51 protein-coding genes, 1 tRNA gene and 1 pseudogene (2 of these 53 only partly in view) are annotated in these 57,076 nt (G+C 62.0%); 30 read left to right on the forward strand and 23 right to left on the reverse strand.

The annotated features are described in order from the left end of the window. Both A7X77_RS16445 and A7X77_RS16450 read left to right on the forward strand, forming a co-directional pair. Positions 1-664, forward strand: the 3' portion of a protein-coding gene (locus tag A7X77_RS16445; RefSeq protein ID WP_064683995.1) for a glycosyltransferase family 4 protein. 515 nt of this gene lie to the left of the window's left edge; 664 of the gene's 1,179 nt are visible here — the last part of the coding sequence; its start codon lies beyond the left edge, outside the window; it ends in the stop codon at positions 662-664. A 90-nt stretch (positions 665-754) separates the two neighbouring features. Beyond that, complete coding sequence (locus tag A7X77_RS16450) at positions 755-4,066, forward strand: oligosaccharide flippase family protein (RefSeq protein WP_064683918.1); 3,312 nt, start codon at positions 755-757, stop codon at positions 4,064-4,066. A gap of 20 nt (positions 4,067-4,086) precedes the next feature. Here A7X77_RS16450 and A7X77_RS16455 read toward each other — a convergent pair whose 3' ends face one another. The 3 genes from A7X77_RS16455 to A7X77_RS16465 all read right to left on the reverse strand — a co-directional run bounded on the left by A7X77_RS16455 (position 4,087) and on the right by A7X77_RS16465 (position 6,747). Continuing rightward, positions 4,087-5,265, reverse strand: coding sequence for a glycosyltransferase family 4 protein (locus A7X77_RS16455; protein ID WP_064683919.1), 1,179 nt, complete (start codon positions 5,263-5,265; stop codon positions 4,087-4,089). A 268-nt stretch (positions 5,266-5,533) separates the two neighbouring features. Beyond that, entirely contained in the window at positions 5,534-5,770 is a 237-nt protein-coding gene (locus tag A7X77_RS16460; protein ID WP_064683920.1) for an Lrp/AsnC ligand binding domain-containing protein, read from the reverse strand. A gap of 68 nt (positions 5,771-5,838) precedes the next feature. Continuing rightward, positions 5,839-6,747 (reverse strand): LysR family transcriptional regulator, encoded by a 909-nt coding sequence (locus tag A7X77_RS16465; RefSeq protein ID WP_064683921.1) that lies wholly within the window; start codon positions 6,745-6,747, stop codon positions 5,839-5,841. 103 nt (positions 6,748-6,850) lie between these two features. Here A7X77_RS16465 and hglS point away from each other — a divergent pair, with 103 nt between their 5' ends. The 6 genes from hglS to A7X77_RS16495 all read left to right on the forward strand — a co-directional run bounded on the left by hglS (position 6,851) and on the right by A7X77_RS16495 (position 15,196). Further along, positions 6,851-8,263 (forward strand): 2-oxoadipate dioxygenase/decarboxylase HglS, encoded by a 1,413-nt coding sequence (gene hglS, locus A7X77_RS16470; protein WP_064683922.1) that lies wholly within the window; start codon positions 6,851-6,853, stop codon positions 8,261-8,263. Positions 8,264-8,330: 67 nt separating this feature from the next. Further along, a complete protein-coding gene (locus A7X77_RS16475) occupies positions 8,331-9,614 on the forward strand; it encodes an NAD(P)/FAD-dependent oxidoreductase (protein WP_064683923.1) in 1,284 nt (427 codons plus the stop codon). A gap of 63 nt (positions 9,615-9,677) precedes the next feature. Then, positions 9,678-11,216, forward strand: a complete 1,539-nt coding sequence (gene amaB / locus A7X77_RS16480) for an L-piperidine-6-carboxylate dehydrogenase (protein ID WP_064683924.1) — start codon at positions 9,678-9,680, stop codon at positions 11,214-11,216. A gap of 192 nt (positions 11,217-11,408) precedes the next feature. After that, positions 11,409-12,431: an iron ABC transporter substrate-binding protein gene (locus A7X77_RS16485; RefSeq protein ID WP_064683996.1), complete on the forward strand. Its 1,023-nt coding sequence runs from the start codon at positions 11,409-11,411 to the stop codon at positions 12,429-12,431. Between the two features lie 63 nt (positions 12,432-12,494). Continuing rightward, complete coding sequence (locus tag A7X77_RS16490; protein WP_064683925.1) at positions 12,495-14,162, forward strand: ABC transporter permease; 1,668 nt, start codon at positions 12,495-12,497, stop codon at positions 14,160-14,162. Then, the gene (locus tag A7X77_RS16495; protein ID WP_064683926.1) at positions 14,159-15,196 is read left to right on the forward strand and encodes an ABC transporter ATP-binding protein; all 1,038 of its coding nucleotides are present in this window, start codon (positions 14,159-14,161) and stop codon (positions 15,194-15,196) included. Before A7X77_RS16490 ends, A7X77_RS16495 begins: the two co-directional genes overlap by 4 nt. 2 nt (positions 15,197-15,198) lie before the next feature. Here the strand turns inward: A7X77_RS16495 and A7X77_RS16500 are convergent, their stop codons facing one another. The 10 genes from A7X77_RS16500 to A7X77_RS16545 all read right to left on the reverse strand — a co-directional run bounded on the left by A7X77_RS16500 (position 15,199) and on the right by A7X77_RS16545 (position 27,729). Next, positions 15,199-16,530: a glucoamylase family protein gene (locus A7X77_RS16500; RefSeq protein WP_064683927.1), complete on the reverse strand. Its 1,332-nt coding sequence runs from the start codon at positions 16,528-16,530 to the stop codon at positions 15,199-15,201. Positions 16,531-16,785: 255 nt separating this feature from the next. After that, on the reverse strand, positions 16,786-18,624 hold the full coding sequence (locus A7X77_RS16505) for an ABC transporter ATP-binding protein (protein ID WP_064683928.1): 1,839 nt from the start codon (positions 18,622-18,624) through the stop codon (positions 16,786-16,788). Positions 18,625-18,648: 24 nt separating this feature from the next. Continuing rightward, a complete protein-coding gene (locus tag A7X77_RS16510; RefSeq protein WP_064683929.1) occupies positions 18,649-19,404 on the reverse strand; it encodes a DUF1028 domain-containing protein in 756 nt (251 codons plus the stop codon). 2 nt (positions 19,405-19,406) lie between these two features. Beyond that, positions 19,407-21,191 (reverse strand): gamma-glutamyltransferase family protein, encoded by a 1,785-nt coding sequence (locus A7X77_RS16515; protein WP_064683930.1) that lies wholly within the window; start codon positions 21,189-21,191, stop codon positions 19,407-19,409. A 21-nt stretch (positions 21,192-21,212) separates the two neighbouring features. Next, the gene (locus A7X77_RS16520; RefSeq protein WP_064683931.1) at positions 21,213-22,088 is read right to left on the reverse strand and encodes an ABC transporter permease; all 876 of its coding nucleotides are present in this window, start codon (positions 22,086-22,088) and stop codon (positions 21,213-21,215) included. Then, on the reverse strand, positions 22,085-23,032 hold the full coding sequence (locus tag A7X77_RS16525; RefSeq protein WP_064683932.1) for an ABC transporter permease: 948 nt from the start codon (positions 23,030-23,032) through the stop codon (positions 22,085-22,087). Before A7X77_RS16525 ends, A7X77_RS16520 begins: the two co-directional genes overlap by 4 nt. 165 nt (positions 23,033-23,197) lie before the next feature. Further along, positions 23,198-24,706 carry an ABC transporter substrate-binding protein gene (locus tag A7X77_RS16530; RefSeq protein ID WP_064683933.1) on the reverse strand — a complete coding sequence of 503 codons (1,509 nt, stop codon included), beginning with the start codon at positions 24,704-24,706 and terminating at the stop codon, positions 23,198-23,200. Positions 24,707-24,795: 89 nt separating this feature from the next. Further along, complete coding sequence (locus A7X77_RS16535) at positions 24,796-25,527, reverse strand: FadR/GntR family transcriptional regulator (protein ID WP_064683934.1); 732 nt, start codon at positions 25,525-25,527, stop codon at positions 24,796-24,798. A gap of 207 nt (positions 25,528-25,734) precedes the next feature. Beyond that, entirely contained in the window at positions 25,735-27,177 is a 1,443-nt protein-coding gene (locus A7X77_RS16540; protein ID WP_064683997.1) for a M81 family metallopeptidase, read from the reverse strand. 462 nt (positions 27,178-27,639) lie between these two features. Then, positions 27,640-27,729: transfer RNA gene (locus A7X77_RS16545), tRNA-Ser, on the reverse strand. Positions 27,730-28,033: 304 nt separating this feature from the next. Here A7X77_RS16545 and rplU point away from each other — a divergent pair. The 4 genes from rplU to A7X77_RS16565 all read left to right on the forward strand — a co-directional run bounded on the left by rplU (position 28,034) and on the right by A7X77_RS16565 (position 30,020). After that, entirely contained in the window at positions 28,034-28,351 is a 318-nt protein-coding gene (gene rplU, locus A7X77_RS16550) for a 50S ribosomal protein L21 (protein ID WP_064683935.1), read from the forward strand. 33 nt (positions 28,352-28,384) lie between these two features. Continuing rightward, positions 28,385-28,654, forward strand: a complete 270-nt coding sequence (gene rpmA / locus A7X77_RS16555) for a 50S ribosomal protein L27 (RefSeq protein WP_064683936.1) — start codon at positions 28,385-28,387, stop codon at positions 28,652-28,654. 125 nt (positions 28,655-28,779) lie between these two features. Beyond that, positions 28,780-29,436 (forward strand): GNAT family N-acetyltransferase, encoded by a 657-nt coding sequence (locus tag A7X77_RS16560; RefSeq protein WP_064683937.1) that lies wholly within the window; start codon positions 28,780-28,782, stop codon positions 29,434-29,436. Continuing rightward, complete coding sequence (locus A7X77_RS16565) at positions 29,433-30,020, forward strand: GNAT family N-acetyltransferase (RefSeq protein WP_064683938.1); 588 nt, start codon at positions 29,433-29,435, stop codon at positions 30,018-30,020. The genes A7X77_RS16560 and A7X77_RS16565 overlap by 4 nt, the downstream gene beginning before the upstream one ends. Positions 30,021-30,115: 95 nt before the next feature. Here the strand turns inward: A7X77_RS16565 and A7X77_RS16570 are convergent, their stop codons facing one another. Beyond that, positions 30,116-30,982 carry an endonuclease/exonuclease/phosphatase family protein gene (locus A7X77_RS16570; protein ID WP_064683939.1) on the reverse strand — a complete coding sequence of 289 codons (867 nt, stop codon included), beginning with the start codon at positions 30,980-30,982 and terminating at the stop codon, positions 30,116-30,118. 84 nt (positions 30,983-31,066) lie between these two features. Here A7X77_RS16570 and obgE point away from each other — a divergent pair, with 84 nt between their 5' ends. The 7 genes from obgE to modC all read left to right on the forward strand — a co-directional run bounded on the left by obgE (position 31,067) and on the right by modC (position 38,486). Next, positions 31,067-32,155 carry a GTPase ObgE gene (obgE, locus tag A7X77_RS16575; protein WP_064683940.1) on the forward strand — a complete coding sequence of 363 codons (1,089 nt, stop codon included), beginning with the start codon at positions 31,067-31,069 and terminating at the stop codon, positions 32,153-32,155. Next, positions 32,142-33,311, forward strand: a complete 1,170-nt coding sequence (gene proB, locus A7X77_RS16580) for a glutamate 5-kinase (RefSeq protein ID WP_064683998.1) — start codon at positions 32,142-32,144, stop codon at positions 33,309-33,311. Before obgE ends, proB begins: the two co-directional genes overlap by 14 nt. Further along, a complete protein-coding gene (locus A7X77_RS16585) occupies positions 33,304-34,587 on the forward strand; it encodes a glutamate-5-semialdehyde dehydrogenase (protein WP_064683941.1) in 1,284 nt (427 codons plus the stop codon). The genes proB and A7X77_RS16585 overlap by 8 nt, the downstream gene beginning before the upstream one ends. Before the next feature lie 37 nt (positions 34,588-34,624). After that, positions 34,625-35,224, forward strand: coding sequence for a nicotinate-nucleotide adenylyltransferase (locus tag A7X77_RS16590; protein ID WP_245293755.1), 600 nt, complete (start codon positions 34,625-34,627; stop codon positions 35,222-35,224). Positions 35,225-35,686: 462 nt separating this feature from the next. Beyond that, entirely contained in the window at positions 35,687-36,478 is a 792-nt protein-coding gene (gene modA / locus A7X77_RS16595) for a molybdate ABC transporter substrate-binding protein (protein ID WP_064683943.1), read from the forward strand. A gap of 212 nt (positions 36,479-36,690) precedes the next feature. Further along, complete coding sequence (gene modB / locus A7X77_RS16600) at positions 36,691-37,392, forward strand: molybdate ABC transporter permease subunit (RefSeq protein WP_064683944.1); 702 nt, start codon at positions 36,691-36,693, stop codon at positions 37,390-37,392. After that, positions 37,389-38,486, forward strand: coding sequence for a molybdenum ABC transporter ATP-binding protein (gene modC / locus A7X77_RS16605; protein WP_064683945.1), 1,098 nt, complete (start codon positions 37,389-37,391; stop codon positions 38,484-38,486). The genes modB and modC overlap by 4 nt, the downstream gene beginning before the upstream one ends. A gap of 84 nt (positions 38,487-38,570) precedes the next feature. On the opposite strand, the gene A7X77_RS16610 is transcribed toward modC, so the two are convergent. After that, positions 38,571-38,948 (reverse strand): winged helix-turn-helix domain-containing protein, encoded by a 378-nt coding sequence (locus A7X77_RS16610; RefSeq protein ID WP_064683946.1) that lies wholly within the window; start codon positions 38,946-38,948, stop codon positions 38,571-38,573. A gap of 210 nt (positions 38,949-39,158) precedes the next feature. Here A7X77_RS16610 and rsfS point away from each other — a divergent pair, with 210 nt between their 5' ends. From rsfS to A7X77_RS16640, 6 genes are all read left to right on the forward strand, one after another. Then, the gene (gene rsfS / locus A7X77_RS16615) at positions 39,159-39,602 is read left to right on the forward strand and encodes a ribosome silencing factor (RefSeq protein ID WP_064683947.1); all 444 of its coding nucleotides are present in this window, start codon (positions 39,159-39,161) and stop codon (positions 39,600-39,602) included. A gap of 121 nt (positions 39,603-39,723) precedes the next feature. Further along, complete coding sequence (gene rlmH, locus A7X77_RS16620) at positions 39,724-40,206, forward strand: 23S rRNA (pseudouridine(1915)-N(3))-methyltransferase RlmH (RefSeq protein WP_064683948.1); 483 nt, start codon at positions 39,724-39,726, stop codon at positions 40,204-40,206. A gap of 181 nt (positions 40,207-40,387) precedes the next feature. Beyond that, complete coding sequence (locus A7X77_RS16625; protein WP_064683949.1) at positions 40,388-41,791, forward strand: murein hydrolase activator EnvC family protein; 1,404 nt, start codon at positions 40,388-40,390, stop codon at positions 41,789-41,791. Continuing rightward, a complete protein-coding gene (locus A7X77_RS16630; protein WP_003543943.1) occupies positions 41,781-43,103 on the forward strand; it encodes a S41 family peptidase in 1,323 nt (440 codons plus the stop codon). The genes A7X77_RS16625 and A7X77_RS16630 overlap by 11 nt, the downstream gene beginning before the upstream one ends. A 77-nt stretch (positions 43,104-43,180) precedes the next feature. Next, the gene (locus A7X77_RS16635; protein WP_064683950.1) at positions 43,181-44,371 is read left to right on the forward strand and encodes a divergent polysaccharide deacetylase family protein; all 1,191 of its coding nucleotides are present in this window, start codon (positions 43,181-43,183) and stop codon (positions 44,369-44,371) included. A 24-nt stretch (positions 44,372-44,395) separates the two neighbouring features. Next, on the forward strand, positions 44,396-44,929 hold the full coding sequence (locus A7X77_RS16640; protein WP_064683951.1) for an RNA pyrophosphohydrolase: 534 nt from the start codon (positions 44,396-44,398) through the stop codon (positions 44,927-44,929). A gap of 72 nt (positions 44,930-45,001) precedes the next feature. Here A7X77_RS16640 and bfr read toward each other — a convergent pair whose 3' ends face one another. From bfr to A7X77_RS33960, 5 genes and pseudogenes are all read right to left on the reverse strand, one after another. Beyond that, positions 45,002-45,487 (reverse strand): bacterioferritin, encoded by a 486-nt coding sequence (gene bfr, locus A7X77_RS16645; protein ID WP_064683952.1) that lies wholly within the window; start codon positions 45,485-45,487, stop codon positions 45,002-45,004. Next, positions 45,453-45,852: pseudogene (locus A7X77_RS32395) on the reverse strand ((2Fe-2S)-binding protein). Before A7X77_RS32395 ends, bfr begins: the two are co-directional and overlap by 35 nt. A gap of 119 nt (positions 45,853-45,971) precedes the next feature. Next, positions 45,972-49,421, reverse strand: a complete 3,450-nt coding sequence (locus A7X77_RS16655) for an error-prone DNA polymerase (RefSeq protein ID WP_064683954.1) — start codon at positions 49,419-49,421, stop codon at positions 45,972-45,974. Then, positions 49,418-50,965: a Y-family DNA polymerase gene (locus A7X77_RS16660; RefSeq protein ID WP_280950337.1), complete on the reverse strand. Its 1,548-nt coding sequence runs from the start codon at positions 50,963-50,965 to the stop codon at positions 49,418-49,420. Before A7X77_RS16660 ends, A7X77_RS16655 begins: the two co-directional genes overlap by 4 nt. Continuing rightward, complete coding sequence (locus tag A7X77_RS33960; RefSeq protein WP_064683956.1) at positions 50,877-51,821, reverse strand: ImuA family protein; 945 nt, start codon at positions 51,819-51,821, stop codon at positions 50,877-50,879. Before A7X77_RS33960 ends, A7X77_RS16660 begins: the two co-directional genes overlap by 89 nt. A gap of 163 nt (positions 51,822-51,984) precedes the next feature. On the opposite strand from A7X77_RS33960, the gene A7X77_RS16670 reads away from it, so the two are divergent. Continuing rightward, positions 51,985-52,422 carry a metallopeptidase family protein gene (locus A7X77_RS16670; RefSeq protein ID WP_008528622.1) on the forward strand — a complete coding sequence of 146 codons (438 nt, stop codon included), beginning with the start codon at positions 51,985-51,987 and terminating at the stop codon, positions 52,420-52,422. Between the two features lie 23 nt (positions 52,423-52,445). Here the strand turns inward: A7X77_RS16670 and A7X77_RS16675 are convergent, their stop codons facing one another. Both A7X77_RS16675 and A7X77_RS16680 read right to left on the reverse strand, forming a co-directional pair. Next, complete coding sequence (locus A7X77_RS16675) at positions 52,446-52,652, reverse strand: DUF1737 domain-containing protein (RefSeq protein ID WP_064683957.1); 207 nt, start codon at positions 52,650-52,652, stop codon at positions 52,446-52,448. Further along, positions 52,652-53,557: an HpcH/HpaI aldolase/citrate lyase family protein gene (locus A7X77_RS16680; protein ID WP_064683958.1), complete on the reverse strand. Its 906-nt coding sequence runs from the start codon at positions 53,555-53,557 to the stop codon at positions 52,652-52,654. The genes A7X77_RS16675 and A7X77_RS16680 overlap by 1 nt, the downstream gene beginning before the upstream one ends. Before the next feature lie 113 nt (positions 53,558-53,670). Between A7X77_RS16680 and A7X77_RS16685 the strand changes: the two genes are divergently transcribed. The 3 genes from A7X77_RS16685 (at position 53,671) to leuD (ending at position 55,177) form a co-directional block, all read left to right on the forward strand. Next, positions 53,671-53,904: a hypothetical protein gene (locus tag A7X77_RS16685; RefSeq protein ID WP_010028885.1), complete on the forward strand. Its 234-nt coding sequence runs from the start codon at positions 53,671-53,673 to the stop codon at positions 53,902-53,904. Positions 53,905-54,012: 108 nt separating this feature from the next. Then, positions 54,013-54,435 (forward strand): VOC family protein, encoded by a 423-nt coding sequence (locus A7X77_RS16690; protein ID WP_064683959.1) that lies wholly within the window; start codon positions 54,013-54,015, stop codon positions 54,433-54,435. Between the two features lie 133 nt (positions 54,436-54,568). Next, a complete protein-coding gene (gene leuD, locus A7X77_RS16695; protein WP_064683960.1) occupies positions 54,569-55,177 on the forward strand; it encodes a 3-isopropylmalate dehydratase small subunit in 609 nt (202 codons plus the stop codon). A 159-nt stretch (positions 55,178-55,336) separates the two neighbouring features. Here the strand turns inward: leuD and A7X77_RS16700 are convergent, their stop codons facing one another. After that, positions 55,337-56,269 (reverse strand): pyridoxal-phosphate dependent enzyme, encoded by a 933-nt coding sequence (locus tag A7X77_RS16700; RefSeq protein ID WP_064683961.1) that lies wholly within the window; start codon positions 56,267-56,269, stop codon positions 55,337-55,339. Between the two features lie 168 nt (positions 56,270-56,437). On the opposite strand from A7X77_RS16700, the gene leuB reads away from it, so the two are divergent. Then, on the forward strand, positions 56,438-57,076 hold the 5' portion of the coding sequence (leuB, locus tag A7X77_RS16705; protein ID WP_064683962.1) for a 3-isopropylmalate dehydrogenase. Its footprint extends 474 nt past the window's final position; only the first 639 of its 1,113 coding nucleotides appear in the window; the start codon lies at positions 56,438-56,440; the stop codon falls past the right edge of the window.

Raw genomic sequence — 57,076 nt, forward strand, 5'->3', positions numbered from 1 at the left:
GACCGACGGCATGCGGGAGAGGTTCGGCATCGGGAAGGACGCCTTTCTCGTCAGCTTCATCTTCAGCGCCGGCTCCTCGATCAACCGGAAGAATCCGCAGGCCGTCGTCGAGGCATTCAGGATCTTTGCCGCGGAAGCCCCAGACGCTGTCCTGCTGATGAAGGCCAGCGGCGATGTGAACAAGGATGAAGGCCTGCGCGAGCTGATTGCTTCGGTGAAGGGCGAAAGCCGCATCAGGATCGTCACCGACAGGCTGTCGAACGCCGATATCAACGGTCTCATCCGCTGTTCGGACGCCTATCTTTCGCTGCATCGGTCCGAGGGTTTCGGGCTGACGGTCGCCGAGGCGATCATGCAGCTTACCCCCGTTATCTCCACCGCCTGGTCGGGCACGGCGGATTTCTGCGATCCGGACAATACATGGCTGGTCGACTCTCCCCTCATTCCCGTGGTCGATACTCATCCGGAATTTGCCGGGCTCGCGGGCGCGGTCTGGGCCGACCCCTCTCCGCAAGTTGCGGCCGAGCACCTCAGGAAGATTTTCCGCGCGCCCGAGCGTGCGCTGAACAAGGCGGAGAAGGCTCGGGCGTTCCTGCTGCGCTATCTCGTTGAGAATAGCTACGAGAACGCGCTTCAGAGGCTGGCGGCGATGCAGGTGAGCTAAGCTGAGGTCGTCACTCCGCTTTATTTTAACATTTTCGCATTAGAGATGGCGAGTGTCCGGCCTAGCGGGCCGGTCCTGACGGATGGACAGATGTCGAAGGGTATTATCGCAAATTCGGTGATGAATGCGGCGGCGGGCATGCTGCTGCTGCTGACGGGATTCGTTTCCTCGATCATCACCGCGCGGCTGCTGGGACCGGAAGCCAACGGTATTGTCGCCTTCTCGCTCTGGCTGGTGGTCACCGGCGCCTCGATCGCCGAGCTCGGCTCCAGCATCACGCTCCTGAAGACGCTGCCGCAGCTATCGGCGGAAGGTTACGACGCACGCCGCCGGCGGGGGTTTGCTGCCATTCTCGTCAGCTTCATGATGTTTTCGACCGTCGTGCTGCTCGCCCTCTACGCGCTGTTTTTCCTGACCTCCGAGGAGATGCACTGGGCCGATACCGCGCCGTCCGTCGCTCTGGTCACGGGCGCGCTGTTCTTCGTCCAGGCGATCGGATCCTTCGTCAAATTCTACCTGATCGGGGAAAAGAAGCTTGGCGCCTTCTTTAAGTTGACGGTCGGCGTCTCGATCGTGCAGCTTGCCGGCGTTGCCGGCGGCGCCGTTTTCTATGGCGTCGAGGGGGTTCTCGTCGGTTACGCGCTTGGCCAGCTTGTCTTGTTCTTCGCCACGCTGCCGATCCTTCTTGCGCGGCGGGACTGGTGCGGCGTGTCGCTGAAATACCTCGCCTCCTCCTCCGTCATCCTCTCGCTCCAGTTCATCATCGATTCCATCTTCCTCAACCGGCTCGAACTGTTCTTTCTGCAGCAGTTCTGGTCGGTGGAGATGGTCGGCTATTATGCGGTCGGCCTGTCGATCGCCAATATCGCATTGCAACTGCCGATCCAGATGACCGGCAGCCTGCTGCCCTATTACTCCGAGCGGCGGCACAACAGCGACGATTCGACATTGCCGGTCGAGGTCTTCGCCGCCGTCACCCGCAGCATGGCCTATATCGTGCTGCCGATGAGCCTCGGGCTTGCGGCAATCTCCAGCGAGCTGGTGCTGGTCGTGTTCGGCGAGGCGTTCGGCCGCAGCGGCACGGTGGTGGCGCTGCTGGCGCTGGTGGCGCCCGCCTATACCTTCATGCAGATCCTCAGCCTCTACCTCTTATCGATGGACAGGGCCCGCGCCCGCCTGAATACCAGTGTGATAGGCGGCCTGGTGATGGTAGCGGGTTGTTTACTGATCGTACCTAGGCTTGCAGCCGAGGGCGCCGCGCTGGTGCGCATCCTCGTCTTCGTTGCAATGTCGGTGATGATGATCAGACAGACCGGATTCGGATCCCAGCTTTCGGGTCTCTATAGAAGCCTAACGAAGGTGACGCTCGCCTCCGTGCTGTGCGCTTGCGGCGCCATTTCGGTGCTGGAATTTGTCGATGGTCCGGCCGGACTGGTCGGCGCGCTCATCGCCGGCACGTTCTGCTATTTCGCAGCGCTACGGGTGCTGCGCGCCGTACCGACCGAAGATGTTGACGTCATGCGCTCCATTCTCGACAAGATGCCGTCCGTGCTGCGCAAGCCGGTCGGGCACGCAATCAATTTCATTGCGCCGGCGCTTCCCGGCGATCCCGATCGCGCCAAGGTCGCCCCCGGCGAGTTCTCGCTCGAACCGGCCGAGGGGGCTGGACGCAGCGCTGCCCTGCCTGTCGTCTTCGACGGCACGATCGGCCTGTTCATGCCTGAGAATGCAGGGGTCAAGAAGCGATCGGCTGCCGTGCTCTTCGTCAGCCCCTGGGGTTTCGAGGAGATGTGCAGCCGCAAGTTTTTCCGCGTTGCGGCCGAACATTTTTCGGATATTGGTGTGCCGAGCCTGCGCTTCGACTATCGCGGCACCGGCGATGCGCTGGATTTCGACGCGCTGCCGGCAAGGCTGGAAACCTGGGAAAATTCGATCCGCGCGGCGGCCGCCAAGCTGAAGTCGCTCACCGGCTGCGACCGTATCATCCTCATCGGTCAGGGCCTCGGCGCAACGCTTGCCCAACGCATCGGCTCTTCGATCGACGGCGTCGACAGCCTTGTCATGCTGGCGCCGGTGCTGAGCGGCCGGGCCTATCTGCGCGAACTCACCATGTGGTCGAAGATCATCGATGCCGATCTCGGCCTCGGCAAGGAGCATGTCCAGACCGCCAAGGTGCAGATCGCCGGGCTCGTCATGCCCGAAGAGATCGCCGGCGAGCTCGCAAAGCTCAACATCGCCTCGCCGCAAGGGTTGGCGGCGTCCCGCTATTTAATCCTCGAACGTCCCGCCAGGGCCGACGATACCGGCTTTGCCGACACACTGAAGGCGCTTGGCGCCGATGTCGAGCAGACGGTCTTCGAAGGCTATGACGAGCTCGTCACCAATCCGCTCTTCGCCAAGACGCCGATGGCTGTCGTCGCGCTGCTGACGACCTGGCTGGAGGGCGCCACGGTGGAGACATCCGCCGCCCCTTCGCCGGCAGAAATCGAGAACCCGCCGCTGGCCAGCGATGGTTTTGTCGAAATGCCGGTCCGCTTCGGAAGCCATGGTCACCTGGTCGGCGTCGTCAGCCGGCCGCCCGGCGAGATCAAGGGCAGTGCCGTGCTCTTCCTGTCGACCGCCTATGACCGGCACGCCGGCTGGGGGCGGACGACGGTCGATATGGCGCGCGAGCTTGCACGCCAGGGCGTGGTTTCGCTGCGCTTCGATTCCGCCAATGTCGGCGACAGTCCGCCGCGGCCCGATGCACCGGAGCAGGTGCTCTATTCCGATACGCAGACCGCCGATGCGGTCGCCGCGCTCGATCTGCTCGAAGGCATCGCCGCCGGCCCGGTGATGGTGGCCGGCCGATGCAGTGGCGGCTATGTCGCCTTCCGCGCCGGCGTCGCCGACGAGCGGCTGAAGGCCGTCGTGTCGATCAATCCCTTCGTTTATTACTGGGATCCTGAGATACCGGTGCGTAAGGAACATGTTGTCTCCGTTCCCCGCAGCCTTGATGATTATGGCCAGCGCCTGGCGCGGCTCGATACCCTAAAGCGGCTGCTGCGCGGCCAGGTGGATGTCGTCTCTGCGCTGCAGAACATGGTCATCGCCGCCGGGCGTCGTCTGTCCCCATGGATCGCGCCGCTGCTCGAGCTCCTCCCCGACCGGCGCCACATCGCCCGCGAAGTCCGGCATTCCTTCGCGGAGTTCGGCAAGCGCAAAGTGCCGTTGACGCTGATCTACAGCGAAGGTGATGTCGGCCTCGATCACGTCTATTTCCACTTTGGACCGCGCGGCGCCAGGCTTTCCCGCTATCCGAACGTGCGGCTGCTGATGCTGCCTGACGCCGATCACAATCTGACGCCGCCGCAATCACGCAGGTTCGTGCTCGATGAGATTATCCGTCTCGCCAAAGCGTGACGGAATTTCAAGCCCCAGGATCAGATCCAGTCGGCAGCGGCGACGTTCAGCGACCGATAAAGATCGACATAACGTCCGGCGACAATATCCCAGGAATAGCCGCGCACGGCGTCGACCAGCTCGGCGCGAACGACATCCGGTTGGCGCGCGAGTGTTTCATAGGCCGCTTCGATCACTGTCGCGGCGGTCTTCGGATGGGTGAAATCGGCAAGCCTGATGACGGGATGCCGGCCGGCAAGCGTTGTAAAGGCGTCATTGGCATTCAGCACCGGCAGCAGGCCGGCGCTCATCGCCTCCAGCGCCACCAGCCCGAAGCCTTCATACTCCGAGGCGGAGGCAAATAGCGAGGCCTCAGCGATGATGCGCCGGATGGCGCCGTTGTCGGGCGAGACGTGCAGGCTGACGCGGCCGGCAAGGTTGCGGCCTTCGATGGCGGCTTCGACCTCGGCCCGGTTCAGATCGGATTCGGCGCCGACGATGTCGAGGTGCCAATCCGTATCGCGGCTCTTCAGCACGCTCATCGCTTCGAGCAGATGGTCCAGCCGCTTGTTCACCGAGAAGCGGCCGATGGTGACAATGCGGCGCCTCGGCCGTTTCGACGCGCTGCCTGCGAACTTGCCGATATCGGCGCCGTTTTCGATCAGCAGGCTGTCGGGGGCGATCTCGGAAAACTGCTTGAGATCGGAAGCGCTGCAGCAGACGACGCGCCGATAGGCCAGTGCGGAAGCGCGGGTCAGCGTGCGGAACCAGATCTTCTTGATCGCGGCGTATTTCCGGGTGTGGAAGAAGCCGCCATGGGTGGTGGCGATCATCGGCTTGCGATGCAGCAACCGGCCCCAGGCGAGTGCGTCGAAGAAGAAGTCGATGGCATGGACATGCACGAGATCTGCATCGGCCAGATGGCGGAAAACCTTGGGCGCCAGCGGATAACGGCTGCTGCCGGACCAGGGAATGCGCACCACCTCGATGCCGTCGATGTCTTCGCGCGCCGGCAGTTTATCCTTCGGTGCGGTGAACAGCGAATCGAGTGTCACGACGCGAACGCGATAACCGCGCCGGACGGTCTGGCGGGCGAGATTGGCGACCACGTCTTCCAGGCCGCCGCGATTGGGCAAAAACTGGCGCACGACATGGACGATCAGCGGCGCCGTTTCCGGCTGCGGCCTCTCGCGCACCCTGTCTGCCTCGACGATCGCCATTTTCCACCTATCGCTGCGCACGCCGCCTCCTGTCGAGGCGGCTTCTTATAGCAACGATGAGATATCTCAGGTGTTAAGCCGCAGTTTCAGCGACGGTCGGAAAGGCGATTCTTCGCGAAAAGGGTTAACCGCGTCTGACGGAGCTCAGAGCATTTCCGTTTTTCTTCGAATCACGGAAATGCTCTGTCTTTTGTTTTTACGCAATTCCCGGCAAAAGCGCTTCGCGCTTTGCCTGGCAAAACCGCTGCACACTTTTGCTGGAATTGCTTTAGAAGGCCTTGAAGGTCAACGTCGTCAGCGAGCGGACGATGCCGGGAATATTGGCGAGGTTGTCGTTGATGAACTTGCCGATGTCCTGGCCTTCGTCGATGTAGACCTTCAGCAGCAGATCGTAGTCGCCGCTGGTGGAATAGAGCTCCGAAACCAGTTCGGTCTGGTAGATGGCGTCGGCGACCTCATAGGTTTTGCCGGGGGCGCATTGGAGCTGGACGAAGATCGGCTTCATGGGATTTCCTGCAGAGGTTGTTTGGCTGGTATAATGGTCGAAAGCGCGATGCCGATGCAAGTCGTTCCTCACGCAGTCGGATTGGCGGCGGCTTCCGCGACAATCCAGTCGCGAAAGGCGGCAAGCGGCGCATAGTCGGCGCGTTCGCGCGGAAAGGCGAGATAATAGCGCTCGGGGCTTTCCATCTCCCGGTCGACGGCGGCGACAAGATCGCTGCGTCTGAGCTCCTCCTGCATCAGGAATGTCGGCAGCAGGGCGACGCCGAGACCGGCGATCGCCGCCTGTGCGGCGGTGGCGAACTGGTCGAAGAGCATGCCATTCACGCTTTCAAAGGACACGCCGTTGCCGGCGAACCACTGCTCCCAGGCATCGGGACGCGTCGTCAGATGCAGTAGCGGAACGGCGAGCAGATCCTGCGGCCCTGTGATCGTGTATCGCTTGAGAAAGTCTGGGCTGCAGGCCGGCACCGTGCGCTCTGACATCAAAAAGGCGAGCTCGGCGCCAGGCCAGTGCGGATGACCGAAATGGATCGCGGCATCGATCGAATCGAGGCGGAAATCGAAGGGTGAAAGCCGGGTCGCCAAATTGATGGTTACGCCGGGATTGGCGGCAAGGAAACGCCCGAGCCGCGGCGCCAGCCAGCGCGTGCCGAAGGTCGGCAGGATGGCGAGATTGAGCGTGCCGCCGTGCGGATTGGCGCGCAGGTTCAAGGAGGCACTGGAGATGCGCCGCAGCGCCTCGCGGATTTCGCGGGCGTAGCTATCTCCGGCCAGCGTCAGCCGCATGGTCTGGCGTTCGCGCAGGAACAGCTCGACGCCAAGCTGCTCTTCCAGCGCGCTCACTTGGCGGCTGACGGCGCTCTGCGTCAGATCGAGCTCGCGCGCGGCCGCCGTGACGCTGCCGGTGCGGGCGACCGCCTCGAAGGCGGCGAGATGTGATATCGACGGCAGAAAACGTCTTGAGCCAAGCATGATCATTCCGTTTCAGAATGAGCTATTTCCGAATTAGCGATATTTCCGGCTTCGCAGCGGTTGTAAAGAGTTTCATCCTGCAAAAACGGAATGAGCCGGAGTTTTCAAGATGCCGCAAGCCTTCGTTTCCACTGACCGCATCCGTTCGCTTTTCACCGAGGCGATGTCGCAGATGTACCGGACGGAGGTGCCGCAATACGGCACGCTGATCGAACTGGTCGCCGATGTGAATGCCGGCTGCCTCGAACGCGATCCGGCTCTGCGCGAGCGCCTGGCCCACGCCGGCGAGCTTGAACGCATCGATGTCGAGCGCCACGGCGCCATCCGCCTCGGCACGGCGGACGAGCTTTTCACCATCCGCCGGCTGTTCGCCGTCATGGGCATGCAGGCGGTCGGCTATTACGATCTCTCGGTTGCCGGCGTGCCGGTCCATTCCACCTGCTTTCGGCCGATCGACGAGGCGGCACTCAACGTCAATCCGTTCCGCGTCTTCACCTCGCTGCTGCGCCTGGAACTGATCGAAGACGAAGGGCTGCGCAGCGAAGCCGAGGCCATTTTGGCAAAGCGGCGCATCTATACGCCGCGCGCTATCGCACTGATCGAGCGTCACGAGCAGAATGGCGGCCTCACCGAAGCGGAAGCGGCGGAATTCGTCGCCGAGGCGGTTGAAACCTTCCGTTGGCACGGCGAAGCCACCGTCAGCGCCGAAACCTACAAGCGCCTGCATGATGCGCATCGGCTGATCGCCGACGTCGTCAGCTTCAAGGGACCGCATATCAACCATCTGACGCCGCGCACGCTCGATATCGATGCGGTCCAGGCGCGCATGCCGGAACGCGGCATCACGCCGAAGGCTGTCATCGAAGGACCGCCGCGCCGCGATTGCGACATCCTGCTGCGGCAGACGAGCTTCAAGGCGCTGGAGGAAACGATCGTCTTTGCCGGTGACGCGGAAGCCGTTCAAGGGACGCATACCGCCCGTTTCGGCGAAATCGAACAGCGCGGCGTGGCGCTGACGGCCAAGGGCCGGGCGCTCTACGACCGGCTGCTCGCCTCGGTTCGCGGCGAGGTACAGGTCGGCGCCGGCGGCGCCAAGGCCGGCGCTTACGATCAGGAACTCGCCGATCGTTTCAAGGCGCTGCCGGACAGCTGGGACGAGTTGCGCAGGCAGGGCCTGGCCTTTTTCCGTTATTCCGCCACGTCGGAAGGCATTGCCGCCGCGGTCAACGGCACGCTGGGCGGCGATCCGGAAGCGCTGATCGCCAAGGGTCAACTTGCCTTCTCGCCGATCGTCTACGAAGACTTCCTGCCCGTCAGCGCGGCCGGCATCTTCCAGTCGAATCTCGGCACCGATCAGCAGCAGAATTATGCCACGCGCTCGAACCGCGACGCCTTCGAGGCCGCACTCGGAGCGACCGTTCAGGACGAGCTGGCGCTTTATGCCGAGCGCCAGGCCGCATCGCTGGATGCAGCGATGGAAGCGCTCGGCCTTGCCGTCCTGCAGCTGAAGACCGTTGCGTGAAATGCGCGCTTCAACGCTTCATCATATGCGCTAAACTAGCGCGATTTCATTCCGATCGGACTGAACCATGCTGAATGATCCGCGCTCCCACGGCCTCTGGGAAAAGACCGCAGCCGAACCGCCTGTTACCTCGCCTCTCGCAGGCGCGGTATCGGCCGACGTCGTCATCGTCGGTGGCGGCTACACCGGCCTTTCCTCCGCCCTGCATCTTGCCGAAGCCGGCTCGAAGGTGGTGTTGCTGGAGGCAAAGGAGATCGGTTTCGGCGGCGCGGGGCGCAATGTCGGCCTGATCAATGCCGGCATGTGGATGATGCCCGACGATCTGCCCGGCGTGCTCGGCCCGCTTCATGGCGAACGCCTGCTCGAGCAGCTCGGCAATGCGCCGAAGCTCGTCATGGAACTGATCGACAGGCACGGCATTGCCTGCGAACTCGAACGCAACGGCACGCTGCACTGCGCGGTCGGCGCGCAGGGGCTGAAGGAGATCAAAGAGCGCGCGGCGCAATGGTCGGCGCGCGGCGCACCCGTGACGCTGCTCGACGCGGCGGAGACCGCCAGACGCATCGGCAGCGACGCCTATTCCGGTTCGCTGCTCGACATGCGCGCCGGAACGCTGCAGCCGCTGGCCTATTCGCGCGGCCTTGCCCATGCCGCCGTCAAGGCGGGTGTCGTCATCCATACGTCGAGCCCCGTCATCGCAACGGAGCGCAGCGGCAGCCGCTGGACCGTGAAGACGAAAGGCGGCGAGGTCAGCGCGGACTGGATCATCGTCGCCACCGATGCCTACAGCACCGGGCCCTTCGAGCAGGTGCGCAACGAACAGGTCTATCTGCCCTATTTCAATTTCGCCACCGTGCCGCTCGGCCACAATCTGCGCCGATCGATCCTGCCGGGACGGGAAGGCGCATGGGACACCAAGGACATTCTGTCCTCCTTCCGCATGGACCAGGCCGGGCGTCTCGTCTTCGGCAGTGTCGGGGCGCTGCGCAATACCGGGCTTGCCGTGCACAAAGGCTGGGCCAAGCGCGCCTTGAAGCGGCTCTTCCCTATGATCGGCGACGTCGAATTCGAATGCGAATGGTACGGCCAGATCGGCATGACCGACAATGCGCTGCCGCGCTTTCATAAATTCGCGCCCGGCGTCATCGGCTTTTCGGGTTACAATGGCCGCGGCATTGCCCCCGGCACGGTCTTCGGCCGGACACTGGCCGAGCATATTCTCGGGCGGCTTTCGGAAGCCGATCTGCCGCTGCCACTGACCTCGCCCACCGAACCGAGCTTCCGGGCGCTCAAGGAACTATGGTACGAAGCCGGCGCTCAGGTCGCCCATTTCGCCGATGCCCGCTTCTGAGAAACGATCAGCGCTCTGAGAAGCGAAACTCGCTTCTGGAATAACAAGATTGGAACCACGACAATGAATATCGCCGTCCTCGATCTCGCCACCGAAACCGCCAAGCTGCTCGCCGAACTCGGCGTCGACGCCAGCCGCTATCATGGCGGCACGCTTTCCGTCACCTCGCCGGTGACGGGCAAGGAAATCGGCAATCTCAAGGAACACACCGTTTCCGAGACGAAGGCGGCGATCGAAGAGGCGCACAAGGCTTTCCTCGAATGGCGTTCCGTTCCGGCGCCGAAGCGCGGCGAGCTGGTCCGCCTGCTCGGTGAGGAGCTGCGTGCCGCCAAGACCGCGCTCGGCCGTCTCGTTTCGATCGAGGTCGGCAAGATCACCTCCGAAGGTCTGGGCGAAGTGCAGGAGATGATCGATATCTGCGATTTCGCCGTCGGCCTGTCCCGTCAGCTCTACGGCCTGACGATCGCCACCGAGCGCTCCGAGCACCGGATGATGGAAAGCTGGCATCCGCTCGGCGTGGTCGGCATCATCTCCGCCTTCAACTTCCCCGTCGCTGTCTGGTCGTGGAATGCGGCACTTGCGATGGTCTGCGGCAATTCCACCGTCTGGAAACCTTCGGAGAAGACGCCGTTGACCGCGCTTGCCGTGCAGGCGCTGTTCGAGAAAGCGCTGAAACGCTTTATCGCCGAAGGCGGCACGGCGCCGGCCAATTTGTCGACCTTGATCATCGGCGGCCGCGAGGTCGGCGAAGTGCTGGTCGATCATCCGAAAATCCCGCTCGTCTCCGCCACCGGCTCGACGGCCATGGGCCGCGCCGTCGGCCCGCGCCTGTCGCAGCGTTTTGCCCGCGCCATTCTTGAACTCGGCGGCAACAATGCGGCGATCGTCTGCCCGAGCGCCGATCTCGACCTGACGCTGCGCGGCGTCGCCTTCTCCGCCATGGGCACGGCCGGTCAGCGCTGCACGACGCTGCGCCGCCTCTTCGTCCATGAAAGCGTCTACGACCAGCTGGTGCCGCGCCTGCAGAAGGCCTACGGCTCCGTCACCATCGGCAATCCGCTCGAAACCGGCACGCTGGTCGGACCGCTGATCGACGGCCAGGCCTTTGAAAGGATGCAGGCAGCACTCGGCGAAGCGGCTTCGGCCGGCGGCAAAGTGACCGGTGGCCAACGCGTCGACAATGGATCGGCCGATGCCTTCTATGTTCGTCCCGCGCTCGTCGAAATGCCCGATCAGACCGGACCGGTCGAACACGAGACCTTCGCGCCGATTCTTTACGTGATGAAATACAGCGATTTCGACGCGGTGCTGGCGCTGCATAACGCCGTGCCGCAGGGGCTGTCCTCATCGATCTTCACCAACGACATGCGCGAGGCGGAAACCTTCGTCTCGGCGCGCGGCTCGGATTGCGGTATCGCCAACGTCAATCTCGGCCCTTCGGGCGCCGAGATCGGCGGCGCCTTCGGTGGCGAGAAGGAAACCGGCGGCGGACGCGAATCCGGCTCCGATGCCTGGAAGGCCTATATGCGCCGCGCCACCAACACGATCAATTACGGCAGCACGCTGCCGCTCGCGCAAGGCGTCAAGTTCGACGTCGAATAAGTGCAATAGTGAAGAGAGGCGGCGCTCACACAGTGTCGCCTTTCTTGACTGAATTGGGATTCATTCCCGCGTAATATGAAATATATGGTCGAGATATTGTGATGTTTTTTCCTGACGACCAAACTTGAAATAGGTAGTCAAGAAAAATATACGCCTCTTACCCCCTCGGGTGACATTGCCATGGAGGCCATCATGACTACTGCTCTTAATCGTTTTTCCCAGGTGCTGGCGTTTGCCGCCTCGCTTCTCTCCGCCACGGCGCTTGCCGGCATCGCCAATGCGCAGGATGAGGGCCTCGTCGTCTACAACGCTCAACACGAAAGCCTGGGCCGCGAATGGATCGATGCCTTCACCAAGGAGACGGGTATCAAGGTCACCATGCGCCAGGGCAGCGACATGCAGTTCGCCAACCAGATCATCCAGGAAGGCGACGCCTCGCCCGCCGATATCTTCCTGACCGAGAATTCGCCGGCGATGACGCTGGTCGACGGCGCAGGCCTCTTCGCGCCGGTCGAAAAGGACACGCTGGATCAGGTTCCCGATCAGTACCGTCCGGCCGACGGCATGTGGACCGGCATTGCCGCCCGCACCACCGTCTTTGCCTATGACAAGACGAAGCTCACCGAGGACCAGCTGCCGAAGTCGATGCTCGACCTCGCCGATTCCGGCTGGAAGGGTCGTTGGGGTGCGGCGCCCGCCGGCGCCGACTTCCAGGCGATTGTCGCGGCGCTGCTGCAGCTCAAGGGCGAAGACGCCACCAAGGCATGGCTGAAGGGCCTCAAGGACAATGCCACCCCTTACAAGGGCAACAGCGTCGCCATGAAGGCGGTCAATGCAGGCGAAGTCGAAGGCGCGGTCATCTACCATTACTACTGGTTCGGCGATCAGGCCAAAACCGGCGAAAACAGCAAGAATGTCGGCATGCATTACTTCAAGAACCAGGATCCGGGCGCTTTCGTCAGCGTTTCGGGCGGCGGTATTCTGAAATCCACCCAGCACATGAAGGAAGCCCAGGCTTTCCTGAAGTTCATCACCGGTAAGGCCGGCCAGGCGGTTCTGAAGGACGGCACGTCCTACGAATATGCCATCGGCAAGGACGCAGCCTCCAACGGCAAGCTGGTCCCGCTCGCCGATCTCAACGCGCCGAAAGTCGAGGCTTCGACGCTGGACAGCAAGAAGGTCGTGGAGCTGATGACTGCCGCCGGCCTGATCTGACGCTTCTGCCGCAGGCTTGCAGCAGCCAAAACTATTGCTTTTGGCTCAAGAAAACCTTACGGCATGACGAAATCCGGCAACCGTCCTTCAAAGGCGGTTGCCTTCCTTTTTCAGCGTGTAAGGGCGTCGGCCTTGCTGCAGGACAACAGATTGCTCGCATCCGGTACCGAGGCGCCGGCCGCGCCGGGGTCCGTGCGGATGGTTTTGCCGCGCGGGCGCATACCGCACGCATCCGTCATGCTCCTCGCCACCGCGGTTGCGCTGTTCAGTCTCGTGCCGCTCGGCTTCATCGGCTGGATCACCTATGATGTCGGCTGGGAAACCGTGAAGGCGCTCGTCTTCCGGTCGCGCGTCGGCGACCTCCTCATCAATACGGTTCTCCTGGAATCGATCACCATTCCGCTGTCGATCACGCTGGCTGTGACGCTTGCCTGGCTGACCGAGCGCACGGATGTTCCTTTCGCCAGGCTGTGGGCCTGGCTGGCGATCGCGCCGCTCGCCGTGCCGGCCTTCGTGCACAGCTATGCCTGGATCAGCCTCATTCCCGGCATGCGCGGCCTGCAGAGCGGCGTCTTCGTTTCGGTCATCGCATATTACCCCTTCCTCTATCTGCCGGTCGCCGCAGCCTTGCACCGCCTCGATCCCGCCATCGAGGATGCCGCGGCCTCGCTCGGCCTCAATCCCTGGCGTGTCTTCTTCCGCGCCGTGCTGCCGCAGCTGAGATTCGCCATCTGCGGCGGCTCGCTGCTGATCGCGCTGCACCTGCTTTCGGAATACGGTCTGTTCGTCATGATCCGGTTCGACACTTTCGCGACGGCGATCGTCGACCAGTTCCAGTCTTCCTACAACAGCCCGGCCTCCAACATGCTCGGCGGCGTGCTCGTCGCCTGCTGTCTTTTCCTGCTTGGCCTCGAAGTGCTGCTGCGCGGCAACGAACGTTATGCCCGCGTCGGCGCCGGCTCACCGCGTCCGGCCGATCGCCGGCGTCTCGGCTGGTTCGTGGTGCCAGCCATCTCGCTACCCGTCGTCCTGGCGGTGCTGACACTCGGCGTGCCGCTGGTGACGCTCGGCCACTGGCTCTATCTCGGCGGCAGCGAGATCTGGCGTATCGAGGTCGTCAGCGCCTTCGCGCAGACGATCGTGCTTGCCCTTGCCGGCGGCGTGCTGGCGACGATAGCCGCGGCCCCGATGGCGTGGCTGTCCGTGCGCGCACCCGGTCGCTTGCAGCGCTTGCTCGAAGCCTGCCACTATTATGTCGGCTCGCTGCCGGGTGTCGTCGTGGCGCTGGCGCTGGTGACGATCACCGTGCGACTGATGCTGCCACTCTATCAGACCTTCGCAACCCTGCTCGTCGCCTATGTGATGCTTTTTCTGCCGCGCGCCATGGTCGGGCTGCGCACCAGCATCGCCCAGGCGCCGGTGGAGCTGGAGCGCGCCGCGATGGGCCTCGGCCGCACCCCCGGCCAGGCGGTGCGGCAGATCACTATGCGGCTTGCAGCGCCCGGAGCCGCCGCCAGCGTGGCGCTCGCCGCACTCGGCATCACCAATGAACTCACGGCGACGCTGATGCTTTCGCCCAATGGCGTCGATACGCTGGCGACGAAATTCTGGTCGTTGACCAGCGAAATCGATTATGTCTCTGCCGCCCCCTACGCCTTCATGATGATCGTGCTGTCGCTGCCGCTCACCCTGACGCTCTACACGCAATCGAAACGGACCGCCGGCCAATGACGCTGCTTACGATCGAGAATATCAGCAAGCGTTACGGGCCGGTCCAGGCGCTGAAGGATATCTCGCTCGAAGTGCAGGCGGGCAGTCGCACCGCCGTCGTCGGGCCGTCCGGTTCGGGCAAAACGACGCTGCTGCGCATTATTGCCGGCTTCGAGCAAGCCGACACCGGCAGGGTGACCCTGGATGGCGACGTGCTGGCGGACGGTCCGGCCGCGGTGCCGGCCCATAAGCGCGGCATCGGCATCGTCTCGCAGGACGGAGCGCTGTTTCCGCATCTGAGCGTTGGCGAGAATATCGGTTTCGGTTTCGAGAAGGGGGCTGTGGATCGCGAGAAGCGCATCATCGATCTGCTCGATATGGTCGAGCTCGATCGCGGCATGCTGGCGCGGCGCCCGCACCAGCTTTCCGGCGGCCAGCAGCAGCGCGTCGCACTTGCCCGCGCGCTCGGCCGCAAGCCGCGGCTGATGCTGCTCGACGAGCCGTTCTCGGCGCTTGATACCGGCTTGCGTGAAAACATGCGCAAGGTGGTGGCGCGCGTGCTGCAGGGAGCCGGCATTACCGCCGTTCTGGTGACGCACGATCAGGAAGAGGCGCTGAGCTTTGCCGATCAGGTGGCGGTCTTGAGGGAAGGGCGGCTGATCCAGGCCGGATCGCCGCAATCATTATATCTGCATCCCAGGGATCGCGAGACGGCGCTGTTCCTCGGCGATGCCGTCTTGCTGCCCGCCATCATCCGGAACGGGCTGGCCGACTGCGCCCTCGGCCGCGTCGCGGTCGACGGCAGCCGGCAGGGCAAGGCGGATATCATGCTGCGGCCCGAACAGATCCGTGTCATTGTCGATGAAAGCGATCGCGATCACGGCGGACGTGTCGTCGAGGTGGAGTTCGGCGGCGCGGTCTGCACCGTTGCCGTTTCGCTCGATGGCGTTGCCCTGCCGCCGATCCGGATCAAGACCTCGAGCGTCGCGCTTCCCTCGCGCGGCGATCTCGTTCGCCTCGATATTTCAGGCAAGGCGCACGTCTTCGAACGGTAAAATCAACCGACCTTGCGCATCAGCTCTTCCGGCTCGATACCTTCGAGCCAGCCGCCGGTGAAGCCGGCGCGCTCGAGGCCGAGGCGGATGGTCGGCGATTGCCGCATCAGCTTCCAGATGAAGTCGGAGCGCTCGTTTTCGACGGTCATGACGACAAGGCCCTGGTCGATGCCGACGGTGCGATCGTCGACCCAGCCTTCCGGCCGCTTGGTCTTGACCGTCGGGTTGAAACCGCCGGGAAAACCGCCCTCCAAGAGCAGGTTCGGATAGCTGGTCAAAAGTGCCTTGGTGCCGTCGAGAGCCGCCTGCCGGTCGTAGGGCAGGCAGGCGAGGGCTGCCCAAGGGGCGATCGTACCGTCATCCGGGCCGAGCGGGGCGCCGCGCGCGGCATAACCCAGAACCTTCGGCTGGCGGCCGCCGCGCATGCGCCGGGTTGGCGGCGGGCCGTCGCAAGCGGAAAAACCCCAGATATTCCTGTTGTAGCCGACGAACTGGCCGGGATTACGCTCGGCATAGTCACGCTGGACGTTGATGACCACCTGGGTGTTGCGGAAATAATCCCAGTTCCGCTCCGCCATCGGCCTGTCCCGAATGCCGCGGAAATCGATCCAGGCATGGGAGAACAAATGGATGAACAGCGGGCCGGCATAGAGATAGGGCTGTTCGCCGTGCATCATCCAGGAATAGCTTGACGTAAAGGCGTCGTAGCAGGATTGCGGGATAGGATGCGTCGGTGATGCCAGCGCCAGGGCATAAAGGATGATCGCCTCGTCGAAGCCGTGATAACGCCAGCGCAGAAAGCCCGACGAGGGCTTCCAGCCCATGGAAATGGTGTCGCCCTTGTTCAGCGCCCAGCGCCAGTCGACGCGTTCGTAGATGAAGGTCGCGAGCTCACGGATTTCAGCCTCGGTCTCGTCCTGGCGATCGAAATATTGCGCTGATGTCAGGATGCCGGCAACGAGCAGAGCGGTGTCGATGGTCGAAAGCTCGCTGTTCCAGGCGCGGTTGCCGGTGTCCATGTGCAGGAAATGGTAGAAGAAGCCGCGGTGGCCGGTCGCATGACGTTCCTCGCCCTGGCGCGCCTCGGCGAAGAAACGCAGCGTATTGACGGTACGTTCGGCCGCTTCCTTGCGGGTGATCCAGCAACGTTCGACGCCAACGGTATAGGAGGAAAGCGCAAAGCCGACGGCCGCGATGCTCGCCGGCACGCCGCCGATCGAGGTATCCGCTACCAGGCCATTCTCGGGATTGGAATATTTCAGGAAGTACTTGAATGCCGAATACTGCAACCTGTCGACCAGGGCGGCGTCAATGTCTTCAATCCGTTGCAGCATAGGCTCCTACCCAACTGTTGCATCGCCCCCATGGTTGAACATGAGGGCCGTCCCTCGGCAAATCAAACCTTTTTGATTCGCAAGGATAAGAGAACACAAACGACGGGTATCGGTCGTTAACAATTATCGGTGAAATAATATCTAGCATAAGTCATATAAGCGGTGCAGCAAACGCGACGGTCCGCGCGCCACCGGCGCGGGTTATTTTCTCGCGATACTTGTATGTCAGATTCTCCCGAGACTATGTTTTCACGCTCAGGCGGCTTCATCGACCCGAACCAGATGGCCTGCCGTCACTTCCCGGTATCGGCGCGGCGGCGCGACGTAGCCAACCGGGCGAACGGGGCTCTTGAGCTCGTCGGTTCCGAGGTTGCGCTTGATGCCGCGACGTGAGGGGTCGGGCACCGGCACGGCTGCCATCAGCTTCTTCGTGTAGGCGTGCTGCGGGTTGCTGAACAGTTCAGCGCGCGGGCCGATCTCGACGATTTCGCCAAGATACATCACCGCGACCCGATGGCTGACGCGCTCGACCACGGCCATGTCGTGGGAAATGAACAGGAAAGCGAGGTTGAGGCTTTGCTGCAGGTCCATCAGCAGATTGCAGACCTGTGCCTTGATCGAGACATCGAGGGCCGAGACGCTTTCGTCGGCGACGATCACCTTCGGATCGAGCGCGAGCGCGCGGGCGATGCAGATGCGCTGGCGCTGACCGCCGGAGAATTCGTGCGGATATCGTTTCATCATGTCGGGTTTCAGTCCGACGCGTTCGAGAAGATCGGCGGCCTTGTCGCGGGCCTGGGCGCCGGTGCCGAGGCCGTGTTCGGTGATGGGTTCGGCGACTGCGGCGCCGACGGTCATGCGCGGGTTGAGGCTGGCGAAGGGATCCTGAAAGATCATCTGGATGCTGCGGCGCATCCGTCTGAGACTGACCGCGTCAAGGCTCAGCACGTCATACCCGTCGAGGCTGACGCTGCCGCCGTTCGGCTGGACGAGGCGGGTGACCGTGCGGCCGGTGGTCGACTTGCCGCAGCCGGATTCGCCGACGAGCGACAGCGTCTCGCCCTGGAAGAGATCGAAGGAGACGTCCTCGACCGCATGGATCGCGCCCGTCTTGCGGCCGAGCAGGCCGCCGCGGATATCGAAACGGGTCACAAGGTTCTTGACTTCGAGGATCGGCGTCCGGCGCCGGTCGACAGTATCGGCCACTTCGACCGGCTCGCGGCGTTCGCCGGTCGTGGTATCGATGACGGGGAAACGCAGCGGCCATTTCCGGTCGGCCATCGAGCCGAGGCGCGGCACGGCCGAGAGCAGTGCGCGGGTATAGGGATGTCTGCCGCGATGGAAGATGTCGTCGGTCGTGCCGGTTTCCACCGCTTCGCCGCGATACATGACGATGGTGCGGTCAGCAATTTCGGCAACGACGCCCATGTCGTGGGTGATGAAGAGAACGGACATGCCCTCTTCTTCCTGCAGCATCTTGATCAGGTCGAGAATCTGGCCCTGGATCGTCACGTCGAGCGCCGTCGTCGGTTCGTCGGCGATCAGCAGTTTCGGCCGGCTGGCGAGCGCCATGGCGATCATTACGCGCTGGCGCATGCCGCCCGAGAACTGGTGCGGATATTCGTCGAAGCGCGAAGCGGCGTTGGGGATGCGGACCTTTTCCAGCAGCCGCACGGTCTCGGCCCGCGCCTCGGCCTTGCCGATCTCGCCGTGGCAGGTGAGCGCTTCGGAGATCTGGCGGCCGATGGTGAAAATCGGGTTGAGGGATGTCATCGGCTCCTGGAAGATCATTGCGGCGTCGTTGCCGCGCACCCGGCGCATCTCCCTTTCCGGAAGGCTGAGAACATCCTTGCCATTCAAGGTGATGGCACCATCGATGCGGCTCGATCCGTTGGCGAGCAACCGCATGATCGAAAGGGAGGTGACGCTCTTGCCCGATCCGCTTTCGCCGACGATTGCCACGGTCTCGCCAGGCATGACATCGAAGGAGACGTCGCGCACCACCGGCTTCCAGTCGCCATCGACGAGGAAGGAGGTCGTCAGGTTCCGGACGGAGAGAACAGGAGAGGCGGGGGCCGAAGAAACATCATTCATGTCGTTCCCTTTGTGTTATCGAATTCACGTCTTCAAAGGCGTGGCGAAAGAGGCGGAAGGCCTGCCTGCCGCTATGCGAGCCGCTTCCAGCGTCGCGATCTTTTCATCGATCTCGCGCCTGTCGGGCATGCCGTTCGGATTTTGCCGCGTCGCCATCGTCTCCGCGACATGCAGGTAACGTTCACCCGCCACGGTTTGGAGGCGGACAAGTTCGGCGAGCGGATCGGGATGATCGTCGGCGCGGATACTCAGCCAAGGATAATCCTGATCGCGATGGACGACGAGGGCGGCGGACTGTCTGCCGCGCTTGTCACCGCCGGCATCCTCGCCTGCCTGCATCGCAAACAGCAGGCGTTCGGCCAACGGCTTGTCCATTGCCTTGTTATAGGTGGCAAGCGTTTCGGTGATGACCTCGGGACCCGCAAGCATGTTGCCGGCGACCGAGACGTTTTCGTCGATCAGATGCCCCGCCCAGTCGATGCATGCGGCGCCGGTGAAGGCGGCGTTGCGCCCCTTTGCATCGATGAGGTGCAGCTGCCGCTGATTGCGGCCGGCGTCACGCGCGGTCAGCTCGGCGATGATTTCCTTCGGCGCTTTGCCCGCGGCCAGTAGCGACAGGCCGTCGACGCCGTAAAGCGGGCTGACGAAGGCCTGCGTGGCGACGGCACCGATGCTGCCGCGAATATGCGGCACAAGGGCGCCGACGGCGAAGAAGCGGCTCGCGACGGCGATGCCGAGATAACCAGTCAAGGGATCACGGGCGACGATCGACCAGGTCATGGCTATCTCCCGATCGCATAAGCCTGCATCAGGCGCGGGGTGGCTGCGGCGCGCAACAGTCCGTCGGCATCGCGTCTCGCAGCGGTCAGCCGGCCGACCGTCCAGGGATCGGCGACCGTCAGCTTGTGGCCCTTGCGGCGCAAGGCATCGAGGACATCGGGGCCGAAATTCGCCTCCGCCATCAGGCTGCCGGGTTCGCGGGTGCGCGGATAGAAGGAGGCCGGAAAATGCGAGGTGTGGAACAGCGGCTGGTCGATCGCCGCCTGCAGGTTCAACCTGTGATGGGCATAACGCAGGAAGAAGGAGAGCTGCCACTGCTCTTGCTGGTCGCCGCCCGGTGTGCCGAAGGCCAGCGTCGGGCGGCCGTCGTAGAGGCCGAGCGAAGGCGTCAGCGTCGTGCGCGGCCGTTTGCCGGGGGCAAGCGACGTCGGCAGGCCTGGTTTCAGCCAGAACATCTGGGCGCGGGAATTGAGGCAGAAGCCAAGGCCGGGCACGGTCGGCGAGGATTGCAGCCAGCCGCCTGATGGCGTGACGGAAACCATGTTGCCGTCGCGGTCGATGACGTCGATATGCACCGTGTCGCCGCGCTTTTCGGAAAGATGCGCCATGGTCGGCTCGTAGACGGCGCCGGTCTTCGAATCCGCACCGAGCATCGTCATCGTCAGATCATGCTGCGCCTCGAAGCCAGGAACGATGCCGGCGCGAAGATCGAAGGAGGCGTCCGCGCCGATAAGCTTGCGGCGCTCGGCGGCATAGGCCTCCGACAGCAGATGCGTGACAGGGATCTCCGAAAAATCAGGATCGCCGTAATAGACTTCGCGGTCGGCGAAGGCGAGCTTCATCGCCTCGACGACGGTATGGACGAAATCGGCGCCAATGGAGTCCATTGCGCCGAGATCAAAGCCTTTGAGGATCGACAGGGTCTGCAGGAAGACCGGACCCTGGCCCCAGGGGCCGATCTTGGCGATGGTCCAGCCATGATAATCATAGGTCAGCGGCTCCTCGATCGTTGCCGACCAGTTTGCCATGTCGCTGGCAGTCAAAACGCCCTTGTGACGGTTGCCGCTCGCATCCATCACCTCGGCGGTCTTCAGATAGTCGTCGATCGTCTCGGCGACGAAGCCGCGATAGAAGGCGTCGCGGGCCGCCTGCACTTGCGCTTCCCTGCCGCTTTTCGCCTCGGCCTCGTCGATGATACGTTTCCAGGTTTCGGCAAGCACCGGATTCCTGAAATTCGCATGCGCTTGGGGCGCGCTGCCGCCCGGCAGCCAGGTCTCGTAGGAGGTCGGCCATTCCTTCTCGAAGAAGGCGGCGAGCCCTTGGATGGTGGCGGAGACGCGCGGCAGCATCGGATGGCCGTGCTCGGCGTAATAAATCGCCGGTTCCAGCACATCGCGCACGCTCATCGAGCCGTAGTCGCGCAGCATCAGCATCCAGCCATCGAAGGAGCCGGGGATGACGGTCGCAAGCAGCCCGTCGCCGGGGATCAGGCTCAGGCCTTCCGCCGTATAATGTTCGATCGTTGCGCCGGCGGGGGCAGGTCCTTGCGCGCAGATGACCTCGACCTTGTCCTTCTTCTTCGAATAGATCACCGCCGGCAGGTCGCCGCCCGGACCGCAAAGATGCGGCTCGACGATCTGCAGCACGAAACCTGTCGCTACCGCCGCATCGAAGGCGTTGCCGCCCTTTTCGAGAATGCTCATGCCGACGGCCGAGGCGATCCAGTGCGTCGAGGTGACGACGCCGAAGGTGCCGAGGATCTCGGGACGGGTCGTGAATGCGGTCATGTCAAATGTCCTTTCGAGAAATCATGCTTCGCGCGGATCGAGCGCATCGCGCAGGCCGTCGCCTAAGAGATTGAAACCGATAACGACGAGGAAGATCGCGGCTCCCGGCCACATCGCCATCCAAGGCGCCTGGGAGAGGAAATTCTTGGCGACGTTCAGCATCGAGCCCCAGCTCGGCGCCGGCGGTTGCTGTCCGAGGCCGAGAAAGGAGAGGCTCGCTTCGGCGATGATCGCGGTGGCGATGGTCAACGTCGCCTGCACGAGGATCGGCGCGAAGACGTTCGGCAGGATATAGCGGGTGATGATGCTCGAGGATCGCAGGCCGATCGAGCGGGCGCCCTCGACATATTCCTCAGTCTTGACCGAAAGCACCTGGCCGCGCGTCAGCCGCACGAAGACCGGCATGGCCGAAAGACCGATCGCAATCATCGCATTGGTCAGGCTCGGACCGAGAAAGGCTGCAAGCGCGATCGCGGTGATGAGGAAAGGCATGGCCAGAAAGGCTTCGGTGATGCGGGAGATCACCATGTCGATCCAGCCGCCGAAATACCCGGAGACGAGGCCGAAGGGCACGCCGATGACAACGGCGATCGCCACCGAGAAGACGCCTGCCATCAGCGAAGCCTGCGCGCCCCAGATCATCCGGGAAAGAATGTCGCGGCCGATGTCGTCGGTGCCAAGCCAATGGGCGGCGGAGGGGGCTTTGCGGATCGCCGACCAGCTTGTGGCGTTCGGATCGGGAATCGGAAGAAGGGGGGCGGCAACCGCGAGGATGGCGAAGAAGACGATGATCGCAAGGCCGACGAGGGCGCCCTTGTTGGCCTTCAGCTTGTGCCAGGCGCGGCTCGGCGTGCGGTCGACCGCAGCGGGAATGCCGGTCTCTCCGATCGCGGTCATAGAGCGGCCCTCATGCGCGGATTGAGCAGGACGTAGAGGATGTCGGCCAGGAGGTTCATCAGGATGAAGCCGATCGCGGTGCAGATCACCACGCCCTGGACGACGGCGTAGTCGCGGTTGAAGACGGCGTCGACGATGAGCTTTCCAAAACCCGGAATGGTGAAGATCTGTTCTGTCAACACGGCGCCGGCGAGCAGTTCGCCGAAGAGCAGGGCGGTCAGCGTCACGATCGGCAACACCGCATTGCGGAAGCTGTGTTCGAGCACGACGGTGCTTTCCGGCAGTCCCTTGGCGCGGGCGGTGCGGATGTAGTCGGCGCTCAGCACACTGAGCATTGCCGAGCGGGTATGCCGCATCAGGGTCGCAGCCAGCGCGTTGCCGAGCACGAAGGAAGGCATCAGCATCGTTTCCAGCGACCGCAGTGGGTTGCTGAAGAAGGGTTCGTAGCCGGATGCCGGCAACCAGCCGAGATTGACCGAAACCAGCAGGATCAGCATGATGCCCAGCCAGAAATTCGGGATCGACAGGCCTGTCAGCGCGATGATGTTGGCGACATAGTCGATCATCGAGTTCTTCTTGACGGCCGCCAGGATGCCCATCGGCACGCCGATGACAAAGGCGAAGATCATCGACATGATGGCAAGCTGGATGGTGACCGGCAGCTTGTCGCCAATGAGCTGCAGAACGGGCTGGTTGGTGCGCAGCGAAATGCCGAGATCACCCTGAAGGGCGGCGCCCAGCCAGCGGACATATTGATAGGGCACGGGATCGTTCAGCCGGTATTTCTCGCGCAGGAATTCGAGAACCTGCGGGTCGCGTTCCTCGCCGGCCATGGCGAGGATCGGATCGCCGGGCAGCAGCTTCTGCAGGGAGAAGACGAAGATCGAAATGATCAAAAGCGTCGGTATGGCGACCAAGAGCCGTTTGGCGATGTAGGTATACATGGGCGATCCTGACGCGATCAAAGCATGTCGCGCAAAAGTGTGCAGCGGTTTTGCGATAACAACATGCGTAAAACAAAAAGCTAAAGCGCGTGAAGCGTATCTGAAAAGTTGCGACGCGCTTTAGAATCATGCGGCGGGGGTTTCCGCCGCATGATTTGCTTATGATCAGCCGGCTTTCTTGACGCCGACGAGGCGGATCATGCCATCCGGCGACGGGATGAAGCCGGTGATGTTCTTGTGCAGCGCCCAGATCCAGGACTGATGGCCGAGATAGATGATCGGCAGATCATCGTTGAGGATGACGGCAGCGGCATCATACTTCTGCTTGCGCACGGCATCGTCGGTCGAGGCGCGGGCTTCGTTCAGCAGCTTGTCCACTTCGGGATTGCAGTATTTCGTGTCGTTGATGCCGCCCTTGCAGGTGATGAACTGATGGATGTTGCCATCGGGATCGACGCGACCGGACCAGTCGGAACGGCTGAGCTGATAGTTGCCGGCGGTCTGCTCGCTCAGCAACGTCGCGAATTCCGTCGATTTCAGGCTGACGTCGAAGCCGGCTTCGCCGACCATCGACTGGATGATCTGCATCATCTGCATGGCGACGGGATTGTTCGGGATCTGCAGTTCGATCGGCACGCGGTCGAAGCCGGCTTCCTTGATCAGCGCCTTGGCCTTGTCGAGATCGCGGGCGGGGACGGGAATATCCTTATCGAACCACGGGCTGCTCGGCGGGAAGGGCTGGTTGCCGGAGACCGCTGTGCCTTCATAGACGATCTGGTTGACGGCATCGCGGTCGATCGCCAGCGAGAAGGCCTGGCGCAGGCGCTTGTCCTTGCCGAAAAGATTGTCGGCACGCGCACCATTGCCGATATTGGAATAGAGCGCCATGTAGCCGGTGCCGACGGCGTCGGCATAGACGAGGCTCGAATCCGCCTTCACCGCCTCAGCGTCGGTCGCGGCCAGGCGCTCGATCATGTCGAGATCGCCGGACCGCAGGTTGGCGAGGCGCACCGTCGTATCCGGGATCGGCAGATAGGTCAGCTTGTCGACAAAGATCTTGTCCTTATTCCAGTAGTCCTGGAACTTCTCGAGCACGATGCGGTCCTGCTGGACGCGCTCGACGAACTTGAACGGACCGGCGCAGACCGGGTGATCGCCGAACTTGGCGCCGAGTTCCTTGGCGGCCTTCGGCGAGACGATCATGCCGGCGCGGTCGGAAAGCTGGGCAAGAAGGGTAACGTCAGGCGCCTTGAGGGTGAACTTGACCTCGTATTCGCTTGTCGCCTCGACCTTTGCGACCGAGCTGAGCTCGCTCTTGCGGCGCGATTCCGGCAGGGTGATGTTGCGCTCGATGGTGGCGGCTACGGCTTCGGCGTTGAAAGGAGTCTCGTCATGGAACTTGACGCCTTGACGCAGCTTCATGGTGAGCTCCTTGCCGTCGGCCGACCAGCTCCATTCGGTGGCAAGCTGCGGCACGATCTTCAGATCCGGCGAGACGTCGACGAGCTTGTCACACATTGCATTATAAACGATGCGGCCGACGAAGGTGCGCGACTGGGCGGGATCGAGCACGTCGGCATCGTCTTGCAGGCCGATCTTCAGGTCGACGGCGAAGGCAGGAAGGGCAAACAAAGCGCCGGCAACGGTGGCGGTCAGCAATTTGGCGATCTTCATTCCATTCTCCTCTGTTCTTGTGTTTGGTTTTTGCTTCCATTCCGGCGGTTATGGCCCGCCTGTGTTTTTTCTCCCACTTGCCTCCCTACTCAGGCCGGGGTCTTGTCGGCCTCCGTCTCGCTGCGATCGAGCGAGGTGATGCGGATGAGGCTTTCCTGCAGCGTCAGCAGATGCTGGCGCATCGCTTCGCCCGCCCTGGCAGGATCACGAGCGGCGATCGCATCGACGATTGCCGTGTGCTGGTTAAAGGTGACGGGCCGCGTCCGGCTGGCGCTGCGGGCGCGCTCACGGATCGTCTGCCAGGCCTCGTCCTGGCGCACCCGGTTGATGACGTCGAAGATGGTGAGGAAGAAACCGTTGCCGGCGCATTGGGCGATCTGGCGGTGCAGCGCCCCGTCCCAAAGTTCGCGCCCGTCGGCATCGGTGCTTTCGTAGATCTTCTTCACCAGATCATACATGCGCTCGATATCGGCGGCCTTGGCGCGCATGGCGGCAAGCTGGGCGAGCTGCGGCTCGATGCGCAGGCGCACTTCCATGACTTCCATGAGATCGGTGCCGGCAACGATCGAGCCGACATGATCGCTCCAGCCGTCGGGGCGCGGGCCGGCATAGGTGCCGGAGCCTTGGCGGCGCCAGATGCGGCCCTCGGCCTCCAGCACTTCGAGGGCGCGACGGACGGCACGGCGGCCGACGCCAAGCATTTCCGAAAGGGTGCGCTCGGTCGGCAGCTTGCCGTCGGTGTCGAGACTGTCGGACCGCAGGAGAGCCCTCAGCCTCTCCAGCGCATAATTCGAATTGCCCTGCGTTTCATCCATCGGCATTCGCTAAATGGTCCGTACCAATTTTCTATTGGTTCAGTGCAAACCAAATCGTGCCGAGCGTCAAGCGCTTTTTTGGGCAAATTCAAATCTGCTCGTTTTTTGCTCAGTTCCCGCCACTGCCGCGTTACGGGAAAACAGTCGATCGCAGCGATAGGGCGGCGCGATCGACAATGTTTTTCAGAAAAACGCAATTGGTTCGGGTGAAGCTCAGGCTGGCGTCGAGCGTGCGGAGAGAAAGACCTGCGGCTCGAAGGCAAAATCCTTGTCGAAGGGGTAGGTCGGATGCTGCTTGCGCAGCCGCGGCAGGCGCTCGACGAACTGGTCGACGACGCCTGTCGACAGCGCCATCAGGTTCGGATTGGCAATCATCGCCAATTCCGGCGAGAGATAGCCCGATTTGACGACGATGATCTTTGCCCGGTGCGGGTCGAGGCCGAGCCGCGTGAAATCAACGATATTGTGATAGGGCCGGCGCTTGGCGGAGAGCACCAGATCAAGACCACCGATCGAAACCACTGCCTGGCGATCGGCGGGATCTGACGTTTCGTGCAGGAACCTGACCGAGAAGCGGGCGACGACCGGCTTGCTGCTCTTGGTATCGAGCGAGGCGCCGACGCTGAGCTCCAGTTCCGAGCCGATGCCTGCGGCATAACAGGCCTCGGTCGCAGCCTTGTCGGCGATGCCGGCAAAGACGACGCCGGTGGCGTCCCTGGCGATCAGTTCGGCCAATATATCGGCCCGGTCCCCGACACCGCCGCCGGTCGGATTGTCGCCGGATTCGGCAAGCACCACTGGCGCGGTCGGGCTGGCGATCGCCCTGGCGACGCATTCCTCGACCGAGCCAGTCTCGCAGCCGAAGACGAAGTCTTCGCGCGCATCCCAATAGGCCTTGGCGAGACGTTTGGCCTCGCGTTCCAACACGGCGCGGTCGGTGCCGGTCATGATGGCGGCAGCCGTGGCCCGCGGTTCGTCTGCCCAGACATAGCCGACCATCAGCGACGCATCCCAGACACCATCAATCGCATCGATTTCGGGCAGCATGGCATAGAGGCTCTTAGCCGGCTCATCGACGGTGCTCGTACGTTCGCCCGGCAACACGACCGGGATCGGCGCCCAGAGAACAACCGACTTCACGCCTGTTTTCAGGCTCTTGACCAGCATGGCGACCGAGCGGCGCATCGTCTCCTCGACATCGATATGCGGCGCCGTGCGATAGGTGGAATAAATATCGAGCGCATCGATGATGCGCTGGGTGACATTGCCGTGCAGGTCGTAGCTTGCCGAAACGGTACATTCCTCGCCGACCAGCGCGCGGGCGGCACAGATCCAGTCGCCTTCGGCATCCTCCATGCCGTCCACATACATGGCGCCGTGCATGGCGAGGTAGAGGCCATCGAGCGGCAGCAGCGGCTTCAACCGCTCGAGGAATTCTGCCTTGAACGCCTCATAGCTGGCACGCGAAACCGGCCCGCCGGCAATAGCCCGGGCATGGATCGTCGGCAGGAACGCGGCATCATAATCCTTCAGAAAGGCGAAATAGGGCGATTCCAGCAACTCCTCGCCGCGCAGCACCCGAAAGTCCTTCTCCTCGTTCAGCACGGGATTGTATGTGCTGCACTCTATATGAATGCCACCGACCGCAATGCGCATGGGAAAACCTCGGCTGATACTGAAAACATTAAAGAAGGCAGGGACGGAGACGAGCTGAAGACGGAAGGTGGCGACCCAGAGCCAGCCACCCTTATCCGATCCTGATGATAGTTCGCAAAGCGCGGCGATCAACCGCAAATATGGCAAGCTTTGCTCCGACCGGTTCTAAGATTGGTGAGCCGCAATGCGATCATGCGAGACACTTTCCGATGAACTGTCTCTGAAACCTATTTGCTTGAACGAGCGTCGAGGTTCGCTCGCTAAGCGCAAAAGCGACGCGACGTGCAAGATCGATCCCGGCCTCCGGCACTGGTCCTCGATCAACGATAGAGATCGCTCGCCCGTTGCTGGCGGAAACTATCGCCGTGCCCCGAATCGCATTGTGAAGAGTTCAGGCGTCGCGAAGCGAACTCGCCTACCAGAAATCAGGCCTGCCAGAGCCGGCATGGACAAGGACCAGTATGGCGGAGAGGGTGGGATTTGAACCCACGATACCCTTGCAGGTATGCCGCATTTCGAGTGCGGTGCATTCGACCACTCTGCCACCTCTCCGCGGTCAGGTCGGCGCTTGTTCGGCGCGGGCGTTCTCATAACGACCATATGACAGGTTGGCAAGCTGAAATATCGAGCTTTTCCATCCTTTTGCCTTGACACCTTTCTGTCACTCGCGTATCCCGCATCCGCAATAGGAGTGGAGTAATCCGCCCCTTGCCTGCCTCGCGCTTGCGCGGGGTTTCACCGGCAGACCAGAATTCCGGGCTAGCTCCCTGAAATCCCTGCTTAACCTAGACTGATAAAAAGACGGCCACCTGCTTCGATAGCGGGGAGCGCCGGAACGAACATGAAAGGATAAAAAATGTTCGCAGTCATCAAGACCGGCGGTAAGCAGTACCGTGTGGCAGCCAACGACGTGCTGACCATCGAGAAGCTTGAAGCATCCGCTGGCGACTCCATTGAATTCACCGAAGTGCTCGTGATCGGCGAAGGCGCCGACGCTGCGATCGGTGCGCCCTTCGTAGCCGGCGCCTCTGTCAAGGCAGAAGTCGTCGAACAGAACCGCGGCAAGAAGGTCATCGCCTTCAAGAAGCGCCGCCGTCAGAATTCGAAGCGTTCGCGCGGCCATCGTCAGCATCACACGGTCGTCCGTATCACGGACATCGTGGCTGCCAAGTAAGATCAACGGGACAAGGTTTAAAGGAGAACTCCAATGGCACACAAAAAAGCTGGCGGTTCCTCGCGCAACGGTCGCGATTCCGAATCCAAGCGCCTTGGCGTGAAGAAGTTCGGCGGCGAAGCCGTCATCGCAGGCAACATCCTCGTGCGTCAGCGCGGTACGCAGTGGCATCCGGGTTCCAACGTCGGCCTCGGCAAGGATCACACGATTTTTGCGCTTATCGCCGGCAATGTGAACTACCGAACGAAGGCCAACGGTCGCGTCTACGTGTCTGTCATGCCGAAAGCGGAAGCAGCGGAATAAGCCGGTAGCGCTCAAAAACAGCCGGCGTCTCATCGACCCGGCTGGCCGTACCAGGTTCAGTCCAGAAAACAGGGGAGATGGGGCGCCATCTCCCCTTTTTCTTTGTCCAAACAGGAGGACTGAACATGCAAGGCGAATTGTTGAGGGCAGACCAATCACGGTCTCCCCGGGAAGACCAGCGGTCTCCCATAGAACGGCTGAGGCCGGAACGGTTAAGGACCGATTGCCCTGTCTTGTTATCGGAAAGGCTCGTCATGCGCGCGCCCCACGAAGAAGACATCGACGCCCTTGCCCATCTCGCCAACAACGCCAAAGTCGCCACCATGGTATCGCGTATGCCGCACCCCTATACCGCCAATGATGCCGCCGACTTTGTCTGGCGTACGCGAAATGGCGAGATTGGCAAGTGCGTCTATGCCATCACCAAAGCCGAAAACGGCGCCTTTATCGGTTGCTGCGGGGTGGAACCGCATACCGACGGCAAGACCGTCGAGATCGGTTACTGGCTGGGTGAGCCCTATTGGAACCAGGGTTATACGACCGAGGCCTGCCATGCCCTGGTCGATATGGTGTTCAGGACCCGTCAGGACGTCGACCAGATCGACGCCCGCTGCCGGGTGATGAACGTCGCCTCCCGGCGCGTCATCCAGAAGTGCGGCTTCCAGTTTCAGGGCTCGGGGCTTGCCGCCTCGCTGGCGCTCGGCAGCAACGTGCCTGTGGAATGGTACAGGCTCGACCGCAAGACCTGGATATCGCTGAGAAGCTGGGGGAATATCGCATGAGCACGACCGCGCTGCAGAGACCGGACACCAGGCCGATGATGCCCGGCCCCGTTCCTGTCATCTCGACATCACGGCTGACGCTCCGCCCCCACAGGCTGAGCGATGCGCCGGCGATCGCGGAATCGCTTTCCGATTTCGCGGTCACGCGCATGCTGTCCCGCGTTCCCGCGCCGTTCGACCGGCAGGATGCGCTGGACTGGCTGATGCCGGTCACCTCGGGCACCCTGCCCGACTGGCCGCTCGCGATCACCGGTCAGGACGATGTTCATATCGGCAACGTCTCGATCGAGCTGCGCCACGGCCGCTGGCACCTCGGCTACTGGCTGAACCGCTACTACTGGCGGCGCGGCTATATGAGCGAGGCGGTGGCGGCGGTCATCGAGCGCTTCTCGCGCCGCATGCCGGAGACACCGATCCATTCCGGCGTCTTCGCCGACAATCCGGCGTCGCTCAGACTGCAGGAGAAGCTCGGTTTCCGCATGACGGGCTGCGGCGAAATCTATTGTTTCGCCCGCAACACCATGGTGTCGCACATCGAAACCGTGTTGCAGCCGGGCATGCTGCAGCCGCGGAAGGTTGCCTGACGGAGCATGATGCCGAAAAGTGTGAGCGGTTTTCGGACAACATCATGCTCTCATAGCTATCAAGAAAGGAGACGCCGCCACCGGCGGCGTCTCCGTCAAGCGCCGATCTCGACCCAGAGCGGGAAATGATCGGAGCCGACGGATTGCGTGTCGATCCGGGCGGATTTCAACCGGCTCACGAGGCCGCAACCGACGAAGCAATAATCGAGATGCATGCGTTTGCCGTGGTCTTCGGGATCCATCCAGCTGTAGCTCTCGGGGCGATAGGCTTCGAGCGCTGCAAAGGCATCGACCGGCGTGCCGATCCGGGCGACGCGGCCGTAATATCCGCCGGCAGCACCCGCAAGCGCGCAATATTCCGGCGATTCCGGCTCCATGTTGAAATCGCCCAGAATGACGTAATCCTCCGGCAGCGGCGGCTCCGGCAGATCGAATTCGGCCGCCCCCGTCAGCGACCCGCCCTCCTGGACGAAAGCATTGATGTGCGCGTTCAGGAATTGCAGCTGGCGGATGCGTTCGTCGGGAGAAACGTGGTCGAGATGGACGCAGTAGACCCGGATCGCGCCGCCGGGCGCTGTGATGACCGCCTCGGTCGCGCCGCGCTGCGGGTTGATCTTGCCGAGCGTGCGGCTGCGCGGCAGAAGCAGCGTCCGGGTCGAGACGATCGGCCAGCGCGACAGCACCATATTGCCGAAGTGAAAGCGCGTGCCCGGTGCCGGCGCGGGCTTGCCGTGATCAGCCTCGACATGCAGGTCGCAGGCCGGCCCATATACCCAGAAATGGTCGGGAAAGAGGGCGGCAATATCCGCGACCATGTCGGCAAAACCGTTGCGCGAGAAGCCGCGGGTCACCTCCTGCAGCGCGATGATGTCGGCGCCTTCGAGGCTCCGGGCGATGCGCGGGAGATCGTATCTGCCGTCGAGACCGAAGCCGTACTGTATGTTATAGCTCGCAAAATTCACGATAATCTTTGACCTCCGTCGGAACCGCCTATATCGAATGGGCCAAGACGGGCCGTCCAACTGCCACCGGATACTGGAAGTAAAATGAAATTTCTCGACGAAGCAAAGGTCTATATCCGATCCGGAGACGGCGGCGCGGGCAGCGTCTCCTTCCGGCGCGAGAAATTCATCGAGTTCGGCGGCCCCGATGGCGGTGACGGCGGACGCGGCGGCGATGTCTGGGTGGAGACGGTCAACGGCCTCAATACGCTGATCGATTTCCGCTACCAGCAGCATTTCAAGGCGACGACCGGCACCCATGGCATGGGCAGGAACCGCACCGGCGCCAATGGCAGCGACGTGACGCTCAAGGTCCCTGTCGGAACCCAGATCTTCGAGGAAGACCGAGAAACGCTGATCTGCGATCTCACCGTCGAAGGCCAGCGTTACTGCCTCGCCCATGGCGGCAATGGCGGCTTCGGCAACGCCCACTTCAAGACCTCGACTAATCAAGCGCCGGATTGGGCCAATCCCGGCCTGCCCGGCGAGGAAAAGACCATCTGGCTGCGCCTGAAGCTGATTGCCGATGCCGGTCTCGTCGGCCTGCCCAATGCCGGCAAATCGACCTTCCTGGCGTCGGTTACCCGCGCCCGGCCGAAAATCGCCAACTATCCCTTCACCACGCTGCATCCCAATCTCGGGGTCGCCACCATCGACGAACGGGAATTCATTCTTGCCGATATTCCCGGCCTGATCGAAGGCGCCCATGAAGGTGTCGGCATCGGCGACCGGTTCCTTGGCCATGTCGAGCGCACCCGGGTGCTGCTTCATCTCGTCTCCGCCCAGGAGGAAAAGGTCGGCAAAGCCTATAAGACGGTCAAGCACGAGCTCGAAGCCTATGGCAACGATCTCGCCGACAAGCCGGAAATTGTGGCGCTGTCGCAGATCGACGTGCTCGACGAGGCCGAACTGAAGAAGAAGACGAAGGAATTGGCCGAGGCCTGCGGCAAGACCCCGTTCCAGATTTCGGCCGTCACCGGCAAGGGCATGACCGAGGTCCTGCGGGCGCTGCGCGATATCATCGTTGAAGAAAATGCCGAGGAAAAGCCGGCCAAGGTGCCGAAGCTCAGGCATCGCGACATGATCATCTCCGAAGAGGACACGGGCGAGGATGGGGCCGATGACCAGCCGTAAGCCGCTCGGCCGCTACCGCCGCATCGTCATCAAGATCGGCTCGGCCCTCCTGGTCGACCGCAAGGCTGGGCTGAAAAAGGCCTGGCTCGACGCCATGTGCGCCGACATTGCCGGGCTGAAGGCCAAGGGCATCGATGTGCTCGTCGTTTCCTCGGGCGCGATTGCGCTCGGCCGCTCGGTGCTCGACCTGCCCTCCGGTGCGCTAAAGCTCGAGGAAAGTCAGGCGGCCGCTGCCGTCGGCCAGATCGCGCTCGCGCGTGCCTGGTCGGAAAGCCTGTCGCGCGACGAGATCGTCGCCGGCCAGATCCTGCTGACGCTCGGCGATACAGAAGAGCGCCGCCGCTATCTCAATGCGCGCGCCACCATCAACCAGCTTTTGAAAATCGGCGCGGTGCCGATCATCAACGAAAACGACACGGTCGCGACCAGCGAAATCCGCTATGGCGACAATGATCGCCTGGCGGCCCGCGTCGCGACGATGACCGGCGCCGATCTGCTCATCCTTCTTTCCGATATCGACGGTCTTTATACCGCGCCGCCGCATCTCGATCCGAATGCTGCCTTCCTGGAGACGATCGCCGAAATCACCCCTGACATCGAGGCGATGGCCGGGGGTGCGGCATCCGAGCTTTCACGCGGCGGCATGCGCACCAAGATCGATGCCGGCAAGATCGCCACGACCTCGGGCTGCGCCATGATCATCGCCTCGGGCAAGACCGACAGCCCGCTGTCGGCAATCGAAAATGGCGCCCGTTCCTCCTGGTTCGCGCCGTCGGGCACACCGGTGACCGCCCGCAAGACCTGGATCGCCGGACAGTTGCAGCCGGCCGGCGAACTGCATGTCGACGACGGCGCCGTCACCGCCCTTGGTGCCGGCAAGAGCCTGCTTCCGGCCGGCGTGCGCAGCGTTTCCGGCCTCTTCAGCCGTGGCGACACGGTGGCGATCATCGGCCCGGAAGGTCGCGAGATCGCCCGTGGACTAGTGAGCTACGATGCGGAGGATGCCCGCCGGATCGCCGGCCGCAAGTCGGCCGAAATCGCGGCAATCCTCGGTTATGCCGGACGCGCCGCCATGGTCCATCGCGACGACATGGTGATGACCACACAGATCAGACAGAAATTGGAAAGGCAGAAGAAGGACGCGGCCCATGCCTGATACCGTTGTGCTAAGCCCTGACATTGACGCGCTGATGAACGACATCGGCCGCAAGGCCAAGGCTGCGGCGCGACCGTTGGGCTTTGCCTCCACCGAGGCGAAGAACCGCGCCTTGCACGCCATGGCCGACGCGATCCTGGCCAATAAGGCGCATATCCTTGGCGAAAATGCCAAGGACTTGAAGGAGGTCGAAGGCAGCGAGATGCTCGCCTCCTTCGTCGACCGGCTGACGCTGAACGACAAGCGCATTGCCGAGATGGCCGAGGGAATCCGCGCCATCGCCGGCCTTGCCGATCCGGTCGGCGAAGTCATCGCCGCCTGGGATCGGCCGAACGGCCTGAAGATCGAGCGCGCCCGCACGCCGCTGGGCGTCATCGGCGTCATCTTCGAAAGCCGCCCGAACGTCACCGCCGATGCCGGCGCCCTTTGCCTCAAGGCGGGCAATGCCGTGATCCTGCGCTGCGGCTCGGATTCGCGCCGTTCATCGCAGGCTATCCATACCTGCCTCGTCGACGGCCTGAAGGCGGCCGGCCTTCCAGAGCATGCTATCCAGCTCGTTCCGATCACCGATCGCGCTGCGGTCGGCGCCATGCTGCGCGGTCTGAACGGCGCGATCGACGTCATCGTGCCGCGCGGCGGCAAAAGCCTGGTGGCCCGCGTGCAGAGCGAGGCCCGCGTGCCGGTCTTTGCTCATCTCGAAGGCCTTTGCCACATCTATGTCGATGCCTCCGCCGATATCGAGATGGCAAAGCAGATCGTCGTCAACGCCAAGATGCGCCGCACCGGCATTTGCGGCGCGGCGGAAACCCTGCTCGTCGATGGCGCCGCGATCGGCACGCATCTGACGCCGCTGCTCGAGGTTCTCACCGAGGCCGGCTGCGAGATCCGTGGCTCCGCGACGGTGCTGAAGGTCGCCCCCGGCATCAAGCCGGCGACCGAGGAGGACTGGACGACCGAATATCTCGACGCGATCATTTCGGTCGCCGTCGTCGACGGCATATCCGGCGCGATCGCTCATATTCAGACCTATTCGTCGAACCACACCGAGGCCGTGATCGCCGAAGACCCCGCAGTGGTCGAGCGTTTCTTCACCGAGGTCGATTCGGCGATCCTGCTGCACAATGCCTCGACGCAATTTGCGGATGGCGGCGAGTTCGGCATGGGCGCGGAGATCGGCATCGCTACCGGCAAGATGCATGCGCGCGGCCCAGTCGGCGTCGAGCAGCTCACCTCCTTCAAATACCGGGTGCGCGGTGCCGGACAGACCCGACCTTGACGTGACGACGGAAAATCTGGATCGGCGCTACCTCCGCATGCCGCACAGCGAACGCGGCATGGTCATCGGCCTGTTCGGCGGTTCGTTCAATCCGCCGCATCAGGGCCACGCGCTTGTTGCCGAGATCGCCATCAAGCGGCTCGGCCTGGACCAGCTCTGGTGGATGGTGACCCCGGGCAATCCGCTGAAGAGCCGCAACCAGCTCGCACCGCTTGCCGAACGCATTGCCGAAAGCGAGCGTGTCGCCGCCGATCCGCGCATCAAGGTCACCGCCTTCGAACAGGCATTCGGCGTCAGCTACACCGCCAATACGCTGGCCCGCATCAAGGCCCGCAATCCGCATGCGCACTTCATCTGGATCATGGGCGCCGACAGCCTGCAGAGCTTTCACAAATGGCAGAAGTGGCAGGAGATTGCCCGCACCTTCCCGATCGCCGTGATCGACCGGCCGGGCGCGACACTCTCCTATCTATCCTCGAAGATGACGCGGACCTTCGATTTCGCCCGCATCGACGAGGACGACGCGCGGGTCCTCTGGAAGAAACCGGCGCCGGCCTGGACCTTTATCCACGGGCCCCGCTCTGGCCTGAGCTCGACGGCGATCCGCAACGGCGCGTTGCCGGGCGCAGTCAAATAGGCTGATTTTCAAGAAATCCCAAAAACGAGAAAGCCCGACGGGGGAGGAGATCCGTCGGGCTTATGAACTCGATCGACAACTGGGAGGAGGAGTGTTGTCGATCCTTGTCGAACGGCTATGGGAGGAGGAGAAAGCCGTTTCGATGAGTCTGTTGTACCATATTCCTGAGGAAGGTGAATATCGATTTGTGCAATGCAGCAATGCTGGCAATGCAATACTGACGACGAGAGGCTTCAATTGCTGCCGATTTTATCGGCATTATCGAAGAGTATGGCCAATTGTCGCGGCGGGTCTTTGGTTCGTCGCCGTCTTTCCCAGGCTTTGGCGTACCGCCGAATCTCCTGTTCTCGGAACAGCCATGCGCTTCACGAACACGTGGATCCCTGTCGCCAACCAATTATCCCTGGCCAAAACCCGAGTGTCGTTATATTCGTCGAAATATTTCGAATCCTGGGATAGATCATGCAGAACCGCTGCCAATGGATGAAACTCGCATTCGCCGCGATCGGGGCACTCTGGCTTGGCGCGGCCGCGTCGCCGACACCGGCAGAAGCCGCCGAAAAGCTGACCGTCTTTGCCGCAGCAAGCCTCAAGGACGCGCTCGATGCCGCCAATGACGCCTGGGCCAAGGAGTACGGCAAGGAAGCCGTCGCCTCCTATGCGGCAAGCGGTGCGCTCGCCAAACAGATCGAAAACGCGGCTCCTGCCGATATCTTCATCTCGGCCGATCTCGACTGGATGAATTACGTCGCCAAGAAGAACCTGATCAAGGCCGATAGCCGCGCCAACCTGCTCGGAAACGGGATCGTGCTCGTTGCCGAAAAGGACAAGGCTAAACCGGTCGAGATCAAGCCCGGCTTCGATCTCTCAGGACTTTTGGGTGACGGCAAGCTGGCCATGGGTGAGCCGAAATCGGTCCCGGCCGGCAAATACGCCATGGCCGCGCTCGAAAAGCTCGGCGTTTGGACATCGGTCGAAACCAAGGTCGCCGGCGCCGAAAGCGTGCGCGCCGCCCTCGCCCTGGTCTCCCGCGGCGAGGCTCCCTATGGCATCGTCTACCAGACGGACGCGATAGCCGATAAGGGTGTCGCCATCGTCGGCACCTTCCCGGCCGATTCCCACCCGCCGATCATCTATCCGGTCGCCATTCTTGCCGAGAGCAGGAACCCGGATGCCGCAACCTATCTCGACTTCCTGAAATCCGACAAGGCGGCCGGCTTCTTCACAGCGCAGGGATTTACCGTTCTCAAGTGACTGAGTGGCGAAATGATTGCGGAATCAACAACGACGGCTTAGCGTGAAGGCTGACGGAGCCGGCCTATTGCTCTTTCGTCATGCTCGGGCTTGTCCCGAGCATCTGCATCCGTTTGATAGGGCAGCAGATCCTCGGCACAAGGCCGAGGATGACGCGGAGTAAAAGGGAACTGAGCCTCAGCGAGACTTCGATTTCGTGGAGACAACTGCGTTTGGATATGTTCGGCCTGAGCGATGAAGAATGGACGGCGGTCCTGCTCAGCCTGCGCGTCTCGGTCGTCGCCATGCTGGCGAGCCTGCCCCTGGGCATCCTCGTTGCGCTGCTTCTTGCCCGCGGCCGTTTCTGGGGCAAGTCGGTGCTGAACGGCATCGTCCACCTGCCGCTGATCTTGCCCCCCGTTGTCACCGGTTTTCTACTCCTCATCCTCTTCGGCCGCCGTGGCCCGATCGGCAGCCTGCTCGACCAGTATTTCGGCATCGTCTTTTCCTTTCGCTGGACGGGTGCGGCACTCGCCTGCGCCGTCATGGCCTTTCCGTTGATGGTGCGCAGCATCCGCCTGTCGATCGAGGCGGTCGACCGCAAGCTCGAGGAGGCGGCCGGAACACTGGGTGCCGGCCCGATCCTGGTCTTTCTGACGGTTACGCTGCCACTGACCCTGCCCGGCATCATCACCGGCATGATCCTTTCCTTTGCCAAGGCGATGGGCGAATTCGGCGCGACGATCACTTTCGTCTCCAACATTCCCGGTGAGACCCAGACCTTGTCGTCCGCCATCTACACCTTTACCCAGGTGCCCGGCGGCGATGCCGGCGCGCTGCGCCTGACGCTGGTCGCCGTCATCATTTCCATGACCGCCCTACTCGCCTCCGAGTTCCTCGCGCGCTTCGCCGGCCGAAGGGTTGATCCGGAATGACGCTGATCGTCGAGGCAAAACAGAGGCTCGGCGCCTTTCTTCTCGACGCCGCCTTCAGATCCGAAGGCGGCGTGACCGCACTGTTCGGACGCTCCGGCTCCGGAAAGACCTCACTGATCCGCATCATCGCCGGCCTCGCCCGTCCGGACGAGGGCCGCGTTATCCTTGACGGTGAAACCCTGACCGAAACCAAAGCCGGTCTCTTCGTTCCGAAGCACCGCCGTCATTTCGGTTATGTCTTCCAGGAGGCGCGGCTGTTCCCGCATCTCAGCGTTCGCGCCAATCTTTCCTACGGCCGCTGGTTCGCGCCAAGACCTGCACGCGGCGAGAGCTTCGATCACGTCGTCGACCTGCTCGGCATCGAGACGCTGTTGGATCGCAGCCCCGCAAAACTTTCCGGCGGCGAGAAGCAGCGGGTCGCGATCGGCCGCGCCCTTCTCTGCTCGCCCCGGCTGCTCTTGATGGACGAGCCGCTGGCCGCCCTCGACGAGGCGCGCAAGGTCGAGATCCTGCCCTATCTCGAGCGATTGCGCGATCAGACCGACATCCCGATCGTCTATGTCAGCCATTCGATCGCCGAGGTGGCGCGGCTCGCAAACAAAGTGGTGGTCATGCGCGATGGCAGGGTGGAGGCGGTCGGCCCGGCCGTCGATATTTTGAGCCGCGCCTCTGCGGCCTTCGACCGCAAAGAGGCCGGCGCGCTGCTGCAAGGCACCGTCGAAAGCTTCGACGCGCATCACCACCTCTCGACCGTCGCCCTCAAATCCGGCCGGCTGCATATTCCCGGCGCGGCACTCGCGCCCGGCAGGCCGGTCCGCATCCGCATCCCGTCGCGCGATGTCATGCTGGCGACGGCAAGGCCGGAGGGGCTCAGTGCCCTCAACATTGTCGAAGGCAGGATCGAACAGCTATTTCAGGATGCGGACGGAACGGTTGAAATCCGGCTCGACTGCGGCGGCGATAGCATCCTCTCGCGCATCACCGCGCTCTCCTGCGAGCGCCTCGACCTCCGGCCCGGCAAGACCGTCTTCGCCGTCATCAAGACGGTTGCCCTAGAACAGGATGATTTTAGGCCTGCTCGGCCAAAAATCTGAATCTTGTTCTAAATTAAAGAGTTAGAGCGTGATGTCGTCCCGAAAACCGCTCACACTTTTCGGCATCACGCTCTGGAGTGCTGATCAGCCCTGTCCGTCCTGCCGTGGGTTGCGCTTTGCTTCAAGCCAGGCAAGGTCCTCGGCAAGGCTCGCTTGCAAAATGCTTTCCATCCGGCGAAACCGCGCCAGTAATTGCTCGCCGAACGGCGTCAGCGCCGCACCGCCGCCCTTCTTCCCGCCGCGCTGCGATTCCACCACCTGTTCGCAGAACATCCGGTTCATCTCGCTGACCAGCAGCCATGCGCGGCGATAGGACATATCCATTGCTCGCCCTGCTGCAGAGATCGATCCGGTCGCGCGAATGTGTTCCAGCAGCTCCATCTTGCCGCGTCCGAGCCGATCCTCATCCGGGAAGCTGATTCGCAAGATGGGAACGAGTGTTTTTGCGGCCGGATCGGTCATTCGATTCTGCAGATGGTGGAATTTCCGGCACTTTACGCTCCGGCCTGGAAACTGTACACCGCCCGGACAAGCAGCGAGGGCAGCAATAGTGTTCAATTCGGTCGCCAGATCGGATTTTCCGCCGCTCCGTACGTTAGCACGTCTTGAAACATTAATGGTTTGATGCCTATCTTAACCATGATCCGGTCGTGATCGGATCTCGTGTTGTGCATGGCTTGTCATTCCAGGAAAGGGAAAGCACTGACAACAGTACACGCCAAGGGAAAAACGCTCGCCGTTCTCCCGAAGAGCGCAGAACGTGGCGCCGATGCCGCTGCCCGCGCCCTAGAAGCCGTCCTCGCCAGCCTCGAGGACTCCAAAGCCGAAGATATCGTCACCATCGACATTGCCGGAAAATCGGCGCTGGGAGACTACATGATCGTCGTCTCCGGCCGCTCGAACAGGCATGTCATGGCGATCTCGGACCACCTGCTCACCGATCTCAAGGACGAAGGCTTCGGTACGGCCCGCGTCGAAGGTCAGGAGGGCGGCGACTGGATCCTGATCGACACCGGTGACATTATCGTGCATGTGTTCCGTCCTGAAATCCGAGAGTTCTACAACATCGAAAAGATGTGGGCGGCTCCCGATATGGATGAAGAAACACGGCACTGACAGGCGGTCCGGCATTCTGACCGGCGCCTGAGACGTGGCATTGACTGGCTGGGAAACATCGTATGCCGGCCGGTGGGCGCGCTTCGTGCGCCGCAGATGCCTCATGAGCGGGAGCGGGTGAATGCGCGTTGGTCTTTTTGCGGTGGGACGGCTGAAATCCGGCCCCGAAAAGGATCTTGCGGCCCGTTATTTTGATCGTTTCGCCAAGGCCGGCCCTGCGGTCGGCCTCGAACTTGCCCGTATCGCCGAGGTTGCCGAAAGCCGCGCTTCCAATGCGGAGACCCGCAAACGCGAGGAGGCGGCGATGCTGTTGAAATCGCTTGCCGAAGGCAGCGTTCTCATTCTTCTCGACGAACGCGGCGAGGCGCTCGACAGCGAAGCCTTTGCAAATCTGCTCGGCGCCTATCGTGACCAGGGCAAGCGCGAGCTGATGATCGCAATCGGCGGCGCCGACGGCCTCGATCCCACGCTCTACGATCGCGCCGACGCCACGCTCTGCCTTGGCAAAATGACCTGGCCGCACCAGCTCGTCCGCACGCTGATCGCCGAGCAGCTCTATCGCGCCGTCACCATTCTGTCCGGCCATCCCTATCACCGCGTCTGAGATGTTCCACGTGGAACTCAAGTCTTTGACGATGCGTCGCATTGTCACGCAGCCGTGTTTCGCGTGGCCGGCCGTTCGCTTGCAAACTTTCTGGCAAAGCGTGCCAAATCAGCTTAGTCTCCGCGCGATTTGAGAGAGTGCCTCGACACGCATGACGACGACACCAACCAGGCAACACCGCATGATTCCGCTGGCACTTGCGGCCGGGTTTGGTGTCGCCGTCATCGTCGTGTCCGCAAATACCTTCACAGTCCGGGCCCAGGAAGCCGCGCCGGCAGCGGCACAATCTGCAGCGCCGCCGCCGGCAGCCGAGCCGCCGCCGCCCGATCCGGCCGCTGAACTTGCCGCCAAACGCGATCAGACCCGCGCCGAGCTCGAAACCCTGTCGAAATCAATCAACCTTTCCTCGGACAAGGTGAGCGAACTCCAGCAAAGCATCGCCAATCTGGAAAAAAGCACGCAGAGCATCCGCCAGGCGCTGATCGATTCCGCCGCCCGCCGCAAGGGGCTCGAGAAGCAGATCCTCGAGAGCGAGAAGAAGCTGGCCGATCTCGGCGTCAAGCAGGATGGCATCCGCCGTTCGCTGCACGAGCGCCGCGGCGTGCTGGCCGAGGTGTTGGCAGCACTCCAGCGCATGGGCCGCAACCCGCCCCCGGCTTTGCTGGTCACCCCCGATGACGCGCTCGCTTCCGTGCGCAGCGCTATCCTGCTCGGCGCCGTCGTGCCAGGCATCCGCAAGGAAACCGACAAGCTCGCCGCAGACCTTGCAAGCCTCGCCGCGCTGCAGACGGCAAGTGCGGCCGAGAAGGCCGGCCTGACGGCGACGATGACCGATAGCATCGAGGAAGAGCGGCGCATGGACCTGCTGCTTGCCGAAAATGACAAGCTCAGCCGCAGCAACGCCGCCGAACTGCAGGCCGAAAGGAAGCGTTCGGAGGAACTGGCGGGCAAGGCGACCAGCCTCGAAGGCCTCGTCGCGTCCATGGAATCCGAGATCGCTTCGGTGCGCGACGCGGCGGCCGCGGCCCGTCAGGCCGAGGAGAACCGCAAGCTCCTGACGGACGAGCAGCGGGCTCAGGCCAAGGCTCTGGCCGAGAGCGGGGTGCCCGATAAAAACCGCATTGCGCCCGCATATCCCTTCGGAGAATTAAGGGCCAAATTGGAGCTGCCGGTGGCAGGCGATATCCTGCGCCAGTTCGGCGATGCCGACGGCACCGGGCACGAAGCCATGGGAATGACGGTCGCCACCAACCCGGAGACGGTGGTGACGGCGCCTGCAGACGGTCTGGTGGTTTTCGCCGGCGCTTTCCGCAGTTACGGCCAGATGATCATTCTTGACGCGGGCGATGGATATCACCTGGTTCTCTCGGGAATGGATACGATCAATACCCGTCAGGGAAAATTCGTTTTTTCCGGCGAGCCGCTCGCCGTGATGGGAGCGAAAAGAGTGGCAAGCGCAACTGCATTGGCGCTGGAAACGGACCGGCCAACGCTTTACATTGAATTTCGAAAAGACGGTAAACCGGTCGATTCCCGACCGTGGTGGACCGCCAAGGACACTGGAAAGGCACGCAATGATTCGTAGGGCTTCTCTTGTTCTGGTCGGCGCATTGATGGGTGCGACCGCGATGAGCGTCATTTACTCGGCAGGTGTGCCGGCAGAAGCGGCCGGATCCTCTACATATAAGGAACTCTCGGTATTTGGCGACGTCTTCGAACGCGTGCGTGCTCAGTATGTCACGCCGCCGGCCGAAGACAAGCTGATCGAGAATGCCATCAACGGCATGCTTTCCTCGCTCGATCCGCATTCGAGCTATATGAATGCGAAGGACGCCGAGGACATGCGCACCCAGACCAAGGGTGAGTTCGGCGGCCTCGGCATCGAAGTCACGATGGAAGACGAGCTCGTCAAGGTCATCACCCCGATCGACGATACGCCCGCCGCCAAGGCCGGCGTTCTCGCCGGCGACTACATCTCCGAGATCGACGGCCAGTCCGTGCGCGGCCTGAAGCTGGAAGATGCGGTCGAGAAGATGCGTGGCGCCGTCAACACGCCGATCAAGCTGACCCTGATCCGCAAGGGCGCCGACAAGCCGATCGAGCTGACGATCGTCCGTGACGTCGTCGCCGTCCAGGCGGTCAAGTCGCGTGTCGAGGACGATGTCGGTTACCTCCGCATCATCTCCTTCACCGAGAAGACCTATCCCGACATGGAAAAGGCGATCAAGAAGATCAAGGACACCGTTCCGGCCGACAAGCTGAAGGGTTATGTCCTCGACCTGCGCCTCAATCCGGGCGGCCTGCTCGACCAGGCGATCAACGTCTCCGATGCCCTGCTGCAGCGCGGGGAGGTCGTCTCGACCCGTGGCCGCAACCCGGATGAAACCCGCCGCTTCAATGCCGGTCCGGGCGACCTGACCGACGGCAAGCCGGTCATCGTGCTGATCAACGGCGGTTCGGCCTCCGCATCGGAAATCGTTGCCGGCGCGCTTCAGGATCTGCGCCGCGCCACCGTTCTCGGCACCCGATCCTTCGGCAAGGGTTCCGTCCAGACGATTATCCCGCTTGGCGAGAACGGCGCGCTGCGCCTGACCACTGCGCTCTACTACACGCCGTCGGGCCGCTCGATCCAGGGCACCGGCATCACGCCTGACATCAAGGTTGAGGAACCGCTGCCGGAAGAACTGCAGGGCAAGATGGTGACCGAAGGCGAATCCAGCCTGCGCGGCCACATCAAGGGTCAGAGCGAAACCGATGAAGGTTCGGGCTCCGTTGCCTACGTGCCGCCGGATCCGAAGGATGACGTTCAGCTGAACTACGCGCTCGACCTTCTGCGCGGCAAGAAGACCGATCCGGCCTTCCCGCCGAACCCTGATAAGGCCGTCGTCGCCAAGTAATCGATCGTCGCAAGGCCGGGCACTCGCCCGGCCTTGACCCTTTCTGCTGTTTCCCGGTTTTGGAGCGGGCGAGAAAATTGGGAACGGACCTGCATGCGCCTTTGGGGCGCAACCGCAAAACCGCCAGCCGGCGTCCTGGCGTGCTTCGCCTCGGCCGCATTGCTGCCAGTCTGTGCCTTTTCGCGATAGGCGGCTTTTCTCTCTATACCGCCTTTCGCGGCGACGGGCTGGAGCGTGCCAAACCGCCGGCGGCCGAACAGGCCGCAACCCAAGCTTCCGGCAAGCCGCCGACGACCGCTGCCGGCCAGGCGGCGGACGGAATGCCCCGCGCCGATCCGCGTTCGGGCGCCAATGTCGAACAGATGATCACCGGCGATGGCTCCGTCGTCACCAAATACAGTCCCCGCCCGCGCGACGGCAGCGGACCGGTTCTGGTCGATGCGATGCAGATCGGCCAAGATCCGCGCATGGCAGCCCAACCCAATGAAGCGTTGCTCGAAGACACCGCCTTTGGCAGGCTGCCGATCGTCGGCCCAGACGGTCGGCGGCCGATGGATCAATATGCCCGCCCCTCATCCGGCGCACGCGGCGTGCGCATTGCCATTGTCGTCAGCGGCCTCGGCCTCAGCCAGACGGGGACGCAACGCGCCATCGCCGAATTGCCGGAGGAGATCACCCTTGCCTTTGCCGCAAGCGGCAACAGCCTGCAGCGCTGGATGCAGGAAGCCCGCCGCGGCGGCCACGAGATTCTTCTGCAGGTCCCGCTCGAGCCATTTGATTATCCGGCCAATGATCCCGGTCCGGAGACCCTGCTGACCTCGAAGCCGGTGGCTCGCAACATCGAGAACCTGCACAAGGCGATGGGCGAAATCACCAATTACACCGGCATCATGAACTATCTCGGCGGCCGTTTCCTCTCCGACCCGGCCGCCATGGAACCGGTCATGCGCGATATCGGCAAACGCGGTCTGCTGTTCCTCGACGACGGCACGTCGGCGCAGTCGAAAACGGCGACGGTCGCCAAGGGCACCGAACTGCCCTATGCCTTTGCCGACCTGCAGCTCGACGGCCAGCTCGATATCGACGCCATCCTGAAGAAGCTCGACGAGCTCGAACGCATCGCCCGCAAGAACGGCCAGGCGATCGGCATCGCCTCTGCTTTCGATGAAAGTATCGACGCGGTCGCCAAATGGAGCGAGGAAGCGTCCATGCGCGGCATCGAGATCGTCGGCGTCGCGGCGCTTTCCAACGACCCGAGAAGCCCCTGAGATAATTCCTGAACGGAGAAGAAGATGAGCCAGGCGACCGTGAAAGCCGAGGATCTGCCCTACCGTCCCTGCGTCGGCGTCATGATCCTGAACCGCGATGGCCTGGTCTGGGCCGGGCGACGAATCCCCGACGGCAATTCCGAATATGACGGCTCGCCGCAGCTGTGGCAGATGCCCCAGGGTGGCATCGACAAGGGCGAGGATCCCTTGGACGCCGCCTATCGTGAGCTCTATGAGGAAACCGGGATCAGAACGGTGACCCTGCTTGCCGAGGCGAGCAACTGGATCAACTATGATCTGCCGCCGGCGCTGATCGGAATCGGATTGAAAGGAAAGTTCCGCGGCCAGACACAGCGCTGGTTCGCCTTCCGCTTCGAGGGCGACGAAAGCGAGATCGCCATCAACCCGCCGCCGGGCGGTCATGATCCGGAATTCGATGCCTGGGAATGGAAGCCGATGCAGGAGCTGCCCGGCCTGATCGTCCCCTTCAAGCGCGCCGTCTATGACCAGGTGATCGCCGAGTTCCGGCATCTGGCAGCGCTGCAGGCCGAAGACTGAGCCCTATTTGCAGCTGGCAGGTGTGAAATTGAGGATGCCGATCGCGCGGAGCGGCCGGCATTCCCATCCGATTTATTCGGCTTCGTTGGCGGAATCGGCGTTGAGCTGGCCGTATTTGCTCTCGCCGATTTTCTCGAGCAGATCGATCTGCGTTTCGAGGAAGTCGATATGGCCTTCCTCATCCGCCAGCAATTCTTCGAAGAGTTTCATGGAAACGTAGTCGCCGGCCTCGTGACAGATATCGCGCGACTTCTTGTAGGCCGTGCGGGCGTCATATTCGCCGGCAAGATCGGCCTCCAGCACTTCCTTGACGTTCTGGCCGATGCGCAGGGGCGCCAAAGTCTGAAGATTGGGATGGCCTTCGAGGAAGATGATGCGCGCGACAAGCCTGTCGGCATGGTGCATTTCTTCGATGGATTCGGCCCGCTCCTTCTTGGCGAGCTTGGTGTAGCCCCAGTCCTCGAGAAGTCGATAATGAACCCAATATTGATTAACCGCCCCGAGCTCGAGGAACAGTGCCTCGTTAAGCCGCTCGATGACCTTTTTGTCGCCTTTCAATGTCCGCTCTCCTGTTTTCCTCATGGAACTGTTTCAAGCGTGACATGAAATCAAATATTTCGGTCTCCGTCGAGTGGCGACGGGCGTGATATTCCTCGGTCGTCTGGATAATGATATCGACCACATTGGGGAAGCAGCCGCAGCAACGGCCGCGTTTTTCCATGGCGTGGTAGACCTTCGCAGGCACGATAAGCTGCCAACAGTCTTCGTCGAGAAGGTCGGTGATAACCTCCCGGATTTCCTTGTCGGTTATATAATTGCAGCTGCAGACAAGCACGTCTTCATTTCCAAACATGACACTGACTATCGTGTTTTCTGCTAAAGAAGATGGTGGCTGTCAAGAAAAAATTCGAGTCCGGCGCTATCGGGCAGCAGCGATGGGCAGCGCTTGTTGCAAATTATCTAAATCATGGGGGCGATGCCGGGCGGTAACCCCGCACACAATGAAGGCATGTCCGGATGATTCCGACCGGCGCGACGCACATCAATGAAAATTCCGCCCGCGCGGCATGAGTTCGGCGGTTTCCGCCACGCCCGCATGGCGGCCTGCGGCCAGCGCCCGTTTTTCCAATTCCGCCCCCTTCCGCGCGTCGGCGATCTGCCGCTGGTCGCCTCCCGGTCTCAGCACCTCATCCGACCGCTCGCAGGCGCCGAAACGGCGAGCCTCGCGTTGCAGGATGCCGAGCGCCGGTGTCATGTCCTCGATATGCTCGACGACCGTATGGATCACGCCGCTATGGCTTTGCAGCCTGCCGCGGATTTTTACGAGCCGAGCCCCCATGACGATCGCCCGGTATTTGTCGAATATCTTGTTCCAGACGATCGCATTGGCGACCCCGGTCTCGTCCTCTAGCGTCATGAAGATCACGCCCTTGGCCGAACCCGGCCGCTGGCGCACGAGCACCAGACCGGCGATCGTCACCCTCTTTCCGTTCGGCACCGTCAGAAGATCGACATTGCGGGTGATGCCGATCTTCCGGAACTCCTCGCGCAGGAAGGAGACCGGATGCGCTTTCAGCGACAGGGAGAGATAACGATAGTCTTCGATCACCTGCTCTCCCGGCAGCATATCCGGCAGCACCGCCGCGGGCTCTGGCTGAAGGTCGACATGACGGACCTGTTCGAAAAGGGGCAGTTCCTCGGCTGCACTCTTCACATCCAGTGCCCGCACAGCCCAAAGCGCTTCGCGCCGTGATAGATGGATGGATTGGAACGCATCCGCATCCGCCAGCCGCTCGATGATCGATTTCTGCAGGCCGGACCGCAGCCAGAGATCACGCACCGTACTGTATCCTTGACCGCGATTGTCGACGAGCCGTTTCATATCGTCCGACGAGAGACCCTTGATCTGCCGGAAACCGAGCCGCACCGCATGCCGGGTCTTGATGATCCCGCGCATCTCGCCATGCCGGAAATCGACGGCCTTCCGGTCGAAGGCAGCCTCTTCCAGGGTACAATCCCAGTCCGATTCATTGATGTCGACCGGCAGGATCTTTACTCCATGCTCGCGCGCATCCCGCACCAGCTGGGCCGGCGCATAAAACCCCATCGGCTGGGAATTCAGCATCGCCGCGCAGAAGACATCGGGATAATAGGCCTTGAGCCATGAAGAGGCATAAACCAGCAGCGCGAAGGAAGCAGCATGGCTTTCCGGAAAGCCGTACTCACCGAAACCTTTGATCTGATTGAAGCATTGTTTTGCGAACTCGGGATCGTAATCCTTTGAGACCATTCCCTCGATGAAGCGCTTCTCGAAATCGCCGATCGTACCGGTTCGCTTGAATGTCGCCATCGCCCTGCGAAGCTTGTCGGCCTCTGCCGGCCTGAAGCCCGCAGCGGTGATCGCGATCTGCATCGCCTGCTCCTGAAACAGGGGCACGCCGAGGGTTCTTTCGAGGACTGCTTCCAGCTCCTTGCTCGGATATTCGATCGGGATGTTCCTGGCGCGCTGTTCTCGGCGTTTCAGATAGGGATGAACCATATCGCCCTGGATCGGCCCCGGCCGGACAATCGCCACCTCGATGACGAGGTCGTAGAATATCTTCGGCTTCAGGCGCGGCAGCATGCTCATCTGTGCCCGGCTTTCGATCTGGAAGACGCCAAGCGTATCGGCCCGGCCCATCATCTCATAGACCGATTTGCCCTCTTCCCCATGCTCCCTGTTGCCGAGGTCTGCGAGCGTCTTCTTGACATGATAATGTAGTTCAAGCAGCGAAAAGGCCTTCCGCAGGCAGGTCAGCATGCCGAGCGCCAGCACATCCACTTTGAGGATCTTGACGTTGTCGAGATCGTCCTTGTCCCATTCGATCATGTAGCGATCCGGCATCGCCGTCTTCATGATCGGCACGACCTCGTCGAGCCGGTCCCCTGTGATGACGAAGCCGCCGACATGCTGGGTGAGGTGGCGCGGGAAACCGAGAAGCTCGGAGGCATATTGCAGCACATTCCGGGTCACTGGATCCTTGACGTCGAGACCGGCCGCCTTGGCATCCCTCTCGGAAAGATTGTCCTCCGACCAACCCCAGACGAGGCTGCTGATCGCCGACTGAACATCCTCCGACAGGCCGAAGGCCTTGGCGACCTCGCGGCCAGCCGAACGGGTGCGGTAGGTGGTCACTCCCGCCGTCAGCCCGGCATGTTCGATGCCATATCGTCCGTAGATGAACTGGATGACTTCCTCACGCCGGTCATGCTCGAAATCGACGTCGATATCCGGCGGTTCGTCCCGGTCCATCGAAATGAAACGGTCGAAGAGCAGCGTGCTCTTTTGAGGGTCAACTTCCGTTATTTCGAGACAATAACAGATGACCGAATTTGCCGCCGATCCGCGCCCCTGGCACAAGACCTTGAGGTCATAACGGGCGTGTTGGATGATCCTGTGAACAGTCAGGAAGTAGGAGGCGTAGTTCTTATCACCGATGAGTTTCAGTTCATAATCGATCTGCTTTGCCACCTTGGGCGGCACACCCTCGGGATAGCGCTTGACTGCTCCCGCTCTCGTCAGCCTTTCGAGGCTCTCCTGCGGCGTTTCGCCGGGATCGTTTTCAGGCGGATAATTATGCTCCAGTTCCTTCAGTGAAAAGGTCAGCTTGTCGAAAAAGACCCGGGCATTCTCGATCGCACCAGGATAGTCCCGGAAGATCCGGACCATTTCACGTGAATCCTTGAGGTAACGCTCGGCATTCGGCGCCAGCAGGAATCCGGCTTGCGATATCTGGACATGCTCCCGGATCGCGATCACGACATCTGAAAGCGGCCGGCGTTCAGGATGGTGGTAAAGGGGCTGGTTGGTGGCAATCAACGGCACGCGATTTCGGGCGGCAAGCATGGCAAGCACAGCAAAGACCTGCCTGTCGCGACCGTCATAGGCCGGCGACAACGCCATAAAAAAAGCCTTGCGGAACCGTCTGCGAAGCCGCTCCAGATAATCTTCCAGCGTCGACTGGCCCTTATGATGATCGACAAGGGTACGATCCGGAACGAGGGCAAGCATCATCTCGTCTCCCCATTCCATGAGCTCCGCTTCCGTTAGGATGCAGGTTCCCTTGACCGCTTCCTCCTTCAGATTGCCGGCGCTGAGAAGCCGGCAGAGATTTGCCCAACCGCGGCGGTTTCTGGGATAGGCGAGAATGTCGGGCGTATCATCGGAGAAGACGAGACGGGCACCCGGCTGAACCCTGACCGGATCGAGGATTTCCTCGCCTTCCTTCGCCTGAAAATCCGTCTCATGTCTGTTCTTGTATTCCTCCTCGATCTGCAACGCCTGCGCATGCGCCCTGACCACGCCGGCAACCGAATTCCTGTCCGCAATCCCGAGGCCGCCGAGCCGGAGATGGGCGGCCTGTACGACCATCTCCTCGGGGCCGGAGGCGCCTTCGAGAAACGAGAAATTTGTCCTCGCGCCAATCTCGAAGAATGCACGTTCGGCCTTCATGCGAATACCCCGTGCATGAACCAGCGAGGGTCGAGCTCCTGACCATAGAAACCTCGACGATAGATCCAGAAGCGATGTCCGGCCTCATCCTCGATACGGAAATAATCGCGCGCCTCAGCGTCGCTTCCGTCGATCCACCACTCCATGGCAATCCGCTCCGGACCTTCGCTTTTTGCCACTTGATGCTGCATGCGCCGCCAGCGGAAGATCTGCGGCGGGCCATCGGGCACTTCGGCGAGTACGGTCTCGACAGGCTCCGGCGTTGCAAAAAGCCGCAACGGACGCTCTTCGCGGAAAGGGAGAGAACCGCTCTGTTCCGCCTTCCCCCGTCTTGAAAGCTTATCCATCGTCGGAACTGCGATGACGGCGCGTTCCGGCACATGGCTCTCACGGAGTTGGAAGCTTTGCAGGCAATCCGCACCCAGCCGGGCGGAGACACGGTCGACGAAAGCCGAAAGGGAGATTTCTCCCTGACGATCACCCTCGAAATCAGCTTGCGCTTCGTTGAAGGGATCATGCTGCAACACATTCAGCCGCACGATCTCGAAACCATAGCCGGCATCGAGATCGTCATAGACCGCCTGCAGTCGTTCGGAAAAAAGCCCGGCGATAAATTTCGGTTCGCGAAGCGGTTGCGAAGCGCCGACGGAAATACGGAAGACCCTGCCGTCGACGCGGAATAGAACCAATTCGAACACTCGCCCGCCGGCGCCTCGTGCCTCCAGCGACGGCTGCAGCGACACGGCGACTTGCCTGGTGACGGCAAGGATCTGTTCCTCCGTTCCGATGGGCTCGATCAGGCGGCTTTCGGCCGAAAGGCTGGCGACAGGGCGACGGGGCGAAACCGGTTCTTCTTCATGCCCTAGCGTCTGGTCGAGACGCAGCAGCAATTCCGGCCCGAACCGGCGGGTCAGCGGCGCCCGCGGCGCATTGATGACGTCGCCGATATATTTCAGGCCGAGCTTCTTCAACGCATCGACGGTTTGCGCTTGCAGCCGCAAGGCTGCAATCGGCAAAGACATCAGCACACGCTCCGTCTCCTCATCCCCGATCACGCCGCTTTGCCCGAAACGCGACACGGCCCAGGAAAGGCCCGGCGACGATGAGATCGCGCCGCGCGCATCGATCCCCATATGAAAGAGCCGCGACAGAACATCCTTGAGAAGCGCCTTCTCACCGCCGAAAAGATGCGTGCAGCCGGTAATGTCGAGAAACAGACCGTCCTTGCCGTCGAACGCCACCAAAGGCGTATAGCGGTCGCACCAGTCGGCAATTGCCTCCAGCAGCCGGCGGTCGGCGGCCGGATCCTCTTCCACCACCTCGAGCGTCGGATACATGGCGCGCGCCTCGGCAACGCCCTGCTCATTTTTGAGCCCCAGCCGCTCGGCCAATTCGTCCAGTGCCGTCAGCCGCATGGCATTGTTGAGCTTGGCCGAACAGACGATGGGCGGCGCCTCAGGACGCTCTTTCGAACGCCAGGAGGGCCCCCATCGCCTGCGGGCGATACGGTCGGTTGGCAGATGCGGGAAGCTGAGCGCCAGAATGCGCTGACTGTTCGCCTGGAGGACGAATGAGGTTTGGCTCGGTGACAGGGAAAAATTCGCGTTCATGGGGGCTCCACTCCAGGAGAAAGGAGAGCGGGGCCGGATTGCGGCTCTTCTCCAGCGTGAGACGGAAAATCGGATTGCCGATGCTGCCGGAAAGCTTCGATCCGTCCGGCAACGGCCGCAGACCAGACGGTCCCGGTTCGACATGCAGGCGCAAGGCCGCACTGCTGGCCTCCTCCGCCCCTGCCTGCCGCACGAGAAAGAGCGGACGGCGGGCAGCATGCGCCCTGAGACTGAGCCTGCGGCTTTCGGTCAGGCCGAAATGGACAGGATTGCCCCGCACTTCGAGGATGACGGCCGAGAAAGCAGCGCTTTCCACTGCCGCCTCCGCCAGCCAGAGCGCTTCGTCCAGCTTGCGCGGCGCGGCATGGAGAAATCGCTCAGGGCTCAACCCGAAATCCCGAAGCCCGGGAGCATAGGGACGGCCGGCCTCCAGCGTACCGACTGCATCGCCGATCCAGAGCAACGGCATGAGCCTGCCGGCATCCGATTCCTGTTTCTGCAGCCGCGCGGCAACAGCCATCGCCAGTCCGCTTGCCGCGCCGGCGTCGCGAGACAGCGCGGAACGGAATTCGGTAATCGCATCGAGGGGCAGGCCGCCCTCCAGCGCCCGATCGAGAAGCTCCACCCCGAACGGCAGGGATGGCAGAATGCGCTCCTGGCGCGTCTTGCGTCCTTCCGCCAAAGCTTCCCGCTCCGCGGCCGCAAATGCCGGCGCGGGCTTTCCTTCCAGTCTGGCAATGGTTTCGCGGAGCGCAAAAAGCCGCTCGCGCGCCAGGGCGTTCTGCGCCATGGCGTTCACTCCGATCCGTCTTGTTCCTGTTATGTTCTTATAGATTCCAGAGGACTAATGAAGAGTCAACATTCATTTTCTATGAATTTATTCCTGCCTTTGATTCCGCACTCGAAAATCGGCAATAAAGGTTCTATATGGGCCCGCAAAGGAAGGAATATTCATGGCCCGCATAGACCAGAGCGATGATTGGCGGGACCGCCATGCGCCGACGATCAGCACCTTCGAGTCGCTGGCCATGGAGGCCTACAGCCATCTGCCGGATGAGTTCCGTCAGCTGACGACCAATCTCACGATCGAGATCGAGGATTTCCCCGATGACGACGTTTTCGAGGACATGGCGCTGGAAACGCCTTTCGATCTGCTCGGCCTTTTCGAGGGCAGAGGCATTTCCGAACGTTTTACCGTGGAAACCGGCGAGATGCCGAACCGCATCCGCCTCTACCGGCGCCCCATCCTCGATTATTGGGCCGAGAATGACGAAACGCTCGGCGATATCATCACCCATGTCCTGATCCACGAGATCGGCCACCATTTCGGGCTGAGCGACGATGATATGGAGCGGATCGAGGCCAGCGCCGAAGAAGCCGCGGAGCGTTAGGCTTCTATCGTGGAATTAAGTCCTTACTGCTCGGAGAGCTTCATTTCCGGATCGTAATCCTTGCCTTCGACGATCTTGACGACGGCTTGGCCGCACTGCATCGCGCCGGTTGCGGCATTGAAGGCATAGGTCGGCGAACCCTCCAGCGACCAGCCCTTGTTGAGGGCGGCAGTGACCTTGTGGCAGAAGGACGCGTCGTCGGGACCGGTTAGGAAGCGGTAGAGTTTCATCAGGCGGGCTTTCTTGCAGACATAAGGCGAGCTTTATGAACCAGAGCCTCGGCCTGGACAAGATGCAGCCGTTCGATCATCCGTCCGTTGGCATTGATGACGTTGAGGCCCCTGGCGTCAGGATCGGCAAAAGCTGATATGACCGCCTCGGCTTCCGCAATCTCCTCCGCACTTGGTCCGAAATGCCGGTTGGCGGGCTCGATCTGCGAGGGATGGATCAGCATCTTGCCGGCAAAACCCATGGCGCGGCCCTGACTGCATTCGGCGTCGAAGCCTTCGGCATCCTTAAAATCGTTGAAGACGCTGTCGATCGCATCGAGCCCATAGGCCCTGACCGCAAGGACGACCTGCATCAGCCACGGCACGAGATAGCTCCGTCCCGGTTGGGGAAGCACGCCAGTTTCCTTGCGCAGGTCATTAAGCCCGACGACGAGGCAATCGAGCCTTGCACCCGGCGTGCGGCCGGCTCCGGCGATCGCTCCGACATTCAGCACACCGCGCGGTGTCTCGATCATCGCCCAGATGCGCAGCGCCTCCGGCGCCTCCGCATCGGCAAGCAGATCGCTGATATCAGTGACATCGCCAGGCTCGTCCACCTTCGGCAGGAGAACGGCGTCGGGCAAAAGCGCCTTGACCAGATCGAAGTCAGCTGCTCCGAATTCGGATGACAAAGAATTGATGCGGATGATCCTTTCCTTATCCGCAAGCGGCGGGCCGGCAAAAAAGGCGCGCAGATTTTCCCGCGCCTGCCCCTTCTTTTCGGGCGCGACGGAATCCTCCAGGTCGAAAATAACCGCATCGCAATCAAGGGAATGGCTCTTTTCAAGCGCCCGGAGATTGATGGCGGGCACGCTCAGCACCGAGCGGCGCAGATGCAGGGAACGGAGAGGTATAGTTCGGCTCATCACTCATTAGTGCCAAGCTTCACAAAGCCCGGCAAGACAACAAAAAGCCATGCTTGCCTTGCAGAGAGAAAAAAGAAGAACCACATTCCTTTCTGTAGAAAGGTATCAAACCGATGCAGAACATTCGCTCCATCTTCTTCATGCTTGCCGGCGCCACCGTTTTTGTCGCCATGCTGCTTCTCACCTTTTCGGTGACGCTTGCCGTCGGCGGCATCCTTACCGTGCTCATGGTCGGCCGCGCCCTTTCGATGAAGATGAAGCCCGCTCCGGTCCGCGCCAAGGCAAACAACGGCCAACGCGAAATGCGCATCTGGAACGACGGTCGCGGCACGATCATCGATCTCTGAGCGTTCTGCATTCAAAAACCTGACCGACATTGTCGGATCATGCTTCCATGATACGTCTTTGAGGCAGCCAGGCACTCAGCCGGCGCTCAGAAACGATGGAGGACGAGCATGGATACGACGACGGAAAACAATCCGGTTAAGATGCCGCCGGTCAAGAATGGCCTGCTGCCCTATCTGACGGTCGATGGCGCGGTGAAGGCCGCGGAATTTTACATGAAGGCCTTCGGCGCCGAAGAGGCGCATCGGGTGCCGGTCGACGAGAGCGGCCGCACCATGCATATTCATCTCTACATCAACGGCAGCTCCCTCATGCTGGCAGATGCCTATCCCGAATACGGCCATCCCTTCAAAGGCCATGAAGGCTTCGCCATCCAGCTGGTCATCGACGATATCGATTTCTGGTGGGATCGCGCGGTGGCCGCCGGCGCCGAAGTCGTCATGCCGATCGAACTGATGTTCTGGGGCGACCGCTACGGCCAGCTTCGCGATCCTTTCGGCGTGCTTTGGGGCCTGAACGCCCCGACCAAGTAAGAACGCGCGCACTCTTGCGGCCGCGCGAAACGTCGCGCGGCCGCGATTTTAGAAAGATTCTCCTTCATTTCGGCGGAAAACTGGACTAGATGCACATCCAGGAAAGTACATTTGCTGAAATGGAGCATGGGTCATGGATAAATTCGTGAAGCTCACGGGCGTTGCGGCGCCCCTGCCGGTCGTCAACATCGACACCGACATGATCATTCCGAAGGATTATCTGAAGACCATCAAGCGCACCGGCCTCGGCACCGGCCTTTTCGCCGAAGCCCGTTATAACGAAGACGGCTCGGAAAATCCCGATTTCGTGCTGAACAAGCCAGCCTATCGTGATGCCAAGATCCTCGTCGCCGGCGACAATTTCGGCTGCGGTTCCTCGCGCGAACACGCGCCCTGGGCGCTGCTCGATTTCGGCATCCGCTGCGTGATCTCCACCAGCTTCGCCGACATTTTCTACAATAACTGCTTCAAGAACGGCATCCTGCCGATCAAGGTCAGCCAGGAAAACCTCGACAAGCTGATGGACGACGCCTCGCGCGGCTCCAACGCCATCCTGACCGTCGACCTGGAAAACCTGGAAATCACCGGCCCCGACGGCGGCTCGATCAAATTCGATCTCGACGAGTTCAAGCGCCACTGCCTGCTGAACGGCCTCGACGATATCGGCCTGACGCTGGAAAAGGGCAAGGCGATCGACGAGTTCGAAAAGAAGAACGCCGCTTCGCATCCCTGGGCCGCTTAAGCTCCCAATTCAATGATGACGATCGAGCCGGGCTTTCGCCCGGCTTTTTCTTTGGTCCAAGCATGTCGCGCAAAAGTGTGCAGCGGTTTGCGGCTACGACATTCTTCAACAAAGAACCTAAAGCGCAATCAGCAAATCCGAAAGAACGCGCTTTAGAGATCAGAGAAACTTCTCTTTCCAGAGCCTCAGCTTTTCCAGCGACACGCCGATGCCGCCGCAGACTTCGATCAGAGGATTGTCGAAGCGCGCAAGCAGCCCTGCATGCACGTCGGCAACAGCAAGGGCGGCACCGCAGGCCGGCTCGACCAGAATGCGCTGCGCATCGGCAAACTTCAGGCAGGCGGCAACGGCATCGGCATCGCTGACGAGAACGCTTTCAATCGGATGCTGTTTCGGCAGGTCGAAGACATGCTGGGCCACCTGCCGCGCGCCGAGCGATGTGGCGATCGAGGTGATGGCAGGCAGGGTAATGCGCTCATTTGCTTTCAGGCTTTCATGCAGCGAAGCCGCCCACTCGGTTTCGACGGCAATCACAGGCACGTCGGGCAGCCCGTTTCGCTTTAGCCCCTCGACAATGCCGGCAAGCAGCCCGCCGCCGCCGACGCTGGTGATGACGCAGTCGAATTCCGCACCCTTCATCACCACCTCGTCGATCAGCGTCGCATGGCCATCCCACAGAATTGGATGATCAAAAGGATGCACATAGCTTGCCTTGCGGCTGCGGGCGAGTTCGACCGCATAGGCATTGGCTTCGTCGAAAACGGCGCCGTGCACGAGGACATTGGCGCCGGTTGCCGCAACCGTCTGCCGCACATCGGCCGTCGTCGTCTCCGGCACGACGATCGTGACCGGCACGCCGAGCGCCCGGCCGGCATAGGCCGCGGCAATGCCGGCATTGCCGCCGGAAGCGCAGAAGATCTCGCGCGCGCCATTTTCCACCTCGTGCTGGCAAAGCCGGCCGACGCCGCGCAGCTTGAAGCTGCCGGAGGGCTGCAGCGCATCGAGTTTCAGCCAGAGAGGCTTGCTACTGGCGCTGTAGTCGGGGGCGGTCCGAACCAGCGGCGTGTCAAGATGGAGAGGTGCGAAAGCCATGGGAGAATATCCTGGAAATAAAAGTGTGGCGACCGTTCTAATGCGTTTGCCGGTCCAGGAGCAACCATTGCGGCCGGCGGCGAAGCGTACCGATTCAGGCCTTCTCTCGCTTGAAATGCCTATTTCCGGGGTCTAAGAAGCCGCAGCTTGTTTTTCCAGGAGGGCTTCATGACAGCGCGCAATCTTTTCCTGCTGCCGGGTGACGGCATCGGTCCCGAGGCCATGGGCGAGGTCCGCAAGATCATCGCCTATATGAACGAGGCGATGGATGCCGGTTTTGTCACCGACGAAGGCCTTGTCGGCGGCTCGGCTTATGATGCCCATGGCGCGGCGATCTCGGAAACCGACATGCAGAAGGCGCTTGCCGCCGATGCCGTTCTGTTCGGCGCCGTTGGCGGCCCGAAATGGGATAGCGTGCCTTATGAAGTACGTCCGGAAGCCGGCCTGCTTCGCCTGCGCAAGGATCTGCAACTTTTCGCCAACCTGCGTCCCGCCATCTGCTATCCGGCCCTTGCCTCGGCCTCGTCGCTGAAGCCGGAACTGGTCGAAGGCCTCGACATCCTGATCATCCGCGAGCTGACCGGCGGCGTCTATTTCGGCGAACCGAAGGAAATCATCGATCTCGGCAACGGCCAGAAGCGCGGCATCGACACGCAGGTCTACGATACCTACGAGATCGAACGCATCGCCGGCGTCGCATTCGAAATGGCCCGCACGCGTCAGAACCGCGTCTGCTCCATGGAAAAGCGCAACGTCATGAAGTCGGGCGTGCTCTGGAACCAGGTGGTGACCGAGACGCACAAGGCG

It is taken from the genome of Rhizobium bangladeshense, assembly GCF_001662075.1.
In the GTDB taxonomy this organism is placed as follows: domain Bacteria; phylum Pseudomonadota; class Alphaproteobacteria; order Rhizobiales; family Rhizobiaceae; genus Rhizobium; species Rhizobium bangladeshense_B.

Bases quoted from the DNA above. Each gene is read 5' to 3' on its own strand.
- A7X77_RS16450 (WP_064683918.1), top strand. From the start codon at position 755: ATGTCGAAGGGTATTATCGCAAATTCGGTGATGAATGCGGCGGCGGGC.
- A7X77_RS16455 (WP_064683919.1), bottom strand. From the start codon at position 5,265: ATGGCGATCGTCGAGGCAGACAGGGTGCGCGAGAGGCCGCAGCCGGAA.
- A7X77_RS16460 (WP_064683920.1), bottom strand. From the start codon at position 5,770: ATGAAGCCGATCTTCGTCCAGCTCCAATGCGCCCCCGGCAAAACCTAT.
- A7X77_RS16465 (WP_064683921.1), bottom strand. From the start codon at position 6,747: ATGATCATGCTTGGCTCAAGACGTTTTCTGCCGTCGATATCACATCTC.
- hglS (WP_064683922.1), top strand. From the start codon at position 6,851: ATGCCGCAAGCCTTCGTTTCCACTGACCGCATCCGTTCGCTTTTCACC.
- A7X77_RS16475 (WP_064683923.1), top strand. From the start codon at position 8,331: ATGCTGAATGATCCGCGCTCCCACGGCCTCTGGGAAAAGACCGCAGCC.
- amaB (WP_064683924.1), top strand. From the start codon at position 9,678: ATGAATATCGCCGTCCTCGATCTCGCCACCGAAACCGCCAAGCTGCTC.
- A7X77_RS16485 (WP_064683996.1), top strand. From the start codon at position 11,409: ATGACTACTGCTCTTAATCGTTTTTCCCAGGTGCTGGCGTTTGCCGCC.
- A7X77_RS16490 (WP_064683925.1), top strand. From the start codon at position 12,495: ATGACGAAATCCGGCAACCGTCCTTCAAAGGCGGTTGCCTTCCTTTTT.
- A7X77_RS16495 (WP_064683926.1), top strand. From the start codon at position 14,159: ATGACGCTGCTTACGATCGAGAATATCAGCAAGCGTTACGGGCCGGTC.
- A7X77_RS16500 (WP_064683927.1), bottom strand. From the start codon at position 16,530: ATGCTGCAACGGATTGAAGACATTGACGCCGCCCTGGTCGACAGGTTG.
- A7X77_RS16505 (WP_064683928.1), bottom strand. From the start codon at position 18,624: ATGAATGATGTTTCTTCGGCCCCCGCCTCTCCTGTTCTCTCCGTCCGG.
- A7X77_RS16510 (WP_064683929.1), bottom strand. From the start codon at position 19,404: ATGACCTGGTCGATCGTCGCCCGTGATCCCTTGACTGGTTATCTCGGC.
- A7X77_RS16515 (WP_064683930.1), bottom strand. From the start codon at position 21,191: ATGACCGCATTCACGACCCGTCCCGAGATCCTCGGCACCTTCGGCGTC.
- A7X77_RS16520 (WP_064683931.1), bottom strand. From the start codon at position 22,088: ATGACCGCGATCGGAGAGACCGGCATTCCCGCTGCGGTCGACCGCACG.
- A7X77_RS16525 (WP_064683932.1), bottom strand. From the start codon at position 23,032: ATGTATACCTACATCGCCAAACGGCTCTTGGTCGCCATACCGACGCTT.
- A7X77_RS16530 (WP_064683933.1), bottom strand. From the start codon at position 24,706: ATGAAGATCGCCAAATTGCTGACCGCCACCGTTGCCGGCGCTTTGTTT.
- A7X77_RS16535 (WP_064683934.1), bottom strand. From the start codon at position 25,527: ATGCCGATGGATGAAACGCAGGGCAATTCGAATTATGCGCTGGAGAGG.
- A7X77_RS16540 (WP_064683997.1), bottom strand. From the start codon at position 27,177: ATGCGCATTGCGGTCGGTGGCATTCATATAGAGTGCAGCACATACAAT.
- rplU (WP_064683935.1), top strand. From the start codon at position 28,034: ATGTTCGCAGTCATCAAGACCGGCGGTAAGCAGTACCGTGTGGCAGCC.
- rpmA (WP_064683936.1), top strand. From the start codon at position 28,385: ATGGCACACAAAAAAGCTGGCGGTTCCTCGCGCAACGGTCGCGATTCC.
- A7X77_RS16560 (WP_064683937.1), top strand. From the start codon at position 28,780: ATGCAAGGCGAATTGTTGAGGGCAGACCAATCACGGTCTCCCCGGGAA.
- A7X77_RS16565 (WP_064683938.1), top strand. From the start codon at position 29,433: ATGAGCACGACCGCGCTGCAGAGACCGGACACCAGGCCGATGATGCCC.
- obgE (WP_064683940.1), top strand. From the start codon at position 31,067: ATGAAATTTCTCGACGAAGCAAAGGTCTATATCCGATCCGGAGACGGC.
- proB (WP_064683998.1), top strand. From the start codon at position 32,142: ATGACCAGCCGTAAGCCGCTCGGCCGCTACCGCCGCATCGTCATCAAG.
- A7X77_RS16585 (WP_064683941.1), top strand. From the start codon at position 33,304: ATGCCTGATACCGTTGTGCTAAGCCCTGACATTGACGCGCTGATGAAC.
- A7X77_RS16590 (WP_245293755.1), top strand. From the start codon at position 34,625: ATGCCGCACAGCGAACGCGGCATGGTCATCGGCCTGTTCGGCGGTTCG.
- modA (WP_064683943.1), top strand. From the start codon at position 35,687: ATGCAGAACCGCTGCCAATGGATGAAACTCGCATTCGCCGCGATCGGG.
- modC (WP_064683945.1), top strand. From the start codon at position 37,389: ATGACGCTGATCGTCGAGGCAAAACAGAGGCTCGGCGCCTTTCTTCTC.
- A7X77_RS16610 (WP_064683946.1), bottom strand. From the start codon at position 38,948: ATGACCGATCCGGCCGCAAAAACACTCGTTCCCATCTTGCGAATCAGC.
- rsfS (WP_064683947.1), top strand. From the start codon at position 39,159: ATGGCTTGTCATTCCAGGAAAGGGAAAGCACTGACAACAGTACACGCC.
- rlmH (WP_064683948.1), top strand. From the start codon at position 39,724: ATGCGCGTTGGTCTTTTTGCGGTGGGACGGCTGAAATCCGGCCCCGAA.
- A7X77_RS16625 (WP_064683949.1), top strand. From the start codon at position 40,388: ATGATTCCGCTGGCACTTGCGGCCGGGTTTGGTGTCGCCGTCATCGTC.
- A7X77_RS16630 (WP_003543943.1), top strand. From the start codon at position 41,781: ATGATTCGTAGGGCTTCTCTTGTTCTGGTCGGCGCATTGATGGGTGCG.
- A7X77_RS16640 (WP_064683951.1), top strand. From the start codon at position 44,396: ATGAGCCAGGCGACCGTGAAAGCCGAGGATCTGCCCTACCGTCCCTGC.
- A7X77_RS16655 (WP_064683954.1), bottom strand. From the start codon at position 49,421: ATGAAGGCCGAACGTGCATTCTTCGAGATTGGCGCGAGGACAAATTTC.
- A7X77_RS33960 (WP_064683956.1), bottom strand. From the start codon at position 51,821: ATGGCGCAGAACGCCCTGGCGCGCGAGCGGCTTTTTGCGCTCCGCGAA.
- A7X77_RS16670 (WP_008528622.1), top strand. From the start codon at position 51,985: ATGGCCCGCATAGACCAGAGCGATGATTGGCGGGACCGCCATGCGCCG.
- A7X77_RS16675 (WP_064683957.1), bottom strand. From the start codon at position 52,652: ATGAAACTCTACCGCTTCCTAACCGGTCCCGACGACGCGTCCTTCTGC.
- A7X77_RS16680 (WP_064683958.1), bottom strand. From the start codon at position 53,557: ATGAGCCGAACTATACCTCTCCGTTCCCTGCATCTGCGCCGCTCGGTG.
- A7X77_RS16685 (WP_010028885.1), top strand. From the start codon at position 53,671: ATGCAGAACATTCGCTCCATCTTCTTCATGCTTGCCGGCGCCACCGTT.
- A7X77_RS16690 (WP_064683959.1), top strand. From the start codon at position 54,013: ATGGATACGACGACGGAAAACAATCCGGTTAAGATGCCGCCGGTCAAG.
- leuD (WP_064683960.1), top strand. From the start codon at position 54,569: ATGGATAAATTCGTGAAGCTCACGGGCGTTGCGGCGCCCCTGCCGGTC.
- A7X77_RS16700 (WP_064683961.1), bottom strand. From the start codon at position 56,269: ATGGCTTTCGCACCTCTCCATCTTGACACGCCGCTGGTTCGGACCGCC.